Origin of the sequence: Actinomadura violacea (assembly GCF_017573465.1) — a bacterium.
Lineage (GTDB): Bacteria > Actinomycetota > Actinomycetes > Streptosporangiales > Streptosporangiaceae > Spirillospora > Spirillospora violacea.
Window position 1 is genome coordinate 56635 of the sequence record NZ_JAGEPF010000011.1, and the last position, 56295, is coordinate 112929.

General features: G+C 73.8%; 54 protein-coding genes, 2 tRNA genes and 1 pseudogene (2 of these 57 cut by a window edge). 27 read left to right on the forward strand and 30 right to left on the reverse strand.

The genetic code is table 11. From position 1 onward, the window contains the following. From J4709_RS18445 to J4709_RS18470, 6 genes and pseudogenes are all read right to left on the reverse strand, one after another. Window positions 1-1049, reverse strand: the 5' portion of a protein-coding gene (locus J4709_RS18445) for a bifunctional copper resistance protein CopD/cytochrome c oxidase assembly protein (protein ID WP_208242350.1). It extends 1018 nt beyond the left edge of the window; only the first 1049 of its 2067 coding nucleotides appear in the window; the start codon lies at window positions 1047-1049; its stop codon lies off the left edge, out of view. A gap of 96 nt (window positions 1050-1145) precedes the next feature. Next, window positions 1146-1793, reverse strand: coding sequence for a copper resistance CopC family protein (locus tag J4709_RS18450; RefSeq protein ID WP_208242352.1), 648 nt, complete (start codon window positions 1791-1793; stop codon window positions 1146-1148). A gap of 88 nt (window positions 1794-1881) precedes the next feature. Continuing rightward, window positions 1882-3558: an AMP-binding protein gene (locus tag J4709_RS18455; RefSeq protein ID WP_208242354.1), complete on the reverse strand. Its 1677-nt coding sequence runs from the start codon at window positions 3556-3558 to the stop codon at window positions 1882-1884. Between the two features lie 47 nt (window positions 3559-3605). Continuing rightward, entirely contained in the window at window positions 3606-4871 is a 1266-nt protein-coding gene (locus tag J4709_RS18460) for a DUF5685 family protein (protein ID WP_208242356.1), read from the reverse strand. A 91-nt stretch (window positions 4872-4962) separates the two neighbouring features. Beyond that, window positions 4963-6258 (reverse strand): helix-turn-helix domain-containing protein, encoded by a 1296-nt coding sequence (locus tag J4709_RS18465; protein ID WP_208242358.1) that lies wholly within the window; start codon window positions 6256-6258, stop codon window positions 4963-4965. A 24-nt stretch (window positions 6259-6282) separates the two neighbouring features. Further along, window positions 6283-6600: pseudogene (locus J4709_RS18470) on the reverse strand (PucR family transcriptional regulator); the annotation flags it as partial. A gap of 254 nt (window positions 6601-6854) precedes the next feature. Here J4709_RS18470 and J4709_RS18475 point away from each other — a divergent pair. The 6 genes from J4709_RS18475 (at window position 6855) to J4709_RS18500 (ending at window position 12794) form a co-directional block, all read left to right on the forward strand. After that, entirely contained in the window at window positions 6855-8297 is a 1443-nt protein-coding gene (locus J4709_RS18475) for an NCS2 family permease (RefSeq protein ID WP_208242362.1), read from the forward strand. Between the two features lie 134 nt (window positions 8298-8431). Then, the gene (locus J4709_RS18480; protein WP_307801347.1) at window positions 8432-9598 is read left to right on the forward strand and encodes a glycerate kinase; all 1167 of its coding nucleotides are present in this window, start codon (window positions 8432-8434) and stop codon (window positions 9596-9598) included. Between the two features lie 102 nt (window positions 9599-9700). After that, window positions 9701-10513: an SAM-dependent methyltransferase gene (locus J4709_RS18485; RefSeq protein WP_208242363.1), complete on the forward strand. Its 813-nt coding sequence runs from the start codon at window positions 9701-9703 to the stop codon at window positions 10511-10513. Between the two features lie 156 nt (window positions 10514-10669). Further along, a complete protein-coding gene (gene ald / locus J4709_RS18490; protein ID WP_208242364.1) occupies window positions 10670-11785 on the forward strand; it encodes an alanine dehydrogenase in 1116 nt (371 codons plus the stop codon). A 34-nt stretch (window positions 11786-11819) separates the two neighbouring features. After that, complete coding sequence (locus tag J4709_RS18495) at window positions 11820-12419, forward strand: histidine phosphatase family protein (protein ID WP_208242365.1); 600 nt, start codon at window positions 11820-11822, stop codon at window positions 12417-12419. Window positions 12420-12494: 75 nt separating this feature from the next. Next, a complete protein-coding gene (locus tag J4709_RS18500; RefSeq protein WP_151546637.1) occupies window positions 12495-12794 on the forward strand; it encodes a metal-sensitive transcriptional regulator in 300 nt (99 codons plus the stop codon). On the opposite strand, the gene J4709_RS18505 is transcribed toward J4709_RS18500, so the two are convergent. Continuing rightward, complete coding sequence (locus tag J4709_RS18505) at window positions 12778-13335, reverse strand: MarR family winged helix-turn-helix transcriptional regulator (protein WP_232383705.1); 558 nt, start codon at window positions 13333-13335, stop codon at window positions 12778-12780. The genes J4709_RS18500 and J4709_RS18505 overlap by 17 nt on opposite strands. Window positions 13336-13450: 115 nt before the next feature. Here J4709_RS18505 and J4709_RS18510 point away from each other — a divergent pair, with 115 nt between their 5' ends. Continuing rightward, on the forward strand, window positions 13451-15016 hold the full coding sequence (locus tag J4709_RS18510; RefSeq protein WP_208242366.1) for a DHA2 family efflux MFS transporter permease subunit: 1566 nt from the start codon (window positions 13451-13453) through the stop codon (window positions 15014-15016). A 21-nt stretch (window positions 15017-15037) separates the two neighbouring features. On the opposite strand, the gene J4709_RS18515 is transcribed toward J4709_RS18510, so the two are convergent. The 3 genes from J4709_RS18515 to ggt all read right to left on the reverse strand — a co-directional run bounded on the left by J4709_RS18515 (window position 15038) and on the right by ggt (window position 18309). Next, a complete protein-coding gene (locus J4709_RS18515; RefSeq protein WP_307801349.1) occupies window positions 15038-15907 on the reverse strand; it encodes an oxygenase MpaB family protein in 870 nt (289 codons plus the stop codon). Window positions 15908-16032: 125 nt separating this feature from the next. Further along, entirely contained in the window at window positions 16033-16392 is a 360-nt protein-coding gene (cutA, locus tag J4709_RS18520; RefSeq protein ID WP_173099817.1) for a divalent-cation tolerance protein CutA, read from the reverse strand. Between the two features lie 36 nt (window positions 16393-16428). Then, window positions 16429-18309: a gamma-glutamyltransferase gene (ggt, locus tag J4709_RS18525; RefSeq protein WP_208242367.1), complete on the reverse strand. Its 1881-nt coding sequence runs from the start codon at window positions 18307-18309 to the stop codon at window positions 16429-16431. Window positions 18310-18661: 352 nt separating this feature from the next. On the opposite strand from ggt, the gene J4709_RS18530 reads away from it, so the two are divergent. The 7 genes from J4709_RS18530 (at window position 18662) to J4709_RS18560 (ending at window position 27691) form a co-directional block, all read left to right on the forward strand. Continuing rightward, complete coding sequence (locus J4709_RS18530) at window positions 18662-20566, forward strand: amino acid permease (protein ID WP_232383706.1); 1905 nt, start codon at window positions 18662-18664, stop codon at window positions 20564-20566. A 161-nt stretch (window positions 20567-20727) separates the two neighbouring features. Then, window positions 20728-21552, forward strand: a complete 825-nt coding sequence (locus J4709_RS18535; protein ID WP_208242368.1) for an NUDIX hydrolase — start codon at window positions 20728-20730, stop codon at window positions 21550-21552. Between the two features lie 8 nt (window positions 21553-21560). Beyond that, complete coding sequence (locus J4709_RS18540) at window positions 21561-22607, forward strand: serine/threonine-protein kinase (protein ID WP_208242370.1); 1047 nt, start codon at window positions 21561-21563, stop codon at window positions 22605-22607. Between the two features lie 12 nt (window positions 22608-22619). Continuing rightward, the gene (locus J4709_RS18545) at window positions 22620-23591 is read left to right on the forward strand and encodes a hypothetical protein (RefSeq protein WP_208242372.1); all 972 of its coding nucleotides are present in this window, start codon (window positions 22620-22622) and stop codon (window positions 23589-23591) included. 14 nt (window positions 23592-23605) lie between these two features. Beyond that, window positions 23606-24904 carry an adenylosuccinate synthetase gene (locus tag J4709_RS18550; protein ID WP_208242374.1) on the forward strand — a complete coding sequence of 433 codons (1299 nt, stop codon included), beginning with the start codon at window positions 23606-23608 and terminating at the stop codon, window positions 24902-24904. A 91-nt stretch (window positions 24905-24995) separates the two neighbouring features. Next, on the forward strand, window positions 24996-26969 hold the full coding sequence (locus J4709_RS18555) for a hypothetical protein (RefSeq protein WP_232383707.1): 1974 nt from the start codon (window positions 24996-24998) through the stop codon (window positions 26967-26969). A 20-nt stretch (window positions 26970-26989) separates the two neighbouring features. After that, a complete protein-coding gene (locus J4709_RS18560; protein WP_208242383.1) occupies window positions 26990-27691 on the forward strand; it encodes a 3-keto-5-aminohexanoate cleavage protein in 702 nt (233 codons plus the stop codon). A 10-nt stretch (window positions 27692-27701) separates the two neighbouring features. Here the strand turns inward: J4709_RS18560 and J4709_RS18565 are convergent, their stop codons facing one another. After that, window positions 27702-27998: an MTH1187 family thiamine-binding protein gene (locus J4709_RS18565; protein ID WP_208242385.1), complete on the reverse strand. Its 297-nt coding sequence runs from the start codon at window positions 27996-27998 to the stop codon at window positions 27702-27704. A 14-nt stretch (window positions 27999-28012) separates the two neighbouring features. Further along, a complete protein-coding gene (locus J4709_RS18570) occupies window positions 28013-28399 on the reverse strand; it encodes a DUF7715 family protein (protein ID WP_208242387.1) in 387 nt (128 codons plus the stop codon). Between the two features lie 68 nt (window positions 28400-28467). On the opposite strand from J4709_RS18570, the gene J4709_RS18575 reads away from it, so the two are divergent. The 6 genes from J4709_RS18575 to J4709_RS18600 all read left to right on the forward strand — a co-directional run bounded on the left by J4709_RS18575 (window position 28468) and on the right by J4709_RS18600 (window position 34166). After that, the gene (locus tag J4709_RS18575; protein WP_208242389.1) at window positions 28468-29241 is read left to right on the forward strand and encodes an enoyl-CoA hydratase-related protein; all 774 of its coding nucleotides are present in this window, start codon (window positions 28468-28470) and stop codon (window positions 29239-29241) included. A 100-nt stretch (window positions 29242-29341) separates the two neighbouring features. After that, window positions 29342-29415: transfer RNA gene (locus J4709_RS18580), tRNA-Ile, on the forward strand. A 160-nt stretch (window positions 29416-29575) separates the two neighbouring features. Then, complete coding sequence (locus J4709_RS18585; RefSeq protein WP_208242398.1) at window positions 29576-30262, forward strand: LppX_LprAFG lipoprotein; 687 nt, start codon at window positions 29576-29578, stop codon at window positions 30260-30262. After that, complete coding sequence (locus tag J4709_RS18590; RefSeq protein ID WP_208242400.1) at window positions 30259-31779, forward strand: MFS transporter; 1521 nt, start codon at window positions 30259-30261, stop codon at window positions 31777-31779. Before J4709_RS18585 ends, J4709_RS18590 begins: the two co-directional genes overlap by 4 nt. A gap of 213 nt (window positions 31780-31992) precedes the next feature. Further along, the gene (locus J4709_RS18595; RefSeq protein ID WP_208242402.1) at window positions 31993-33393 is read left to right on the forward strand and encodes a WS/DGAT/MGAT family O-acyltransferase; all 1401 of its coding nucleotides are present in this window, start codon (window positions 31993-31995) and stop codon (window positions 33391-33393) included. A 170-nt stretch (window positions 33394-33563) separates the two neighbouring features. Then, window positions 33564-34166, forward strand: coding sequence for an Rv1733c family protein (locus tag J4709_RS18600; RefSeq protein ID WP_208242404.1), 603 nt, complete (start codon window positions 33564-33566; stop codon window positions 34164-34166). Between the two features lie 19 nt (window positions 34167-34185). On the opposite strand, the gene J4709_RS18605 is transcribed toward J4709_RS18600, so the two are convergent. The 5 genes from J4709_RS18605 to J4709_RS18625 form a co-directional block, all read right to left on the reverse strand. Beyond that, on the reverse strand, window positions 34186-34665 hold the full coding sequence (locus J4709_RS18605) for a MarR family winged helix-turn-helix transcriptional regulator (protein WP_208242415.1): 480 nt from the start codon (window positions 34663-34665) through the stop codon (window positions 34186-34188). Next, window positions 34662-36149, reverse strand: a complete 1488-nt coding sequence (locus J4709_RS18610) for an MFS transporter (RefSeq protein WP_208242417.1) — start codon at window positions 36147-36149, stop codon at window positions 34662-34664. Before J4709_RS18610 ends, J4709_RS18605 begins: the two co-directional genes overlap by 4 nt. A gap of 155 nt (window positions 36150-36304) precedes the next feature. Then, window positions 36305-37117 carry an ABC transporter ATP-binding protein gene (locus J4709_RS18615; RefSeq protein WP_208242419.1) on the reverse strand — a complete coding sequence of 271 codons (813 nt, stop codon included), beginning with the start codon at window positions 37115-37117 and terminating at the stop codon, window positions 36305-36307. Next, the gene (locus tag J4709_RS18620; protein WP_208242421.1) at window positions 37117-38187 is read right to left on the reverse strand and encodes a FecCD family ABC transporter permease; all 1071 of its coding nucleotides are present in this window, start codon (window positions 38185-38187) and stop codon (window positions 37117-37119) included. The genes J4709_RS18615 and J4709_RS18620 overlap by 1 nt, the downstream gene beginning before the upstream one ends. After that, a complete protein-coding gene (locus J4709_RS18625) occupies window positions 38184-39140 on the reverse strand; it encodes a FecCD family ABC transporter permease (RefSeq protein ID WP_307801352.1) in 957 nt (318 codons plus the stop codon). The genes J4709_RS18620 and J4709_RS18625 overlap by 4 nt, the downstream gene beginning before the upstream one ends. Before the next feature lie 246 nt (window positions 39141-39386). Here J4709_RS18625 and J4709_RS18630 point away from each other — a divergent pair, with 246 nt between their 5' ends. Next, window positions 39387-40415: an ABC transporter substrate-binding protein gene (locus J4709_RS18630; protein ID WP_208242423.1), complete on the forward strand. Its 1029-nt coding sequence runs from the start codon at window positions 39387-39389 to the stop codon at window positions 40413-40415. A gap of 46 nt (window positions 40416-40461) precedes the next feature. Beyond that, a complete protein-coding gene (locus tag J4709_RS18635) occupies window positions 40462-41304 on the forward strand; it encodes a siderophore-interacting protein (RefSeq protein WP_208242425.1) in 843 nt (280 codons plus the stop codon). Between the two features lie 9 nt (window positions 41305-41313). Here the strand turns inward: J4709_RS18635 and J4709_RS18640 are convergent, their stop codons facing one another. After that, window positions 41314-41934, reverse strand: coding sequence for a response regulator (locus J4709_RS18640; protein ID WP_208242427.1), 621 nt, complete (start codon window positions 41932-41934; stop codon window positions 41314-41316). Further along, window positions 41922-43088, reverse strand: coding sequence for a sensor histidine kinase (locus J4709_RS18645; protein WP_208242429.1), 1167 nt, complete (start codon window positions 43086-43088; stop codon window positions 41922-41924). The genes J4709_RS18640 and J4709_RS18645 overlap by 13 nt, the downstream gene beginning before the upstream one ends. Before the next feature lie 90 nt (window positions 43089-43178). Between J4709_RS18645 and J4709_RS18650 the strand changes: the two genes are divergently transcribed. Then, a complete protein-coding gene (locus J4709_RS18650) occupies window positions 43179-43355 on the forward strand; it encodes a hypothetical protein (protein ID WP_208242432.1) in 177 nt (58 codons plus the stop codon). Window positions 43356-43409: 54 nt separating this feature from the next. On the opposite strand, the gene J4709_RS18655 is transcribed toward J4709_RS18650, so the two are convergent. Both J4709_RS18655 and J4709_RS18660 read right to left on the reverse strand, forming a co-directional pair. After that, complete coding sequence (locus J4709_RS18655; protein ID WP_307801354.1) at window positions 43410-43907, reverse strand: DUF6939 family protein; 498 nt, start codon at window positions 43905-43907, stop codon at window positions 43410-43412. Then, window positions 43868-44710, reverse strand: a complete 843-nt coding sequence (locus tag J4709_RS18660) for a zinc-binding dehydrogenase (protein ID WP_208242436.1) — start codon at window positions 44708-44710, stop codon at window positions 43868-43870. The genes J4709_RS18655 and J4709_RS18660 overlap by 40 nt, the downstream gene beginning before the upstream one ends. Window positions 44711-44756: 46 nt before the next feature. On the opposite strand from J4709_RS18660, the gene J4709_RS18665 reads away from it, so the two are divergent. Continuing rightward, window positions 44757-45152, forward strand: a complete 396-nt coding sequence (locus tag J4709_RS18665) for a MarR family winged helix-turn-helix transcriptional regulator (RefSeq protein ID WP_208242438.1) — start codon at window positions 44757-44759, stop codon at window positions 45150-45152. 7 nt (window positions 45153-45159) lie between these two features. Here J4709_RS18665 and J4709_RS18670 read toward each other — a convergent pair whose 3' ends face one another. Then, window positions 45160-45546 (reverse strand): VOC family protein, encoded by a 387-nt coding sequence (locus J4709_RS18670; RefSeq protein WP_208242439.1) that lies wholly within the window; start codon window positions 45544-45546, stop codon window positions 45160-45162. A gap of 65 nt (window positions 45547-45611) precedes the next feature. Here J4709_RS18670 and J4709_RS18675 point away from each other — a divergent pair, with 65 nt between their 5' ends. Both J4709_RS18675 and J4709_RS18680 read left to right on the forward strand, forming a co-directional pair. Beyond that, on the forward strand, window positions 45612-47597 hold the full coding sequence (locus tag J4709_RS18675; protein WP_208242440.1) for a hypothetical protein: 1986 nt from the start codon (window positions 45612-45614) through the stop codon (window positions 47595-47597). 88 nt (window positions 47598-47685) lie between these two features. After that, window positions 47686-48813: a serine hydrolase domain-containing protein gene (locus J4709_RS18680; RefSeq protein ID WP_208242441.1), complete on the forward strand. Its 1128-nt coding sequence runs from the start codon at window positions 47686-47688 to the stop codon at window positions 48811-48813. A gap of 88 nt (window positions 48814-48901) precedes the next feature. Here the strand turns inward: J4709_RS18680 and J4709_RS18685 are convergent. Beyond that, window positions 48902-48974: transfer RNA gene (locus J4709_RS18685), tRNA-Asn, on the reverse strand. A 142-nt stretch (window positions 48975-49116) separates the two neighbouring features. On the opposite strand from J4709_RS18685, the gene J4709_RS18690 reads away from it, so the two are divergent. Continuing rightward, window positions 49117-49404, forward strand: coding sequence for a YtxH domain-containing protein (locus J4709_RS18690; protein ID WP_208242442.1), 288 nt, complete (start codon window positions 49117-49119; stop codon window positions 49402-49404). On the opposite strand, the gene J4709_RS18695 is transcribed toward J4709_RS18690, so the two are convergent. From J4709_RS18695 to J4709_RS18725, 7 genes are all read right to left on the reverse strand, one after another. Continuing rightward, complete coding sequence (locus J4709_RS18695; protein WP_208242443.1) at window positions 49401-49895, reverse strand: hypothetical protein; 495 nt, start codon at window positions 49893-49895, stop codon at window positions 49401-49403. The genes J4709_RS18690 and J4709_RS18695 overlap by 4 nt on opposite strands. Window positions 49896-49912: 17 nt before the next feature. Beyond that, window positions 49913-51232 carry an MGH1-like glycoside hydrolase domain-containing protein gene (locus tag J4709_RS18700; RefSeq protein WP_208242444.1) on the reverse strand — a complete coding sequence of 440 codons (1320 nt, stop codon included), beginning with the start codon at window positions 51230-51232 and terminating at the stop codon, window positions 49913-49915. Window positions 51233-51344: 112 nt separating this feature from the next. Beyond that, window positions 51345-52154, reverse strand: coding sequence for an HAD family hydrolase (locus J4709_RS18705; RefSeq protein WP_208242445.1), 810 nt, complete (start codon window positions 52152-52154; stop codon window positions 51345-51347). Next, window positions 52151-53263: a cysteine protease StiP family protein gene (locus J4709_RS55630; protein ID WP_208242446.1), complete on the reverse strand. Its 1113-nt coding sequence runs from the start codon at window positions 53261-53263 to the stop codon at window positions 52151-52153. Before J4709_RS55630 ends, J4709_RS18705 begins: the two co-directional genes overlap by 4 nt. After that, window positions 53260-54627 (reverse strand): phosphoribosyltransferase family protein, encoded by a 1368-nt coding sequence (locus J4709_RS18715; RefSeq protein ID WP_208242448.1) that lies wholly within the window; start codon window positions 54625-54627, stop codon window positions 53260-53262. Before J4709_RS18715 ends, J4709_RS55630 begins: the two co-directional genes overlap by 4 nt. Further along, window positions 54624-55820, reverse strand: coding sequence for an HpcH/HpaI aldolase/citrate lyase family protein (locus J4709_RS18720; RefSeq protein ID WP_208242449.1), 1197 nt, complete (start codon window positions 55818-55820; stop codon window positions 54624-54626). Before J4709_RS18720 ends, J4709_RS18715 begins: the two co-directional genes overlap by 4 nt. 80 nt (window positions 55821-55900) lie before the next feature. Next, window positions 55901-56295 carry the 3' portion of a TerD family protein gene (locus tag J4709_RS18725; RefSeq protein ID WP_208242450.1) on the reverse strand. Its footprint extends 184 nt past the window's final position, so 395 of the gene's 579 nt are visible here — the last part of the coding sequence; its start codon lies beyond the right edge, outside the window — the gene reads right to left on this strand; its stop codon occupies window positions 55901-55903.

Consider the following 56295-nt stretch of genomic DNA (forward strand, 5'->3'; position numbering starts at 1 on the left):
AGCTGGGTCTTGATCGCCGACTCGGTGCCGGTCTCCGGCGGCGGCGCGGTGCGCGCCAGCGCGACGGCGAGGCCCATGGTGCCGGCCATGACGGCGGCCTCGACGGCGGCGAAGCGGGCGAACGCGCGGGGCTTGCGGTCGTGCAGCGCCGGGATCGTCCGCTCGCGGTGCCGCCAGCCGAACCAGCCGAGCACCGCCCAGGCGATGATCTTGCCGAGGGCGAGCCGCCCGTAGTCGGTGGTGAACAGCTCCGCCGGGCTCGGGAGCCGGGAGACCACGTTGACCATGCCGCTGGCGCCGACGGTGATGTAGCACCACAGCGCCAGCCGGCTGAACCGCTCGGCCATGATCGGCAGCTTGTCGCGGCGGAGCAGCGCGTGCGCGCCGACGACCGCGAGGCCGCCGACCCACGGCGCGATCGCGGCGACGTGCAGCGCGACGCCGGTGACGGCGACCTCGTGGTTGGCCGCCGAGGCGGAGTGGCCGGTGAGCGGCGGCGGCAGCAGCGCGATCCCGGCCAGCGCGAGCAGCCCGAACGCGGCGGCCGGGGTGGTCGTGGTGCGGGCCAGCAGCGCCACCACGACGGCGAGCAGCACCACGATCATCAGCGCGGTGCCCTGCTCCAGCGAGCCGACGTAGCTGCTCAGCTCGTTGCCGCCGAGCACCTCGGTGACGGGCTGGCCGAGCACGTCGGCGACGGTGAACACCAGCGTGGCCGCCGCGGCGGCGGCCCAGCCGGCCGCCAGCCACGACGCCGCGCGCAGGTAGCCGACCGAGTCCTTCGCCAGTCTCGGCGCCTCGCGGCCGCCCTCGATCGGCAGCAGCGCGGCGCCCGCCAGCAGCGCGCCGACGGTCAGCGCGGACAGCAGGTCCATCGCCGTCCGCGACACCGGCAGCCCCCACCGGGTGGCGGCGCCGGCGTCCCCGATACCGGGGATGACCTGCTCGGTCACCGCCCCGCCGAGGACGAGCGCCGCCACCAGGACGGCGGCCGCGGCCGCGACCGCGACGGCGGCGGCGCGCAGGACCCGCAGGCCGCCCTCACTCACCGCCGTACCTCACTGACCGGCGTTCCTCGCTGCTCACTGGCGTTCCTCACTCACTGCCGGCCGCCGCTCACCGGCGGCCGTGCTCGCTGGCGGACCTCACTCGGTCGCGGCGGCCGCCTTGTGCTTGCGCTTGGCCCGGTAGACGATGGCCACGCCGATGCCGACGCCGAGCAGCACGCCGACGCCGACGATCCCCCACGTCACCATCCCGGACCCGGAGTCGGACTCCTCGGCCTGCTTCTGGTCGATCTTGAGCGGCTGCTCGTTGGTGGTCGCCGCCTCGCCGGTCTGGTCGACGGCGCCGACGCCGCCCTTGGTCGGCGCGGCCTGCGGCTGCTCGCCGGTGCCTCCGTCCCCGCCCGCGGCGGTCGCGGTGAAGGGGAGGCCGTCGGCCTGGACGGGGTGCCCGTCCGCGCCGACCACCCGGTAGCCGACCGTGTAGGACCCGGCGGGCAGCGGGCCGGTCAGCTTCTGCGTGACCGTGGTGCCCGCGTGCTCGGCGGCGCCGGACTGGAAGGCCTTGCCGTGCGCGTCCTTGACGATCACCTTCGCATTGCTGATCTTGTCGCTGAAGACCAGCTTCACCTCGGTGACGGATGCGGCGGACTGGCCCTTGCCGGGAGTGCTGCTCACCAGCTGCGTGTGGGCCAGCGCCGGGGTCGCGGTCAGCGCGCCGACAGCGGCGGCGACGAAGGCGACCATGCCGAGGCGGCGCAGGGGCCTGCGGGACGTGAGGGTTCTCATGGGGTGGCCGGGTTCTCTATGTGGGAATCAGGGCCCTTCTAGCGTACTGACGCCCCGCCGATGGCACGCCCGGGGTCGGCGAAGCCCCTCAGAGCGTGCCCAAAGCGTGATCACGGCCGTGCGCGGCGAACTCGGCGCGCAGCGCTGCGGCGTGCGCCCCGGTCATCGGCTCGTAGGCGAGGGCGCGGCCCGGCCGGACCCACACCCGGTGCCCGTCCGCCGGCTCCCAGTGCAGGCGGCGCAGCGGCCGCTTGTGCACCTTGCCGGTCGCGGTCAGCGGCATCGGCCGGACGATCCGGACGAACCGCGGCGCCCACTTCGTCCCGAGGTCGGGCTGCGCGGCGAGGAAGTCGGCGAACCGGCCGGGGTCGAACGCGGTGCCGTCGTGCAGTTCGAGCGCCGCCATCACCTGGTCGCCGGTGCGCGGGTCGGGGACGGGGTAGACGGCGCACATGACCACGGCGGGCCAGCGCGACAGGATCCGCTCGACCGGCGCGGCGGCGAAGTTCTCGCTGTCGACGCGGAGCCGGTCGGCGCCGCGTCCGGCGAAGTAGAAGTAGCCGGCCTCGTCGCGGTAGCCGAGGTCGCCGCTCCAGTACGTGCCGCCGCGGACCCGTTCGGCGTCGGCCTCCGGGTCCTTGTAGTAGCCCTCGAAGGTGCCGGCGGCGTTCAGGCCGGCGAGCTCGCCGATGGCCTCGCCGGGGTTGAGCAGGCCGCCGGCGGCGTCGAAGCGGGCGCGGGGGCACTCGGCGCCGGTGCCGGGGTCGAGGACGGCGACCTCGACGTCGGGCGGCGCGACGCCGAGCGCGTCGGGCGGCGAGTCCGGCGTCTTGCGCAGCGAGATGGCGCCCTCGCTGGACCCGTAGCCCTCGATGATCCGGCATCCGAACCGGCGCGCGAACCCGGCCATGTCCTGTGCGGACGCCTCGGTGCCGAACGCGCACTCCAGCGTGTTGCCGTGGTCGTCGGGCCGCTCGGGCGTGGCGAGGATGTAGGCGAGGGCGCGGCCGACGTAGTTGAAGTAGGTCACCCCGAACCGGCGCACGTCGGGCAGGAAGCCGGACGCGGAGAAGCGGCGGCGCAGCGCGACGGTGGCGCCCGCGTGCACGGCCATCGCGAGGTTCGCCATGACGGCGTTGCCGTGGAACAGCGGCATCGCCACGTAGGTGACGGAGTCGCGGCCGATGCCCATCATCGCGGACCGCTCCGCGATGACGGCGAGCCGTCCCTGACCGCAGGCGACCGCCTTCGGCGCCCCGGTGGAGCCGGAGGTGAACAGGAGCAGCAGCCGGTCGTCCGGCCGCGCGCCCGGGTCCCCGCCGGTCGCCTTCGGCGCGGCCTCGCGCAGCGCCGCCTCGTATCCGGGGGTGTCGACGACGAGGATCCGCTCATCCGGGATCGCTCCGCCGAGCGCGTCCAGCAGCGGCAGGTGCGCGGTGTCGGTGACGATCAGGTCGCAGTCGGTGTGCCGGACGTCGGCGGCCAGCTCGGCGCCGCGCCGGGTCGGGTTGACGCCGACGACGGTGGCCCGGGCGAACGCCGCTGCGAAGATCCAGAAGACGTACTCGGGGACGTTCTCCAGCAGCACGCCGACGTGCCGGGGGCGGCCGGGCGGCGCGGGGCAGGCGTCCGGCAGCAGCGCGGCGCGGGTCCGGGCGGCCGCGACGGCCTGCGCCCAGGTGTAGGTCTCGTCCTCGAACCGGATCCCGGGATGCCCGTCACCGGCCCGGGCCAGCAGAAGGTCCGCGAATGTCGGGCTCGCCACCTTCGTGACCCTGCCACCCAAGCTTTTGCTTGGTCAAGGGGCGGCGATCAACCGCATCCGCAATCGCAGTCGCAGCAGTCACAACCGTCACAGCAGTCGCAGTCGCAGCAGTCGCAGTCGCAGCCGCTGCAGCAGTCACAGCCGTCGCAGCAGTCGTCGCAGTGCCGGGTGCACCAGCACCGGTCCCCGCAGTCCTTGCCGTGGTGGTCGCTCCAGTCGGGCTGGAACACCCCGCAGGTGACGCACACCGCCGTCCCGGTGAAGCACGGGACCGGCCAGCCCGGACGCCGCCCCGGCGGCCGGTGCCCGAAGTTCGCGCCGCCCCCTCCCCCGCCGCCGTTCGGCGGGATCCAGCCCCCGCCGTCGCCGCCGCCGTGGCCGCCCCACTGCTGCGGCGGCTGCCCCTGCGGCGGGTACTGGCCGGGACGGTACGGCGGCTGCTGCCCCGGCCCTGGCGGCGGGTAGGCGGCGAAGACGCGGTCGACCGACCGGCGCACCTCCCGGTCCAGCAGGGCGCGGACGAGCCGCGGCCTGTCCAGCTCCAGGTCGGCCAGGGCGAGGCGCAGCCCGTGCAGGGCGTCGTCGGCGTGCCGGCGGGCCTCGGCGGGCGTCGTGCCGGTGGCCAGGAGCGGGTTGAACGCGCCCGCCGCCATGTCGTCGGCGACGTCCTCGACGGCGTCGAGCAGGTGCGCGAGGCGGCCGAAGTAGCGTCCCGCCTCCGCGAGCGTCTCCCTGTTCTTCTCCTTGCCCGCCAGGACGGCGGTGTGCGCGAACACGGCCGCGACGGCGGTCTCGGTCGGCTCGGTGAGGTCGAGCAGCCCGAGGCCCGGCTCGGCCTCCAGGACGGACTGCCGCGCGACGGCGTCGCGCAGCACCGACGGGTCGAACCCGACGGCGGCGCCCGTCCGCGCGCCCGCCGCGTCCCAGCGGGAGGCGGCCCGGCCCGCGGCGGCGGCGACCAGCCGGCGCGCGTACGCGCCGTCGCCGTCGGCGACGTGGTCGCGGGTCTTGCCGGCGGCGAGCAGCAGCGACGCGGCGGCCGCGAGCCGCGCGCCGTCCGCCTTCGCGGTCACGACCTCGGCGGTCTTCATCCCGCGCAGCGCGCACGGCCCGGCCTTGCGGCGCGGCGACAGCTCCGGAGCCTGCGCCTCGACGAGCACCGAGACGAGCAGCCCGTCGTAGTTGGTGACGAGCCGCGCCGCCTGGCCGTGCTCGGCGCGCAGCGTCAGGCACAGCCCGCACAGGTGCGCCATCCAGTCCTTGAACAGCGACCCGCACAGCACATGCTTGCAGGGACGGACCACCCCGAACACCGGCAGCTCCCAACTCAGGCGACTCGCAGCATCATTCACCGACGCAGCGGGACCCGGGACGGTTCACCCCGGAAGATCCGAAATCGTCGCGTCAGACTCCGACGCAAGTGAGGGCGCGCCGGTAGGCGGCCATGCGCGGCTCCTGCGTCCCGGTCTCGGCGAGCACCTCGGCGAGGTCGAACCACGCCTGCGCGGCCTCCCGCGAGGACTCCATGTCCTCCAGGCAGGTCGCGGCGCGGGTGAGCACCTCCACCGCGCGGTCGCGGCGGCCGAGCCGCACGCACGCCTCGCCGAGCACGGTCAGCGCGCCCGCCCTGACCCGGCGCGGCGCCTCCCCGAGCAGGTCCAGCGCCTCCTCGGCCAGCCGCACCGCCTCCGCCGGGCGGCCGAGCGCGGTCTCGGCGCGGGCCAGCTCGGTCAGGCAGCGGGCGACGTCGATCTCCCCGGCGGAGCCGGCGTTGATCTCCCCGCGCACCCGGTCGAGCAGCTCGCGGGCCTGCATCGCCTGGTCGGGCCGGGCGCGCAGCAGCAGCCCCGCGTAGACGACGCGGAGCCGGTCGAGGTCGCGCGGGTCCTCGCCGTCGCCGGCGAGCAGCAGGGCCCGCTCGGCGAGCGCGACGCCCTCCTCGTACTCGCCGCGGATCTGCGCGACGTTCGCGGCCTCCCAATAGGCGACGGTGCGGGCGCGGGCGCTGCCGATCCGCTCGGCCCGCTCGACGAGCTGGACCGCCAGCTGCCGGGCGCGGACGAGGTCGCCGCGCTCGATGAACGCGGCCAGCAGCGCCGCGCCGAGGTGCACGGCGGCGTCGGTGGAGTCGGCGCCGGTCGCGATGAGGTGCCGCAGCGCCTCCTCGGCCGCCTGCACGCCCGCGCTGATGTCGCCGCGCTCGCGCAGGCAGCGGCTCAGCGCGACGTGCACCCGGGCCCAGTGGTCGAGGTCGGCCTCGGCGGAGGCCTCCTCGGTGAGCGCGCGCAGCCCGGCGATCGCCTCCTCCAGCTCGCCCGCCGCCTCCAGCGCGAGGGCGTGCCCCCAGCGGGCCTGGTGCAGCATCTCCGGCAGCGCGACGGCGTCGGCGTTGGCGAGCACCTCGGCGAACCGGGCGCGGGCCTCGGCGGCGGCGCCATTGCGCAGCGCGATCTCGGCGTAGTCCAGGGTGACGCGCAGCTCGTCGACGACGTCCTCGCTGACGCCGCTGACGAGGTAGGTCGCCGAGCAGTTCAGCTTCACCGCGAGCAGGTCCACCACGCTCGGCGCGGGCACCCGCTTGTCGCTCTCGATCAGCGAGATGTAGCTGTCGGACAGCTCGGGGAAGGCCAGCTGCGCCTGGCTCACGCCCTGCCGGATCCGCAGGGCGCGAATGCGCTGCCCCAGTGTCTCCCGATCCATGTGACCCGCTCTTTCTCGTGGCGCCTACAGGGTTCTCGCCGGGCGCGTCGCGCGCAGGGCGAGGAAGAAGTCGACTCGGTCCTCAAGTGTGCCGAGATCCCGGCCGGTCAGGTCCTCGATTCGGCGGATTCGGTACCGAAGCGTGTTCACATGGACGTGCAGCCGGGTCGCGCTCCGGCTCCACGACCCCGAGCAGGACAGGAACACCTCGAGGGTGTGCAGGAGCTCGGCCTGCCTGCTGCTGTCGTACTCCTCGAGCGGGCCGAGCATCCGCTCCCGGAACGACCAGCGCGTCCGCTCCGGTACGGCGGCCAGCAGCAGCGCGTAGGAGTCCGCATAGGCGTCCTCGTAGGCGTCCCCGGACGTTCCGGGGGCCGGCGCGTCCACCGAGTCTCGCATTCGCACCATGGCAGGCTATAGCGGACCGTTCCCGTCACGCAGCGCTGGCCCTGGATCACTTCCCGGCACCGGCCGCGCGCGCTCGCGCGGGACCAACGCGCGCGGGGGCCCGCCGGTGGACGACGCCGGACCGCCGTACGGCTAACCTGTGCACGCCCTTTTTCGACATCAGAGCTGGTGAAGGCGGAGCACGCGCGATGTCCGAGATCAAGACGCCGGAGACCGGCCCACCCCCTCCGGCCGCCCGCGGCCCGCTGGACCGGCTCTTCGAGCTGACCGCGCGGCGCACCACGGTGGCCCGGGAGCTGCGCGGCGGGGTCACCACGTTCTTCGCGATGGCCTACATCATCCTGCTGAACCCGATCATTCTCGGCGGGGCGAAGGACGTCAATCAGGCGACGCTGTCGATCCCGCAGCTGACCACGATGACCGCGCTGTCCGCCGCGATCACCACGGTGATCATGGGGCTGGTCGGGAACGCGCCGCTGGCCCTGGCCGCCGGCCTCGGCATCAACGCGGTGGTGGCCTTCCAGGCGGCGCCGGTGATGACCTGGCCGCAGGCGATGGGCCTGGTGGTGATCGAGGGCGTGATCATCGTGCTGCTGGCGCTCACCGGCGTCCGCGAGCGGATCATGAACTCGATCCCGCTGGCGCTCAAGCACGCGATCGCGGTCGGCATCGGCGCGTTCATCGCGCTGGTCGGCCTGTACGACTCGGGCTTCGTCACCTCCAGCAAGACCAGCCCGCCGCTGTCGCTCGGCACCGGCGGCCGGCTGGAGACCTGGCCGACGCTGGTGTTCGGGCTCACCCTGCTGCTGATGATCGTGCTGTACGTGCGCAAGGTGCCCGGCGCGATCCTGATCAGCATCGTCGCCGGCACCGTCCTCGCGGTGGTCATCCAGTCCTACGCGTCGGTCCCGGACGGCGGCTGGGGCGTCGTCACCCCGGACCTGCCGAACAAGGTGTTCGCGGCGCCGGACTTCGGGCTGCTCGGCAAGGTGGACCTGTTCGGCGGGTTCGGCCGGGCGGGCGTGATCACCGCGCTGGTGGTGCTGTTCACCCTGGTGCTGTCGGGGTTCTTCGACGCGATGGGCACCATCCTCGGCATCAGCGACGAGGCCGGGCTGACCAACGAGCGCGGCGAGGTGCCGAAGCTCGGCCGCATCCTGTCGGTGGACGGCATGTCCGCCGCGCTCGGCGGCGTCACCAGCTCGTCCGCCAACACGGTGTTCGTGGAGTCGGCGGCGGGCGTCGGCGAGGGCGCCCGGACCGGCCTGGCGAACATGGCGACCGGCGCGCTGTTCGCGCTCACGCTGTTCCTCACCCCGCTCGCCGCGACGGTGCCGGCGCAGGCCGCGGCGCCCGCCCTCGTGGTGGTCGGCGCGCTGATGATGACGCAGGTCGCGAAGGTCACCTGGGACGACCTGGAGATCGCGATCCCGGCGTTCCTGACGATCGTGCTGATGCCGTTCACCTACTCGATCACGATCGGCATCGGCGGCGGCATGGTCAGCTACGCGATCATCAAGCTGGCGCGCGGGAAGCTGCGCGAGGTGTCGGTGTGGCTGTGGCCCGTGGTGATCCTGTTCCTGCTGTTCTTCGCGATCCACCCGATCGAGACGTGGCTCGGGGTGAAGTAGCGGCGGGGCCCGCGAGATTCTCACGCGAATGTCGGCCCATTTGAAAGTCTCGGACGCGGTTCCGGGTGTCAAATAGTGCCGTCATGGCGTAAGCAGAAGGTAGGGCCTTACCCCCCGGCGTGAAAGGCGTGGCTGTGGTGTCCGCGGACCGTCCCCCCGCCCCTCCCGCGCACGGGCACGTCCTGCTGGCGCCCGGCCGGTTCCCCGGCACGCTGACCGCGGCGCAGGTGGCCCGCCACCTCGCCGCCGGGCTGCGCCGCGCCCGGCCGGACGTCCCGCTGGTCGAGCTGCCCGTCGCCGACGGCGGGGACGGCACCGTCGAGGCCGCCGTCGCGGCGGGCTGGCGGCGGGTCGAGGTCGAGGTCTGCGGGCCGACCGGGCGGCCGGTGACGGCGCGGCTGGCGGTCCGCGGCCGCACCGCGGTGGTGGAGCTGGCCGAGGCGTCCGGGCTGCGCCGGCTGCCGGGCGGCAAGCCGCGCCCCCTCACCGCGTCCAGCGTCGGCACCGGGCAGCTGGTGGCGCACGCGCTGCGGCTCGGCGCGCGGCGGATCGTCCTCGGGCTCGGCGGCGGCGCCTGCACCGACGGCGGCGCGGGGCTCGTGCAGGGGCTCGGCGGGCGGCTGCTGGACGCGCTCGGCAAGGACCTGCCGCCCGGCGGGGCGGCGCTGCGCTCGCTGCACGCGCTGGACCTGCGCGCCCTGCCGGACCTGGCGGGCGTCGAGGTGGTCGTCGCGGGCGACGCCGCGGGCCCGCTGCTCGGCCGCGGCGGCGCCGCCGCGGTGGACGGCCCGCCGCGCGGCGCGAGCCGCGACGAGGTCCGGGTGCTGGACGCGGGGCTGCGCCGCTGGGCCGACCTGGCCGAGGCGGCGTCCCGGCGGGCCGCCCGCGACCTGCCGGGCGCGGGCGCGGCGGGCGGCGTCGGGTTCGCGGCGCTGGCCTTCCTCGGCGCGACCATCGAGCCGGGCGCCGCGCTGATGCTGGACCTGCTCGACTTCACCGGCCGGGCGCGCGGCGCGCACCTGGTCGTCACCGGCGAGGGCACCCTGGACACCCGGTCGCTGCGCGGCACCGCGCCGATCGGCGTCGCGCGCGCCGCGGCCCGCGCGGGGGCGCCGGTGATCGCGGTGGCGGGGCGCCGCGGGCTGACCGGCGAGCGGCTGCGCAAGGCGCGGATCCAGGCGGTGTACGCGCTCGACGACATCGAGCCGGACGCCGAGCGCCGCGTCCGCCGGGCCGGTCCGCTGCTGGAGCAGCTGACGGTCGCGATCGCCGACGAGTGGCTGCCCGTCCCGCGCCGCTGACCCCCTGGATGTTCCACAGTTTCGGGACGGGAGGCCGAACCCGCGTCTAAGATCGCCAGGGCGGGATCCGGAGAACTCCATAGCGGCACGAGGCGGGCGCACATGGCGGACGAGCGGCAGTACGACTGGGCATCACTCGGCATCGACGTGACCAAGCCGAGCATCGCGCGCACCTACGACGTCGTCCTGCGCGGCAAGGACAACTTCGAGGTCGACCGCGCGTTCGTGGACGAGATCGCCAAGATCGTCCCCGAGATCTACGACGTCGCCGCCTACAACCGGCAGGTCCTCGGCCGCGGCGTGCGGTACCTCGCCGGCGAGGCGGGCCTGCGGCAGTTCCTCGACCTCGGCTCCGGGCTGCCGACCGTGCAGAACACCCACCAGGTCGCCCAGTCGATCGCGCCGGAGAGCAGCGTCGTCTACGTCGACAACGACCCGATCGTGCTGGCGCACGGGCGGGCGCTGCTGGCCGAGAACGAGCACACCACCGTCGTCACCGCGGACGTCCGCGAACCCGAGGAGATCCTCGCCCACGACGAGGTGCGGCGGCTCATCGACTTCGGCCGCCCCGTCGCGGTGATGCTCGTCGGCATCCTGCACCACCTGCACGACGACGAGAAGCCGCAGCGGGTCGTCGACACGCTGATGGACGCGGTGCCGTCCGGCAGCCACCTGTTCATCACCAGCTTCTGCGCGTCCAGCCAGGAGGCGGTCGACGCGGAGGTGCAGTACCAGGGGCTGCTCGGCACCGGCCGGTTCCGCACGCCCGCGGAGATCGAGCGCTTGTTCGCCGGCCTGGACCTGCTCGAGCCGGGCGTCGTCCCGCTGCCACTGTGGCGGCCCGACGGGCCCGTCCCGAACGAGCTGACCGTCGGCCACCGGCTCATGTACGGCGGGATCGCGCGCAAGCCCTGAACCGGCTCCCGCGCCCACCTGGGACGCTTTACACACTGTCATCGAAAAGGGCGATGACTTTGCAACCTGCACATGGCACGGAGGGGTCCGCGCGCCGCACGCTGGAGGCGTGCGCACCAGCGTACGTCCTGGTCAGCGTTGACGGAGGAATCCCCCGTGAAGATCGGCGTCCCACAAGAGATCAAGAACCACGAGTACCGCGTGGCCATCACCCCGGCGGGCGTGCACGAGCTCACCCGGCACGGCCACGAGGTGTTCGTCGAGCGCGGCGCCGGTCTCGGCTCGGCCATCCCCGACGACGACTACACCGCCGCGGGCGCCAAGATCCTCGACGGCCCGGACGAGGTGTGGGCCGAGGGCGACCTGATCCTGAAGGTCAAGGAGCCCATCGCGGCCGAGTACCACCGGATGCGCGCCGGGCAGACCCTGTTCACCTACCTGCACCTCGCCGCGTCCCGCGAGTGCACCGACGCGCTGCTGGCCGCCGGCGTGACCGCGATCGCCTACGAGACCGTCCAGCTCCCGGACCGGTCGCTGCCGCTGCTGGCCCCGATGTCGGAGGTCGCCGGGCGGCTCGCCCCGCAGGTCGGCGCGTACAACCTGATGGCCTCCAACGGCGGCCGCGGCGTGCTGCCGGGCGGCGTGCCGGGCGTCGCCCCCGCGAAGGTCGTGGTGATCGGCGGCGGCGTGTCCGGGCTGAACGCCGCGCAGATCGCCGTCGGAATGGGCGCGGACGTCACCGTCCTGGACCTCGACGTCGACCGGCTCCGCCACATCGACGCGATCTACCAGGGCCGGATGCGGACGCTGGTGTCCAACGCCTACCTCGTCGAGCAGGAGGCGCGCGCCGCCGACCTGGTGATCGGCGCGGTGCTGATCCCCGGCGCCAAGGCGCCCAAGCTGATCTCCAACGACCTCGTCGCGGGCATGAAGTCCGGCTCGGTGCTGGTCGACATCGCCATCGACCAGGGCGGCTGCTTCGAGGACTCCCGCCCCACCACGCACGACGCCCCCACCTACACGGTGCACGGCTCGACGTTCTACTGCGTCGCCAACATGCCCGGCTCGGTGCCGAACACCTCGACCTACGCGCTCACCGGCGTCACGCTCCCCTACGCGCTGCAGCTCGCCGACAAGGGCTGGCACCGCGCCCTGCACGAGAACGCCGCCCTCGCCAAGGGCCTCAACACCCACGCCGGCGAACTCGTCTACGACCACGTCGCCGAAGCCCACAACCTCCCCTACACCCCTCTGGCGTCAATTCTCGACTAGCGGGGGCCGCGCCCAGTGCCAGTAGGGTGGGCGCATGGGGGAGCTGATCTTGCTGAGGCACGGTGAGACCGAGTGGAGCCGGGACCGGCGGCACACCGGGCGCACCGACCTGCCGCTGACGGCGCGCGGCGAGGAGCAGGCGCGGGCGCTTCCCCCGCTGCTGGCCCCGCGGCACATCGCCCGCGTCGTGGCCAGCCCGGCGGAGCGGGCGCGGCGCACCGCCGGGCTCGCGGGCCTCACGGTGGACGAGACCGACCCCGACCTGTGGGAATGGGACTACGGCGGCTACGAGGGGATCACCACGGCCGACATCCGCAAGGAGCGGCCCGGGTGGTACCTGTGGGACGACGGCGTGGTCCCGGGCGACGCGGAGCACCCCGGTGAGAGCGTCGAGCAGGTCGGCAAGCGCACGGACGCGGTGCTCGCGCGGGTGCGGCCGCTGCTGGCGGAGGGCGACGTGGCGCTGGTGGCGCACGGGCACGTGCTGCGGGTGCTGACGGCCCGCTGGCTGGGGCTGGAGCCGGTGCTCGGGCGGGCGTTCGCGCTCGCCACCGGGACGCTGTCGCTGCTCGGCACCGAGCACGGCCACCCGGTGATCACCTCGTGGAACGTCCCGGCCGATCCGACCGCATAAAATACCCCTCGGGGGATCTCCCCCGGCGGGGCGACCGAGGGCCCGCGCGGCCCCGGAGTGATTGCGAGGACGGAGATGGCGACCAGCGAGACCCCCACCCGCGGGTACACCGCCACCAAGGACCAGCTGCAGACCCGGCTCGCCCGGATCGAGGGGCAGGTCCGCGGCATCGACCGGATGGTGGCCGACGACCGCTACTGCATCGACATCCTCACCCAGATCAGCGCCGTCCAGGCGGCGCTGGACAAGGTCGCGCTGGGGCTGCTGGACGGGCACGTCCGGCACTGCGTGGCGGAGGGGACGCAGGAGGGCAAGGGCGAGGAGATGTCCACCGAGCTGATGGCGGCGGTCGGGCGGCTCATGCGCCGCGGCTGACGCCGCCGCAGAGCGGGTCGTCGCCGCCGGCCCGCTCCATCATCTCCACCAGCGTCCGCCAGCCGTGCAGGAAGTGCTCGCGCTCGGCCGGGCCGAGCGCCTCGAGGGTCATCCGCAGCGGCCGCAGGCGCCGCCAGGCGAACCGCTCGACGAGCTCGCGGCGTTCCGCGGACAGGCTGACGATCATGCGGCGGCGGTCCCGCTCGTCCGGGCGCCGGTCGACGAAGCCGCCGCGCTGCAGCTCGCCGACGAGCTGGCTGACGGTGGCGGGGCTGAGCGCCATGTGCCGGGCGAGGACGCCGACGGGAACGGGGCCGTTCAGCACCAGGCCGATCAGCACGGGGACGTGCCGGGGGCCGAGGCCGGCCGCCTTGACCAGGCCGATCAGCTCCTCGGCCTCCTCGTGGGCGGTGGAGCCCTTCATGCCGCGGAACATCCGGCCCATGATCTGGACCATGGTCTCCAGGTCGGCGTCGACGCCGGTGCCCGTACGGGCGTCCGCGCCGCCGGACGCGGCGGCTGCGCCTGACTTCCCGGACATACCTTGAATCTCAACACATTCCGTGTTGCAGTGTAAATACGTTGAACTTCAAGGCGTTTCAAGCTTTCCACAACGGGGACACGGGGCAACCGGAGCACACACGAGGGGGCCGTCCATGGCCGAGAGCCCGCCCACCGATCTCGCGCCGCCGGGCGCGTCCGCCGCGACCGAGCGCCTGGATCCGCAGGTCATCCTGCTCGGGCTGGTCATCGTGTCCGGGACCGTCATGGCGATCCTGGACACCACCATCGTCAACGTCGCGCTGCAGACGCTCGGCAAGGACTTCCACGCGAGCCTGTCGACGATCCAGTGGACGATCACCGGGTACACGCTGGCGCTCGGCACGGTGATCCCGATCACCGGCTGGGCGGTCGACCGGTTCGGCGGCCGCCGGGTGTGGATGCTGTCGATCGTGCTGTTCGTCGCCGGGTCGGTGCTGTCCGGCTCGTCCTGGAACATCCAGTCGCTCATCATCTTCCGCGTCGTGCAGGGGCTCGGCGGCGGCATGCTGATGCCGACCGGCATGGCCATCCTCACCATGGCCGCCGGGCCTCGGCGGATGGGGCGCATCATGAGCATCGTGGGCGTGCCGATGCTGCTCGGCCCCGTGCTCGGCCCGGTGATCGGCGGCTGGCTGGTCGAGGACGTCGACTGGCGCTGGATCTTCTTCGTGAACCTGCCGGTCGGCGCGCTCGCCTTCGCCCTGGCCTGGTGGAAGGTGCCGCACGAGCAGGAGGGGCAGGGCGGGGGCGGCTCCTCGGCGCTGGACCTGCGCGGGCTGTTCCTGCTGCCGCCGGGGTTCGCGCTGCTGATCTACGGGCTGTCCACCGCCAACAGCAACGGCGGCTTCGGAAGCACCTCGACGATCGCGTGGCTGCTGGCCGGCGCCGTCCTCGTGGTGCTGTTCGTCCTGCACAGCCTGCAGCGGCGGGAGCGCTCGCTGATCGACGTCCGGCTGTTCACCGACCGGACGTTCGCGACCGCGTCCGTCGCGGTGTTCCTCGTCGGCATCGCGCTGATGGGCTCGATGCTGCTGATCCCGCTGTACTACCAGACCGCCCGCGGCGAGGGCGCGCTCGCGGCCGGGCTGCTGCTGGCCCCGCAGGGCCTCGGCGCCGCCACCGCGATGCCGTTCTCCGGCATCATCACCGACAAGCTCGGCGCGGGCCGCATCGTCCCGTTCGGCATCGTGCTGCTGGTGGTCGGGACGATCCCGTTCGCGCTGGTCGGCGCGGACACCTCGTACTGGTTCCTCGGCGCCGCCCTGTACGTGCGGGGCCTCGGACTCGGCTGCACGATGATGCCGACGATGTCGGCGGCGCTGACCACGCTGGCCCGCTCGGCGGCGTCGCGGGCGAGCAGCACGCTCAACATCCTCGTCCAGCTCGGCGGCTCGGTCGGGGTGGCGCTGCTCGCCGTCATCCTGTCCCGGCAGATCAGCTCGCGGCTCCCGCAGATGGGCGGGAAGGGCGGCGGCGCGGGGGTCGGCCAGATCCCCGACCGGATCCGCGAGCAGGTCGCGCCGAAGCTCGCGGACGCGTTCGGCACGACGTTCTGGGTCGCGATGGTCCTCACCGCGGTGCTGATCGTCCCGGCGCTGCTGCTGCCGAGGCACGGCACGCACACCGCCGAGGGGCCGGACGCGGCGGCGCGGGACGACGCTCCCCCGCCGATGGCCTGACCCGATCCCCCTCGGAGCCCGTCAGGACGCGATGGACCAGGTGGCCAGGTCCGCCTCGTGCGCGCGCGTGAGGCGCCTGGCCCGCTGGGCGTCCGGCGAGTACCGGTACCGCTCCGGGACGACGTGGGTCGTCCGGTACAGGCCCTTGAGCGCCAGCGTCGCGGCGAGGTCGGACGTCGGCAGGCCCGGCAGCCCGTACATGCGGCGGGCCCAGCGCGGCAGCGTCGACACCACCAGCATCGCGACGCCCGGCGCGGCGAGCTTCAGCGGCATCAGGTGCTGCGGGACGGCCGGGCTGAACATCCGCTTCAGCCCCTCGCGGGCCTCCCGGCACGCGAAGATCTGCCGCCGCATGTCCGCGTAGTAGTCCTTCATCTCGGCGACCGACCCCGGCACGTCCGCCGGGTCGAGGCCGACGACGGCGGCGGCGCGGCGCTGCTCGTCCACGAACGCGTCCGCGTCGGCGGCGGTCAGCGGCACCCCGGCGCGGCGCGCCACGTCGAGGTAGGAGTCGACCTCACCCATGTGCACCCAGAGCAGGTTCTCGGGGTCGTCCACCGGGAACGTCTCGCCGGTGCGCATGTCGAGGCCGGTCAGCTTGGAGTGCAGCTTGCGGACGCGGCGCCCGACCCGCTCGACCTCCGCGTGCGTCCCGTAGGTGCGCACCCGGACGAACTCGACGGTCCGGCCGAGCCGCGCCCAGGCCGCGTCGGGGTTCATCAGCTCGGAGTTCTGCGCGGTGCCCCACATCGTCCGGGGATGCAGCGCCTGCAGCAGCAGCGCCCGGATCCCGCCGGCGATCAGCACCGGCTCGCCCATCACCTGCCAGGTCACCGAGCCGGGCCCGAACAGGCCGTGGTCCTCGGGCCCGCCCGTCGCTTCGTCGCGCACGTCGACCGCCTTCCTCTCCGCGGCCGAGGAAACCACGCCGGCCCCGGTAAATGAAGACTTACCCGGCTATGGCGTGCGTCACACGCGCCCGGCGGCGGCCTGCGGGGCGGCGGCCGCGGCGGCGCTCAGTCCTCCGGCTCGTCCACCGCCTCGTCGCGCTCGCCCGGCTCGGTCTGCTCGGCGACCCAGGCGAGGTAGTCCAGGCTGCCCGCCACCACCGGCGTCGCGATGATCTCCGGGGTGTCGTAGGAGTGCAGGTCGGTGATCAGGGTGGCGAGCTCGTCGAAGCGGTCGGCGGTGGTCTTGAACACCACCATCCACTCCTCGGCGGTCTCGATCTCGCCCTCCCACCAGTAGGTGCTCGCGACCGGGCCGACGAGCTGGGCGCACGCGGCGAGCCGTTCGGCGACCGCGGACCGGGCCAGCCCGGCGGCCTCGGCCCGGGCGTCGGTGGTGGTCGTCACCTGCACGTAAGACTGCGCCATGCCACCTTTGATTCCCGCTCGCCCGGCCCGCACTCGTCACCGGGCGGCCGGGTGGACGACCAGCGCGCTGCCGCCGCCGCGCCGGACCGGCTCGGCGACCGCCTGGACGAGCCCGGGCCGCAGGAACTCCAGCCCGGTCGCCGCGCCGATCACGCCCGCCGGCGGGCCCGGGAAGACCTCCAGCCGGTGCCCGCGGGCCGCGAGCGCCTTGCCGTACCTGTCGATGAACGCCTGCTCGGCGAAGACCTGCGGGGTGTTGCGCTGGGTGGCGCGCGGCGCGTCCAGCGCGGCTGGCAGGTCCATGCCGAGGTCGATCCGGTTCACCAGGATCTGCAGCACGGTCGTGATGATCGTCGAGCCGCCGGGCGTGCCGAGCGCCAGCTTCGGCCGGCCGTCCTTGAGCACGATCGTCGGCGCGATGCTGCTGCGCGGCCGCTTGTGCGGGCCGGGCAGGTTCGGGTCGGGCAGGCCGCCGGGCGCGGACGGCGTGAACGAGAAGTCCGTCATCTCGTTGTTCAGCAGGAACCCGCGCCCTGGGACGGTGAGGGCGCTGCCGCCGAACTGCTCGATCGTGACGGTGTAGGAGGCGACGTTCCCCCACTTGTCGGCGACGACCAGGTGCGTCGTCTGCGGTCCCTCGGCGGCCAGCACGCGGGTCTGGGTGCCGGGCGGGACGCACGGCTCGTACGTCCCGTCCGGGCTGCCGGGCGGGACGGGCGCCGCGGCGGCCTGGTCCGGCTTGATCAGGCAGGCGCGCTCGCGGGCGAACCCCTGGGACAGCAGCTCGTCCAGCGGCACCTTCACCTTGGCGGGGTCGCCGACGTAGGCGCCGCGGTCGGCGTAGGCGAGCTTCGACGCCTCCAGGTAGTAGTGCAACGCGGTGACCGGGTCGCGCGGGTCGAGCCGGAAGTTGCTCAGGATGTTGAGCGCTTCGCCGACCGTGGACCCGCCGGACGACGACGGCGGTTCGCCGTACACGTCGTAGCCGCGGTAGGAGACGTGCGTGGGCTGCTTGGACAGCGCCGTGTAGGCGGCGAGGTCACTGGCCTTCATGACGCCGGGGCGGACCACACGGGCCGCCTTCGGGTCGACCGGCGGCTTGGTCACGGTCTGGACGACCTCTTTGCCCAGTTCACCGTGGTAGAGCCAGCCGGTGCCGTGCTTGGCGAGCTGCTTGTAGGTGTTCGCGAGGTCGGGGTTCTTGAACACCGACCCGACCGCGGGCGGCTTGCCGCCGGGCAGGAACAGCTCGCGGGTCGGGACGATGTCGCGGAAGCGCGCCTCGTTCGTCGCCGTCTGGTCGTAGAACTCCTGGTCGACCACGAACCCGTGCTCGGCGACCTTGATCGCGGGCTGCAGCAGCGCGCCCAGCTTCCGGGTGCCGAACCGGTGCAGCGCCAGGTCCCACTGGGCGAGCGTGCCGGGGACGCCGACGCTGAGGCCGCTGGTGACGGCGTCGTCGAAGGAGAGCGGTTTGCCGGTCTTCGGGTCGATGAAGTAGTCCGGCTTCATCGACGCCGGGCCGAACTCGCGGCCGTCCAGCGCGTACACCTTGCGGTTCTTGGCGTTGTAGTACGTCATGTAACCGCCGCCGCCGATGGCCGACACGTACGGCTCGGTGACGCCGAGGGTGGCGCCGGCGGCGACGGCGGCGTCCATCGCGTTGCCGCCCCGCTTGAGGACGTCGAGGGCGGCGCGGCTCGCGTCCGGGTCGACGGTGGAGACGGCGCCGCCGTAGCCGGTCGCGACGGGCTGCTTGGCCTGCGGGCGGTGCCCGCCGGGCGGCGCGGCCGGCGCGGGCGTGCCCGCGGCGGCGGCCGCGGGCACGGCCAGCGCGGCGGTGACGGCGAGGGCGGCGGCGAACGCGGTGCGGCGGAGGGCGCCGGAGGGCGAGGGGCGCTGTGCTTGGCGGGACACCGAACCTCCTGTGGGACGCGGCGCCCCTACGGTGTCACCGATCTTCACCGATTGCCACCGTCCGCACCGGCCGACCCCGGCCGCCCGCGGGCGGCGCACCGAAAGCGCTTTCCTTCGGAAATGGCGGATTGGTGGGAACGGTCCACCGGAAACAGGCCCGGTATCCGCCTCTCACCTGCCGTTCCTTCCGCCATACTGGCGGACCGTGGTTTGGCAGCATCCGACAACAGATACTCGACAGCGATCCGCTGGAAAACGTTGCGATTATGGTCATACCTGGTGAATTGTTAGGGACTTCGACCAACCGTCTCTCGCGAACAGCGGCGCGGGTTCGGGCCTGGGGGGAACACCTATGACCTGGGACGTCCGCATGCGCAACAACATGTTCCGCCGGCTGCCCGTGGAGCAGGCGACCGGCCGGCTGTACGGCGGCCGGCACCGGCTCCGGGTGGTGTACCGGACCCGGGACCTGATCGTCCTCGGGCTCGGCGTGATGATCGGCTCCGGCATTTTCAAGATCTCCGGAGAGCAGGCCGCCGCCACCGCCGGCCCTTCGGTGATCATTTCCTTCCTCATCGCCGGAGGCGTCTGCTTCCTCGCCGCGCTGTCCTATGCGGAGCTGTCGTCGATCGTGCCGGTGGCGGGCAGCGCCTACTCCTTCAGCTACGTCGCCTTCGGCGAGATCTGGGCCTGGGTCGTCGGCTGGGCGCTGGTGCTGGAGCTGCTGCTCGCCGCGTCGGTCGTCGCGCGCGCCTGGTCGCTGTACGCCACCCAGGCCCTCGCCGACTTCGCCGTGCCGGTGCCGTCCTGGCTCGCCGGGATCATCGGGCAGGAGAAGGGCTTCGACCTGTTCGCGTTCGGCATCCTGGTGCTGCTGATCACCATGCTGGCGACCGGCAGCCGGATGAGCCTGCGCAGCCTGTGGTTCATGGTGATGGCCAAGCTGATCGTGATCGGGCTGGTCGTCGCGACCGGGCTGAAGTTCTTCCACGCCGGCAACCTCACCCCGTTCGTGCCGCCCGAGCGGCCCGCGCCCGCCGGCGCCACGACCGTGCTGGACGCGGTGCTCGGCGCGGTCACCGGCAGCAAGCCGGGGGTGTTCGGGGTCTGGGGGATCTTCGCCGCCGCCCCCGCGATCGCGTTCGCCTACATCGGCTTCGACCTGATCGCGACCGCGTCCGAGGAGACCGACGACGCGCCCCGCAAGGTGCCGCGCGGCATGCTGACCAGCCTGGCGATCGCCGTCGTGCTGTACGTCGCGGTCGCCGTCGCGATGGTCGGCATGGTCTCCACCGACCGGCTCGACCCGGCCAAGCCGCTGCTCGCGACCGCGTTCGGGCTCGTCGGCGCCGACTCCATGGGCAAGATCATCGACGTCGGCGCGGTGCTCGCGCTGACCACCGTGATCCTGGTGGTGCTGATCAGCCTGACCCGGGTGGTGTTCTCCATGTCCCGGGACGGGCTGCTGCCCCGCCCGATCGCCGGGATGAGCCGGTTCCGGGTGCCGTCGCGGGCCACGCTGGTCGCGGGCGGCGCGGCGGTCGTGATGTCGCAGACCATCAACGTGCTCACGCTGGAGCAGATGGTCGTGATCGGGACGCTGTTCGCGTTCCTGTTCGTCTCGGCGGGCGTGCTCGCGCTGCGCCGCGACCGCCCCGACCTGCACCGGCCCTTCCGCGTCCCGGCCGCGCCCGTCACCGCCGTCGCGACGATCCTCGCGACCGGCTGGCTGATGCTGAACCTCAAGGTGCAGACGTGGGGGTACTTCACCGTCTGGATGGTCGCGGGCGTCCTGATCTACCTGGTGTACGGGCGCCGCAAGAGCCAGATGAAGCTGCTGCTGGACGCGCCGCCGCCCGAGCGCCCGGTCGCGGCGCGGATGGAGGCGCCGCCGCCCGGCCCGTACGTGCCGGGGGCGCGGCCGAGCACGCCCGCGCCGGAGAGCCCCTACCCGACCGGCCGCTACTCGGCGGGACGCAGGCCGGGCGGCGCGGACCCCGCCCAGGACGCGGCGGAGCCGCCGGCAGCCGATCCGTACGCGCTCGATCCCGGGGTGCCGAACCCGTTCGCGTCCGGCCCGCACCCGGCCGGGCGGCACGGCGCCGACCGGTTCGCCCCGAGCCCGTACGAGGGCGGACGGTACGGGACCGGCCCCTACACACGGGACCCGTACGTCCAGGACCCGTACGTCCAGGAGCCCTACGAGGACGGCGAGCGCGAGGAGCCGCCGTCGCCGGGCGGCCGCCACCGCCGCTGACGATCGCCCGCGGAGCGCCGTTTCCCCAGGTGGGAGACGGCGCTCTACGCATGCGCGGAGAAACCGGGTGGACAGGCCGCCACGTCCGGGGTTATGTTCTTCTCATATCGAGATGAACTCAACCTGAGATTTACTCAATCCGAGACCATGGAGAGGCCCGGATGTCCCCGGAACCGATGCGCGACGAGAGCGCGTTCCTCGCGAGCTACGACCCGCGCGCCTACGACCCCGTCGCCGTGACCGTGGACGTCGTCGCCCTCACCATCCGGGACGACGCGCTGCACGTCCTGCTGGTCCGCCGCGGCGGCGCGCCGTTCGAGGGGATGTGGGCGCTGCCCGGCGGGTTCGTCCACGCGGGCGGCCGGCGCGAGGCCGAGGACCTGCCCGACGCCGCCGTCCGCGAGCTGGCCGAGGAGACCGGGCTCAGCGCGAAGGGCGGCCTGCTCGGACGCGTCCACCTGGAGCAGCTAGGCACCTACGGGACCCCCGGCCGCGACCCGCGCATGCGCATCATCTCCGTCGCCTACCTGGCGTTCGCGCCCGAGCTGCCCGACCCCGAGGCGGGCGGCGACGCCGCCGACGCGGCGTGGGTCCCGGTCGGCGCGCTCGGCCTGACCGAGTCCGGCGACCAGCGTCCCGGCACCACCCGGCGGCTCGCGTTCGACCACGCGCGGATCCTCACCGACGGCCTGGAGCGGGCCCGCGACAAGCTCGAGTACACCCCGCTCGCCACGGCGTTCTGCGGCGGCGAGTTCACCATCCCGGAGCTGCGCGCCGTCTACGAGGCGGTGTGGGGCGAGGAGCTGCACGCCGGCAACTTCCACCGGAAGGTGCTGTCGGTCCCGGGATTCGTGGAGAGCACCGGCGCCACGTCCGACAAGGGCGGCCGGCGCGGCGGTCCCCGGCCCCGCCTCTACCGCGCGGGCGACGCCCGCCTCCTGCACCCCGCACTGCTGCGACCCAGCCGCGAGGAAGAGATCAGGTGATGTCCCCCATGACCAGGCACAGCGGGAGCACCCGCGACCTCGACGACGCGCTGGCCCGGCTCGACCGGGTCCGCGTCCCCGCCGACCTGTTCGGCGACGACGCCGCCGAGGCGGCGCGGCGCTACCGGCGGTTCGTCCGGCTCGTCCACCCGGACGCGACCGGCGGCCGCACGCGCGACGCGTTCGTCCGGCTGAACGCGCTGTGGCGGACCTACAACCGGTCCGACGCGAGCGTCGTCACGACCCGCCGGCACTCCTACCGCATCGCGGGCGACCCGGTGTCCGGCGACCTCGCGCAGCTGTACCGGGCCGAGACCGACACCCGGCCGGGCGGGGTGCTGCTGAAGATGCCGCGCGACCCCCGCGACGGCGACCTGCTGGAACGCGAGGCCGTCGCGCTGCGCCAGCTCCCCGAGGACGGCGACGGGCGCTTCCTGTCCTACGTGCCCTACCTGGTGGAGTCGTTCCGCCACAAGGACGCCGCGACGGGGACGCAGCGGCAGGCCAACGCGATCGCCGCGCTCGACGGCTTCCGGACCCTGGCCGAGGTCAAGGCGGCCTTCCCCGGCGGCGTCGACCCGCGCGACGCCGCGTGGATGTGGCGGCGGCTGCTGGTCGGGCTGGGGTTCGCGCACCGCGCGGGCGTCCTGCACGGCGCGGTGCTGCCCGACCACGTCATGATCCACCCGGAGGAGCACGGGCTCGTGCTGGTCGACTGGTGCTACTCGGTGCCCGGCTGCTACTCCTACGCCGACGCGTCCGGGCGCGTCCCGGCCCTGGTGGAGCGGTACCGCGACCGGTACCCGCCGGAGGTCCCGGCGCGGCGGCCCGCCGACGAGGCCACCGACATCTTCATGGCCACCCGGTGCATGACCGACCTGATGGGCGACCAGGCACCGAAGGCGCTGCGCAGGTTCGCGCGCGGCTGCCTGCTGTCCGCGCAGAACCGCCGCCCCCACGACGCCTGGCGCCTGCTGGGCGAACTGGACGAGCTGCTCGATCGGCTCTATGGCCCGCGCCGGTTCCGCCCCTTCCACCTGCCCGTCACCCACTGAAGGAGAAGTCCCATGGGAAGCGGAAACTGGTCCACCGACGTCTACTCGGCGCGCGCTAGCTACCGCGCGTCCACCGGCGCCAGCGCGTTCGCCTACAGCGACGGCGGCGCGACCACCGTCCACGCCGACCTCGATCCGAAGGGCGTCACGGCCCGCGAGAGCCGTGACTCCGACGACCACCCCGAGTCGCTGGCGATCGGCGTGCTGTTCGACGTGACGGGCTCGATGGGCGGCGTGCCGCGCACGCTGCAGACCAAGCTGCCCGACCTGCTCGGCCTGCTGCTGCGCAAGGGCTACGTCGAGCACCCGCACATCCTGTTCGGCGCGGTCGGCGACGCGACCTGCGACCGGGCGCCGCTGCAGGTCGGCCAGTTCGAGGCCGACAACCGGATGGACGACGACCTCGGCAAGATCCTGCTGGAGGGCGGGGGCGGCGGCCAGATGCGCGAGTCGTACGAGCTGGCCATGTACTTCATGGCGCGGCACACCTCGATCGACTGCTTCGAGAAGCGCGGCAAGCGCGGCTACCTGTTCATGATCGGCGACGAGCTGGCCTACCCGAAGGCCAAGCGGCGCGAGGTCGCCAAGGTGGTCGGCGACGACCTGGAGCGCGACCTGCCGATCGAGGACCTGCTGCGCGAGCTGCAGCGGATGTACGAGGTGTACTTCATCATCCCCGAGGGCGCCTACCACTCCGGCAGCCGCGAGCTGAAGGACTTCTGGCAGGGGCTGCTCGGCCAGCACGTCCTCTACCTCGACGACCTCGACGCGGTGTGCGAGACGATCGCGCTGACCGTCGGGCTCGCCGAGGACGCCATCGACCTGGACGAGGGTCTGGACCACCTGGCGGAGGCCGGCTCGGACGCGGGCGCGTCGGTGTCGCGGGCGCTGGCCCGGCTGGACGCGTCGCGCGCGCCGGTCGCGGTGTCGGCGACGCCGCCCGGGCTGGACGCGTCGGGTCCGTCCGGCACGACCCGGCTCTGACGGCGGGCACCGCGATGGGGCACGCCATCGTCGTCGACCTCGGGTTCGGGGACGCGGGCAAGGGCACGGTCGTCGACCACCTCTGCCGCACGTCGCCGGTGACGGCGGTCGTCCGGTTCAACGGGGGCGCGCAGGCGGCGCACAACGTCGTGACCGACGACGGACGCCACCACACGTTCGCCCAGTTCGGCTCGGGGACGTTCAGGCCGGGCGTCCGGACGCACCTGTCGCGGTTCATGCTGGTCGACCCGCTGGCCCTCGCCGCCGAGGCCGACCACCTGCGGCGGCTCGGCGTCGGCGACGCGCTGGACCGGCTCACCGTCGACCGGGACGCGCTGCTCACCACGCCGTACCACCGGGCCGCCAACCGCGCGCGCGAGCGGGCGCGGGGCGCGGCCCGGCACGGGTCGTGCGGGATGGGCATCGGCGAGACCGCGTCCTACGCCCTCGGGCAGGACGACGCGCCGCGCGCGGGCGACTGCCTGTCGCCCGCGCGGCTGCACCGCCGGCTCACCGCCCTGCACGACTGGTACCGGACGATGTTCCCGGACGGCGAGGACGTCCCGGACGTGACCGCCTGCGCGGACGCGTTCACCGCGTTCGCGGGGCGCGTCCGGATCGTCGGCGGCGGCCATTTGCACGGCCTGCTCCGGTCCGGGGACGTGGTCTTCGAGGGCGCACAGGGGGTGCTGCTCGACGAGTGGCACGGCTTCCACCCGTACACGACCTGGTCGACCACGACGTTCGCGAACGCGGAGACGCTGCTGGACGAGGCGGGCGCTGCGGCGGCTCGGCTCGGCGTCCTGCGGACGTACGCGACGCGCCACGGCCCGGGACCGTTCGTCACCGAGGACGCGGCGCTGACCGCCGCGCTCCCCGAACCGCACAACGGCACCGGCCCGTGGCAGGGCGCGTTCCGCGCCGGCCACCTCGACGCCGTCGCGCTCCGCTACGCGCTGGAGGTCACCGGCGGCGTGGACGGCCTGGCGGTCACGCACCTGGACGTCGCGGGGGCGCGTCCCGACCTGCGCGTCTGCCACGCCTACGAGACGTCGGACGGCCGGCTGGACCGGCTGCCGCCGGGTGGCGGCGACCTCGCCCGGCAGGCCGCCCTCACCCGGCGGCTGGCGTCGGCGCGGCCCGTCTACGCGCCGCTCGGGCCGCGTCCGGCCGAGACGATCGAGGGCGCGCTCGGCACCCCGGTCGTGCTGACCTCGCACGGCCCGGCGGCGTCCGCCAAGCGCACCGCCGCGCCGCTGCGCCCGCGGACGTCCCGGCCGCTCGCGGGATGGCCGACATCGGACGCCCATTGACCCGGGGCCGCGGCGAGACCAAGATCTCCCCGAACGCCGCGGATCTCCCCGGAGGTGGACGATGCGTGCCCTGCCCTTGCGTGCTCGGTCCTTGCGTGCTCGGTCCCTGCGCGCCCTCTCGGCGGGCGCCGCCCTGGTCCTGTCCGCGGCCCTGCTCGCCGTGACGCCGGCGTCCGCCGCGCCCGCGCCCGCGGGCGGCGGCGACGGCTGCGACCCGATCGACCCGGCGTCGTGCCTGCTGCCGTTCCCGAGCAACTGGTACACCAAGGCCGACCCGCACACCGCCACCGGCCTGCGGATCGACATGCGCACGACCCTGAAGAACTCGCTCGGCCTGCCCATCGCGCCGGACGAGTGGAACCGCGCCGACGGCTTCTCCCCCGGCTCCGACCTGCTCAGCCGCGTCCCCGGCGTCGACCTGGCGCGCAGCGGCGCCGCCCCCGTCACCGACATCGGCGCGTCGCTGAAACCGGACGCGCCGATCGTCATCGTCGACACCGCGACCGGGCGGCGCTGGCCGTACTGGGCGGAACTCGACGCGAACGCGCCCGACGACCGCAAGGCGCTGATCGTCCGTCCGGCGAAGAACTTCGTCGAGGGCCACCGCTACGCGGTCGCGCTGCGGAACCTGCGCGACGCGTCCGGGAACCTCATCCCGCCGAACGCGGCCTTCGCCAAGATCCTCGGCCCGGCACTGCCGTCGAAGGACCCGCTCTACGCGCGGCAGAAGGCCGAGAAGAAGGTGCTCGCGGACCTCGCCAAGCGCGGCGTGAAGCGCGACGGCCTGTACCTCGCCTGGGACTTCACCGTCGCCAGCGCGCGGAGCATCGCCGGCCCGATGCTGCACATCCGCGACGACGCGCTCCGCAAGCTCGGGAACAGGTCGCCGTCGTTCCTGGTCACGCAGGTGACGAACAACGTCGACGACAAGATCGCACGCGAGGTGAAGGGCGTCGTGTGGGCGCCGAGCTACCTCGACCAGTACGGCGGGCTCCCCGGCTCGGCGTTCCACTACGGCAAGGACGGCCTCCCGTCCCAGTTGCCGGGCAACAACCAGGCCGTCCCGTTCCAGTGCGAGATCCCGAAGGCCGCGTTCGGCAAGCCGGCGAACCCCGCGCTCTACGGGCACGGCCTGCTCGGCAGCGAGGGCGAGGTCGCGGCCGGGAACGTCAAGTCGATGGCGGACGAGCACGACTTCGCGTTCTGCGCGGCGAAGTGGATCGGCATGTCGTCGGAGGACGTCCCGAACGTCATCTCCGCGCTCGCCGACATCTCCCGGTTCCGCACGGTCGCGGACCGCCTCCAGCAGAGCATGCTGAACTTCGTCTTCCTCGGCCGCGCGATGACCCGCGGGTTCGCCGGAGACAAGGCGTTCCAGGACGACTCCGGCAAACCTCTGATCGCGCCCGGCGCGCCGCTCACCTACGACGGCAACAGCCAGGGCGGGATCATGGGCGGCGCGCTCACCGCGGTCTCCCCCGACCTGCACCGCTCCGTCCTCGGCGTCCCGGCGATGAACTACAGCACGCTGCTCAACCGCAGCGCCGACTTCCCGCAGTACGCCAAGGTCCTCGACCTGTTCTACCCCGACAAGCTCGACCAGCAGATCGGCCTCGCGCTGATCCAGATGCTCTGGGACCGCGGCGAGGCCGACGGGTACGCCTGGCACATGACCGGCCACCCGTACCCGGGGACGCCGAAGCACCAGGTGCTGATGCACGTCGCGTTCGGCGACCACCAGGTCGCGACCGTCGCCGCCGAGGTCGAGGCCCGCACGATCGGCGCCCGGATCCACGCCCCGACCGTCCGCGCCGGACGCAGCCTCGACACGGTCCCGTACTGGAACATCCCGACGTTCGGCGCGTCCACCGGCGGGTCCGGGATGGTCGTGTGGGACAGCGGCTCGCCCGCGCCGCCGACCACGAACACGCCGCCCACCGAGGGCCGCGACCCGCACTCCGACCCGCGCAGCGACGCCGACGCGCGCAGGCAGAAGGCGATCTTCCTGACCACCGGGCAGATCGTCGACGTCTGCGGCGGCGGCCCCTGCGTGATCAATCCCTGACCCGTTGAGAGAATCGGAGCATGCTCCAGGTCTGCCCTAACGGGGCCCGGGCGTCCGGCGTCCCCGTCACCCCGGACGAACTCGCGACGGCCGTCCGCGCGGCGGTCGACGTCGGCGCGCAGGACGTCCACCTGCATCCGCGCGACGAGACCGGCGCCGACACCCTTGACCCCCGCCACGTCGCCGCCGCGGTGTCGGCCGTCCGCGCCGCCGCGCCCGGCGTGCCCGTCGGCGTCACCACCGGCGCCTGGACCGCCGCCGACCCCGCCGAACGCGCCGCGCTGATCCGGTCCTGGAAAGTCCTGCCCGACCACGCGTCGGTCAACTTCCACGAGGACGGCGCCGAGCACGTCGCCGCGACCCTCCTCGACCGCGGAGTCGCCGTCGAGGCCGGGATCTTCTCCGGCACCGGAGCCGCCGCCCGCTACCTGCGCTGGCCCCGCGCAAATGAGGTACTGCGCGTCCTCGCCGAGGTCACCGACACCGGCCCGGAGACCGCGACCGCCACCGCCAAGGACCTCCTGCACGAGATCGGCACCGGCCACGGCCGGCCCGTCCTGCTGCACGGCGAGGACGGCGGCGCCTGGCCCGTCCTGCGGCTCGCCGTCCGGTTCAACCTCGTCGTCCGCGTCGGCCTGGAGGACGTCCTCACCCTCCCGGACGGCACCGCGGCCGACAACACCGCCCTCGTCCAGACCGCCGGGATGCTGCTCCAGGCCTGACCGCCGGACGTCACCCGCCGGACAGGTGCCGCTCGACGGACTCGACCTTCGCGTCCATCGCGCCCGTCACCCCCGGCCGCAGGTCCGCCTTCACCACCAGGCTCACCCGCGGCGCCCGCGCCGCCACCGCGTCCGTCGCGGCCTTCACCACCGCCATCACCTCGTCCCACTCCCCCTCCACCGTCGTGAACATCGCGTCGGTGCGGTTCGGCAGGCCGCTCGCCCGCACCACCCGCACCGCCTCCGCGACGAGTTCACCGACGTCCTCCCCCGTCCCGAGCGGGGTCACCGAGAACGCAACGAGCACAACGCACCTCCTGGTCAGGGCTGCACGACCTGCCTGACCACGATCTCATCCAGCCGCCGCTCCACGATCACCCCCACCGGCCAGTCGCGCACCAGGCAGCGCAGCAGCGCCGCGTCGTGCTCGGCGAACGACGGATCGCACCCCTGCTGCTCCAGGCTGGAGCGGATCGCCTCCACATAGTCCTCGTCGGTGAACCCCGGAACGTCCCGCACCATCGCCGTCGTCGTCGCACGGTGCGAGTTCAGCCCCGCGAACGAGCGGCCGCACCCGCAGCCGCCGTCCGGGTCGTCCCGGTCCCGGGCGCACACCACGCCGATGTGCACCAGTTCCCCCTCGACGCACCAGTCGAAGTCGTTGTCGCGCAAACCCTGGCTGGAGTTGGTGGCAGTGAGCAGCTTCAAGGCCAGACCCCCTCGGCGTCCGTGGACGAGCCCACCGTACGACGAGGGTCTGACGTAACGTCGGAAGCATGAGCGAAACCACCGATGTCCTCATCGAACGCGACGGCCCGTACACCACCGTGACCATGAACCGCCCGCGCCGCCGCAACGCTCTGTCCCGCACGTTCCTGCTGCAGCTCACCGATGCGTTCACCGAGATCGCCGGCACCGACGCCCGCGGCGTGATCCTCGCCGCCGACGGCCCCGTCTTCTCCGCCGGGCACGACTTCGCCGACATGGCGGGCGCCTCCCACGCCGACGTCCGCGACCTGCTGCGCGTCTGCACCACGCTCATGCAGACGATCCAGTCCGTCCCCCAGGTCGTGATCGCCCGCGTGCACGGCCTCGCCACCGCCGCCGGCTGCCAGCTCGTCGCGTCCTGCGACCTCGCCGTCGCCGCCGAGAGCGCCGCGTTCGCCGCCCCCGGCGGCAAGGGCGGCTGGTTCTGCCACACCCCGCTCGTCGCGATCTCCCGCAACGTCGGCCGCAAGCGCGCCGCCGAGATGGCCCTCACCGGCGACACGATCGACGCCGCCACCGCCGCCGACTGGGGCCTGATCAACTACGCCGTCCCCGACGACGACCTCGGCAAGGCCACCCTCGCCCTCCTCCAGCGCGCCACCCAGGGCAGCCCCCGCAGCAAGGCGCTCGGCAAGCAGGCCATGTACGCCCAGCTCGACCGGCCCGAATCCGACGCCTACGCCTACTCCGTCGAGGTCATGGCGGCCTCCAGCCAGACCCCCGAAGCCCAGGAGGGCATGCGCGCGTTCCTGGACAAGCGCCGCCCCGAATGGCCCGCCTGACCCCGCCCGCCCGGTTCTCGCTGGCCCCCGCCGACGCCCCGCCGCTAAGATGACACCCGGCACGCCCCGACCGCAGCGTCACCGTCGGGGCGCCGCCTGCGGGGTGGTAGCTCAGCTGGTCAGAGCAGGAGACTCATAATCTCCCGGTCGCGGGTTCGAGTCCCGCCCGCCCTACACTCGGGCCGTTCGAGCGGCCTGCGGCCGCCAGCTCCCCGATGCGGGGGCTCCTCCCCCACCCGGGTACCGCCTCGCGTTCGGGTCACTCTCGAGGACGAGGGGAAGTCAGACCTGGTACGGAGTGACCCGCGGGGTGACCGGTCGGTAGGGTCCGCGTATGTCCAGACGATTCCTCGGTCTTGTCCCGCTGTCGCTCGTGCTGCTGGCCGGTGCGTGCGACGGCGGCGGCGAATCCGGCAAGCCCGCGCCGAAGGCGAACTTCGACGGGGCGCAGACGCTGCAGCGGGCGGCCACCGCCATGGCCGGGCTGAAGAGCGTCGCGTTCACGGTGAAGTCCGAGGACAAGACGCCGATCATGGTCAAGGGCGGCGACATGAGGCTGCTCCGCGACGGCGACGCGCAGGGGACGCTGACGCTGGAGCAGTCCGGCCAGAACGTCGAGGCGAAGGTCGTCGCGAAGGGCGACACGTTCTACCTGGACGCGGGGACGGGCGGCTGGCGGAAGCTGCCGAAGTCCATGGCGTCGGCGGTGTACGACCCGTCGGCGGTCCTCGACCCGAACCGGGGGATCTCTAAGCTGCTGACGTCGATGCAGGCGCCGAAGGCCGAGGCCGTCGAGAAGGTGGACGGCAAGGAGGCCTACCGGGTCGCGGCGACGCTGCCGCAGGACCAGGTCGGCGGGCTGATCCCGGGGATCAACGACGACCTCGCCGGGCAGGTGTGGGTGAGCAAGGCCGACGGGCGGCTGCTGAAGGTGCGGGGCTCGTTCCCGAAGGGGCAGGGCGCCGTGGTGATCACGTTCACCGCCTTCAACGCCCCCTACAAGATCAGCGCGCCGAAGTGACCGGCCGGCGCGGGATCGCGATCGGGGCCGGCGGCGCGGTGGTGCTGCTGGCCGCGCTGGACGCCTATGTCGTGACGACGATCCTGATGCCGGTGGTGAAGGACCTGCACGTCCCGGTGAACCGGCTGGAGCGGATCACGCCGGTGCTGACCGGGTTCCTGCTCGGGTACGTGGCGGCGATGCCGCTGCTCGGGCAGCTGTCGGACCGGTTCGGGCGGCGTCCGCTGCTGCAGGCGTGCCTGGTGTTCTTCGCGGCCGGGTCGGTGGTGACGGCGCTGGCGCAGGACGTGCCGGTGCTGACCGCGGGGCGGGTCGTGCAGGGGATCGCGGGCGGCGCGCTGCTGCCGGTGACGATGGCGCTGGCCGGGGACCTGTGGGACGAGCGGCGCCGTCCGGTGGTGCTGGGCGCGGTGGGCGCGGCGCAGGAGCTCGGGAGCGTGCTCGGGCCGCTGTACGGGGCGGGGATCGCGGCGGCGCTGGACTGGCGCGCGATCTTCTGGATCAACGTGCCGCTGGCGCTGCTCGCGGCCGTGGCGGTGCAGTTCACGGTGCCGGGCGGGCGGCCGGACGGGCCGCGCCCGGGCGTGGACGTGGTGGGCGGCCTGCTGCTGGCGCTCGGGCTGGCGCTGCTGGTCGTCGGGGTCTACAACCCGGATCCGGAGAAGTCGGCGCTGTCGTCGTGGGGGCTTCCGGTGATGGTCGCGGGCGCGGTGGTGCTCGTGGTGTTCGTGCTGTGGGAGATCAAGGCCCGGACGCGGCTGCTGGATCTCGGCGGGGTGCGGCGGGGGCCGCTGCTGGCGACGCTGGGCGTGAGCTTCCTGTCGGGGGCGGCGCTGATGGTGACGCTGGTGGACGTGGTGCTGGTCGCGCAGACGGTGCTGAACAAGGACGAGACCGAGGGCGCACTGCTGCTGACGCGGTTCCTGGTGGCGCTGCCGGTGGCGGCGGTGGCGGGCGGGGTCGTCGCGCGGCGGGTCGGCGAGCGGTGGCCGATGGCGGCGGGGATGCTCGTTTCGGCGGTCGGCTACGTGCTGATCGCGGGCTGGCCGGCCGATCTGGCGCACGCGTCGTACGGGCCGCTGCCGCGGATGGACGTGGACCTGGTCGTGACGGGCCTCGGGCTGGGCCTGGTGATCGCGCCGGTGTCGTCGGCGGTGCTGGCGTTCGTGCCGCCGGCGCGGCACGGGGTGGCGTCGGCGGCCGTGGTCGTCGCCCGGATGATGGGGATGCTGATCGGGATCTCGGCGCTGTCGGCGTGGGGTTTCCACCGGTTCCACGTGCTGACGGCGCACCTGCAGCCGCCGCTGCCGTTCCTGATGTCGAAGGCGGAGTTCGCGAAGGAGATGACCGTGTACAAGGCCGCGGTGCAGGACGCGCTGCGGGCGGAGTACCGGGAGATCTTCTGGATCACGGCGGGGATGTGCGTGCTGGGCGCGGTGCTGGCGCTGGCGGCCGGTGCGCGGCGGGAAGGGGCGGAGCCCGCGGCGGAGCCGGCGGAGCGTGTGGTCGCCCGCTGACCTCGGGGTCCGCGGGGGAACGCAAGAGCGGGAAAACATTTGGCCGGATGCGGCCATGCTCGGATGCCACCTCGCTCACATCGGGCGCGTTCGTCCCGTTGTTCGCGCGGTGCCTGGTTACCGTGACTTGCTCCGCCGCCCGCGCCACCCCCCGGGCCGGCGGCGCGCATTCCCCCCGACCCCCCGCAGAAAGACGGTGAGCCCGTGCATCGGATGAGCGGACTGGACGCCAGCTTCTACCTCCTGGAGGACGAGAACACGCCCCTGCACGTCGCCATGGTGGTGGTCTTCGAGGGACCGGCGCCGTCCTACGGCGACGTGGTCCGGACGATCGCCGCGAAGCTGCCGCTCGTCCCGAGATACCGGCAGCGCGTGCGGGGCGTCCCGCTGCACCTCGGGCGGCCGGTCTGGGTGGACGATCCGCACTTCAACATCCTCTACCACGTGCGGCATACCGCCCTGCCGGCGCCGGGCACCGACGAGCAGCTGCGCAACCTGTCCGGGCGGGTGCTCGCGCAGCGCCTCGACCCGGCCAAGCCGCTCTGGGAGATCTGGCTGGTGGAGGGACTGACCGAGGGCCGCTGGGCGATGATCGCCAAGGTGCACCACTGCATGGTGGACGGCATCGCCGGGATGGACCTGGCGACCGTGCTGTTCGACCTGTCCCCCGAGTTCGAGCAGCCCGGCGAGGGCGAGCCGTGGGCGCCGGAGTCCGAGCCGTCCGACCTGGCGCTGCTGGCGGACGCCGCGCGCCGCACCGTCACGCGGCCGCTGCGCCAGCTCACCGACGTGGCGCGCAGCGCGGGCGCGGTGCGCGAGGCGCACCGGCTGCGCGAGTTCGCCTCCGGCCTGACCCGCGCCACCGCCCGGTTCGCGAGCCCGTCGGCGGGCTGCCTGAACGGCCCGATCGGGCCGCACCGGCGCTGGTGCTGGCAGCGGGTGCCGCTGGACGAGGTGAAGGCGGTCCGCAAGGCGCTCGGCGGGACGGTCAACGACGTCGTGCTGGCGGCGGTGTCCGCCGGGTACCGCGACCTGCTGAACGCGCGGGGGCGGCTGGAGGACGACACCGTCGTGCGGACGGCGGTGCCGGTGTCGCACCGCGGCGCCGACGAGCGGGGCGAGCTGAACAACCGGGTCGCGGCGGTGTTCGTGAACCTGCCGGTCGGGGTGGACGATCCGCTCGAGCGGCTGCGCCGGGTCCGGGAGCAGACCGACGACGTCAAGCGCAGCAACCAGGCGGCCGGGACGCAGGCGCTCACCCGGCTCACCGACACGGCCGTCGCGCCGGCGCTGCTGTCACTGGCCGCGCGGATCCCGGTGCGGCTGCGGCAGGACATCGTCCAGACCGTCACGACGAACGTGCCGGGCCCGGACTTCCCGCTGTACGTGATGGGGCGCCGCGTCGTGGAGATGCACCCGTACGTGCCGCTGACCGGCGGCATCCGGGTGGCGACGGCGATCGTGTCGTACTGCGGGACGCTCCACTTCGGGATCACGGGCGACTTCGACGCGATGCCGGATCTGGACGTCCTGTCGAAGGGCGTGCAGGGCGGCCTGGACGAGCTGGTGCGGGCCGCGGACGGCGCCCGCCCCCTGGCGCCGCGCGGGCGCTGAGGACGTGCCGATGCGGTGGCCGGATCCGGCCACCGCATCGACATACCGGCCCCTGCCTGGGAAAGGATTCGGTCACCGGTCATGTGCCGATCTTCGAACACGGGAATATCCTGGGGGACGAGGGTCCAGGACCCCCTGCCGGGTGGGCACGCCCCGGGGAGGTGACGCAGATGCGCGGGTCCGGTGACGGACGTGCCGGCGGGTCGCTCGCCAGGCTGCGCCGCAGGCTCGGCCTGGAGCACAGCGAGCTGCGCCGGCCCATCGACCGCGTCCAGCGGCTGGTCGGCGTGGCGCTGATCCTGCTGCTGCTCGCGGTGGGGCCGCCGCTCGCGTTCTGGGCGGGCACGTGGTCCTACCACGCGGGCAGCCAGGCCGAACGCGCTGAACGCACCCAGCGGCACCAGGTCGTCGCGACCGTCACCTCGACGGGCGGGATCGGGTCGTCCGGCGACCGCTACGTCCACGAGACCGTGCAGGCGACCTGGCCCGGCGCCGGCGGCGCGCCCCGCACCGGCACGCTGCCGAGCTGGAAGAACGCGAAGGCCGGCGCGCACCGGACGATCTGGATCAACGCCAAGGGCGACCCGACGGTGCGTCCGCGCCCGCACAGCCGCACGGTGACCGACGCGGCCTACGCCGCCACGGCCGCCGTCCTCGGCGTGGGGACGCCGGTCCTGCTCGCCTACCTCCTGGTCCGCCGCCGCTGCGACCGCCGCCGCGACGAGATGTGGGAGGCGGACTGGGCGCGGATGGACTCGGCCGGGCAGCGCTGAGCGCGCCCCGCCGGTCCTCCTACTGGTCCTCGACGAGGCGGGCGGCCACCCGGTCGAGGACGGCGAGGTCCTCGGGCGGGAGCTCGTAGAGCACGGCGGGCGGCGTGCCGAGGATCCGCTCGGCCTCGGCGGCGGCCTCGCGGCCGGCGCCGGTGACCGTCACGAGCTTGGAGCGCCGGTCGGCGGGGTTCGGGGTGCGCTCCACGAACCCGCGCTCGACCAGGTCGTCCACGACGAGGGTGACGTAGGGGCGGTCGGTGCCGAGCAGGTCGGCGAGGCCGCGCAGGGTGAACGGCTCCGGCGCGGCGGCCAGCCGGCGCAGCACCTTGGTGCGGAAGAAGCTCATTCCGAGCGCCTCGGCGACCTCGGCGCGCCGGTCGCCCCGCTCCTGCATCAGCGTCCACAGGTTGCGCCAGACGCGGCGGGCCGCGTCCGGCCCGGTGCCGGACGCCGGTCCTGTCGCCGGTCCGGGCGCGGCGGCGGGGCGGGGCTGGTTCATCGGGTGCTCGCTCCCGTCACGTGGCGTCCGCCGCCGGCCGGCCCGGCGGTCTCGAACTGCGCGGCGTCCTCGAACTGCGCGGCCGTCCGCGCGGCGCTGCGGGCGGCGCGGCGGCCGGTGGTGAGCACGCCGAGCGCCAGCACGACGGCGGCGCAGCCGGCCAGCACCCAGTATGCCGGGCGGGCGGCGGCGACGAAGTCCGCGCCGCCGGACCGGGCGCCGGAGGTGCCGGCGGCCAGCACCGCGCCGATCACCGCTACGCCGAGGGCCTGGCCGACCTGCCGGCTGGTGGAGGCGACGGCGGCGGCGACGCCGGCCTGCGCGCGCGGCATCCCGGACACCGCGGTGTTGGTGATCGGCGAGTTGACCATGCCGAACCCGATGCCGAACAGCACGTAGGCGATGAACAGCGTGGCGTCGTGGGTCTCGGCGTCGAACGCCGCCATGAGCACCGCGCTGGCGAGGGTGGCGGCGCCCGCGACGACGAGCGACGGGCGCGGGCCGCGGGTGCCGACGAGGCGCCCGGACAGCGGCGCGAACACGGCGCTCATCGCCGCCATCGGCAGCAGGTAGAGGCCGGCGTGCAGGGCCGACAGCCCCCGCACGTCCTGCAGGTAGAGGGCGTTCAGGAACATGAACCCGCCGAGCGCCGCGAATTCCGACACCGCGATCACGGTGGCGCCGGTGAACGGGACGCTGCGGAAGAAGCGCAGGTCGATCAGGGGTTCGGGGGTGCGCAACGCGTGCCGGACGAACCCGGCGAGGCTGAGCACGGCGACGGCCGCGGCGCCGAGGACGGCGGGGTCGCCCCAGCCGCGCCCGGGGCCCTCGATGATCGCGTAGGCCACGGTGCCGAGCAGCAGGATCATGAAGACCTGCCCGGCGGGGTCGGCGCGGCGCGGCCGCTCGGCGCGCGACTCGGGCACGAACAGCGCGGTCAGCACCAGCGCGGCGAGCCCGATCGGCACGTTCAGCCAGAAGATCGACCGCCAGCCGACCGAGTCGACCAGGACGCCGCCGACCAGCGGCCCCATCGCCATGCTGAGCCCGACGACGGCGCCCCACACGCCGATGGCGCGGGCGCGCTCGCGGGGCTCGGTGAACACGTTGGTGATGATCGACATGGCGACCGGGTTGAGCATCGAGCCGCCGACGGCCTGCACGACGCGGGCGGCGACGAGCCAGCCGAGGGACGGGGCGAGGCTGCACAGCACCGAGCCGAGCACGAACAGCGCGAGCCCGGTCTGGAAGACGCGGCGGCGGCCGATCCGGTCGGCGGTGGAGCCGGCCAGGATGAGCAGCGAGGCCAGGACGATGAGGTAGGCGTCGATGGTCCATTGCAGGCCGGACACCGAACTGTGGAACTCGCGCCGCAGGGTGGGCAGCGCGACGTTCAGGATGGTGTTGTCCAGGCTGACGATGAGCAGGCTCATGCAGCAGATGGCCAGCACCAGCATCCGGCGGCGGGGGGTGAGGTCGGTCAAGCCGGGGTCCAATCGTTGTACACCTATAACCGTTATAAGAGTACAACTACTTTTCGGTGATGCCCGGCATGACCGCCGTGTCCCTCGTCACGTCGCCCCGGTCACGCCGCCCAGGTCATGTCGCCCAGGTCATGTCGCCCCGGTCACGCCTCGCGTCAGGTCCCGGCGGCGACGCGGGCGGCGCGCGCGGCGGGCACCACCAGCGGCGTCCCGGTCTCCGGGCACTCGATCACCCGGCACGGCAGCCGGAACACCTCCTCGACCAGCTCCGCCGTCACCACCGTGTCCGGCCCGCCCTCCGCCACGATCGCCCCGTCCCGCATCGCGATCATGTGGGTGGCGTACCGCGCGGCGTGGTTCAGGTCGTGCAGGACGGCGACGACGGTGCGGCCCTCCTCGTGCAGTCGCGCGCACAGGTCCAGCACCTCGATCTGGTGGGCGATGTCCAGGTAGGTGGTGGGCTCGTCCAGCAGCAGCAGCGGCGTCTGCTGCGCGAGCGCCATCGCGATCCACACCCGCTGCCGCTGCCCGCCCGACAGCTCGTCCACCGGACGGTCCGCGAGCGCGGCGACGCCGGTGGCCTCCATCGACTCGGTGACGACCCGCTCGTCCTCGCGGGACCACTGCCGCAGCAGCCCCTGGTGCGGGTACCGGCCGCGCGACACCAGGTCGGCGACCGTGATCCCCTCCGGCGCGATCGACGACTGCGGCAGCAGCCCGAGGGTGCGGGCGAGCTTCTTGGCGGGCCAGCCCGCGATCGGCTCGCCGTCCAGCACGACGGTGCCGGACGCGGGCTTGAGGATGCGCGCGAGCGCCCGCAGCAGGGTCGACTTGCCGCACGCGTTCGGCCCGACGATGACGGTGAACGAGCCGTCCGGCACCGCGACGTCGAGGTCCTCGGCGATGGTGCGCTTGTCGTAGGCGAGGGTGAGGCCGGTGCCGCTGAGCCGCGCGTTCGCGTCCTTCATCAAATCCGTCCCGTCTTGCGTTGGGTCACGAGGAGCCAGACCAGGTATCCGCCGCCGAGCAGCCCGGTCACCACGCCGACCGGGAGCTGGTGGCCGGTGAACGCGCGCTGCGCGGCCCAGTCGGCCGCCACCAGCAGCGCCGCGCCCATGCACATGGACGGCAGCAGGTTGGGGCCGGGCGCGCGGGTCAGCCGGCGGGCGAGCTGCGGCGCGGTCAGCGCCACGAAGGACACCGGCCCGGCCGCCGCCGCGGCGAACGAGGTGAGCAGCACGGCCGCGGCCAGCATGATCAGCCGGGCCCGCTCGATGGGGACGCCGAGGCCGTGCGCCGCGTCGTCGCCCATCTCCAGCATCCGCAGCGCGCGCCCGCAGCCGACCACCACCAGCGGGCCGAGGACGGCGAGCGCGGCGAGGACGGGCGCGGCGTCGGCCCAGTCCCGGCCGTTCAGGCTGCCGGTCAGCCACAGCACGGCGCGCGCCGCGTCGGTGATCTTCGCCTGGGTGAGCAGGTAGCCGTTCACGCCGGTGAGGATCGCGGCGACGCCGATGCCGACGAGGATCAGCCGCTGCCCGTGCGCGCCGTGCCGGCCGGCGACGGCGTACACGACGGCGCCGGTGAGCAGCCCGCCGGCGGCGGCGCCCGCGGCGACCGCCGCGCTGCCGCCGCCGGTCAGCACGATGACGCCGAGCACGCCGGTCGCCGCGCCCTGGCTGAAGCCGAGCACGTCGGGGCTGCCGAGCGGGTTGCGGGTCAGCGACTGGAAGATCGCGCCGGCCAGCCCGAGCGCGGCGCCGACCGCGAGCCCGGCGGCCGCGCGGGGCAGCCGGATCTCGTTCACGATCAGCGAGTCGGCGGGCGTGCCGTTGCCGAGCAGCGTCCGGACGACGTCGGCGGGGCCCATCGGGAAGTCGCCGCTGCCGATCAGCAGCACGCCGACACCGAGCGCGACGGCCAGGCAGAGGACGGCGACGGCGACGGCGCGCGGGCTGAACCGCAGCGACATCCCGTTCGGCGTCCTGATGACGGCGCCCTTCACTCCCGCTGCGCCCTTCGCTCCTGCGGGCTTCATGACGCGACCGCCTTGCTGCGCGGCCGCCGGACGAAGTAGAGGAACACCGGCCCGCCCGCGACCACCATGACGATCCCGACTTGGAGCTCGGACGGCCGCACGACGACGCGTCCGAGCACGTCCGCGGCCAGCATCAGCGCGGGCGCGAGGACCGCGCAGTAGGGCAGCAGCCAGCGCAGGTCGGGCCCGGTCAGCGCGCGAACGAGGTGCGGCACCATCAGCCCGACGAAGATGATCGGCCCGCAGGCCGCCGTCGCGGCGCCGCACAGCAGCGTGATCGCTGCGATCGAGACGATCTTGACGCGGCCGGGGTCGGTGCCGAGCGCGCGCGCCGCGTCCTCGCCCATCGCCATGGCGTTCAGCGGGCGGGCCAGCAGCAGCGCGAGCACGAGTCCGGCGGCGACGAACGGCGCGACCTTCTCGACCGTGGACGTCTGCGCGGCGGCGAGCGACCCGACCGTCCAGAACCGCATCCGGTCGAGGGACGCGGTGTCGAGCAGCTGGACCGCGTTGACGTAGGAGTACAGCGCCGCGTTGAGCGCGGACCCGGCGAGGGCGAGCCGCGCGGGCGTCGCGCCGCGCCCGCCGCCGACCGCGTAGAGCAGCACGGCCACCGCGCCGGCGCCCGCGAACGCGAACCACACGAACCCGGCGAACGACACGATGCCGAGGAAGGAGATCGCGGACACGACGGCGGCGGACGCGCCCGCGCTGATGCCGAGGAGGCCCGGGTCGGCGAGCGGGTTGCGGGTGACCGCCTGCATCACCGCGCCGGCCAGCCCGAGCGCGACGCCGGCGAGCAGCCCGAGCAGGGTGCGCGGCAGGCGCATCTGGTGGACGACGGTGTAGGAGTCCGAGCCGCGGTGCAGCAGCCCGTCCCACGCCTGCCCGGCCGAGAGCGGTTTCGCGCCGACGGCGAGGCTCAGGACGAGGACGGCCAGGAGCAGCAACACCGCCGCGACCAGCCCTAACGCGCGGACGGAGTGGCGGCGCGACGAAGGCGGCGCGGGCGTGGCGGGTGCGCGCGCCGGGGCCGTCGGTGGCGCGGTTCTGGTCAACGGCACTGGCTGGCTCCGGGGGGACGGACGGGGGCGGCGGCCCGCCCCCTGCCACTGGACAACAACTTAGGTTAGGTTAACCTAAGCGCCCATCGGGCCGGAATCCGGCCATCACGTTCGATCAGAGATGAGCAGCCGAAAATGTGGACATCCCCCTCGCCCTCCCTCACCCGCCGCGGCCTTCTCGGCGCCGGCGGCGCCGTCGCCCTCGGCGCCCTGATCAGCGCGTGCGGCGGGGGCGGCGACGGGAAGAGCGGGGCGTCCCCGTCCGGCGGCGCCTGGACGTTCACCGACGACCGCGGCACCGCGGTGAAGCTCAAGTCGCGCCCGCGGCGCGTCGTCGGCTACGTCGGGGCCCTCGCCGCCCTCTACGACTTCGGCGTCGACCAGCAGATCGTCGGCGTGTACGGGCCGACGAAGCTCAAGGACGGCAAGCCCGACCCGCAGGCCGGGAACCTGCCCGTCGACCGGCTCACGATCATCGGCAACGCCTACGGCGAGTTCAACATCGAGAAGTACGCCTCGCTCCGCCCCGACCTGCTCGTGGACAACATGTTCGTCAAGGACGAACTCTTCTACGTCCCGGCCGAGAGCAAGGACAAGATCTACGCGCTCGCGCCGCAGGCCGCGATCTCCGCCGGCGACGTCGCGCTGCCGAAGCCGATCGAGCGGACCGCCGCGCTCGCCGCCGCGCTCGGCGCCGACCTGAAGTCCGCCAAGGTCACCGCCGCCAGGGCCCGCTTCGACAAGGCCGTCGAGTCGCTGCGCGCCGCCGCGAAGGCCAACGCCGGGCTGAAGGTGCTCGCCGCGTCCGCCAGCCCCGACCTGTTCTACGCCTCCAGCCCGAACAAGAACACCGACCTCATCTACTTCAAGGAACTCGGCCTCGACCTCATCGTGCCGGACAAGCTCGGCCAGGACGGCTATTTCGAGGACCTGAGCTGGGAGAACGCCGACAAGTACAAGGCCGACGTCATCATGCTCGACAGCCGCACGCAGGCGCTCCAGCCGAAGGACCTCGGGTCCAAGCCGTCCTGGAAGGACCTGCCCGCCGTGAAGGCCGGCCAGGTCGTCGGCTGGCAGCCCGAGCCCCGCTTCTCCTACGAGGGCTGCGCGCCGATCATCGAGGCCCTCGCCCAGACCATCCGCACCGCGAAGAAGACCGGCTGACCCGGCGGCCCGGGCCGCCGGGCCGCGTTCACCGAAAGGCACAGCGATGAGGACCCCCAGCCACCCGTACGCCTTCTTCGACCTGCACGTCCTGCGCGCCGCGCGGCTCGGCCCGTCCATGGTCCGCGTCACCTTCGGCGGGACGTGCCTGGACGGCGGGCCCGGCGGCTTCGCCACCGGCGGCCGCGACCAGCGATTCAAGATCTTCCTGCCGCACCCGCACCAGGACGCGCCCGTCATGCCGGACGACTGGTCGCCCGACACCTGGTTCGCCGACTGGCGCGCCCTCGACCCCGCCGAACGCGGCATCATGCGCTCCTACACCGTGCGGGCGCAGCGGCCCGGCGAGCTCGACGTCGACTTCGCGCTGCACCCCGGCGGGACGTCCGGCCCCGCGTCCCGCTGGGCGTCCGCCGCCGCCCCCGGCGACCGCGTCGTCGTGCTCGGCCCGACCGGGCCCGACAACGGCGGCTGCGACTTCCGCCCGCCGCCCGGACGGCCCGTCGTCATCGCCGGCGACCTCACCGCGCTCCCGGCCATCGCCGGGAACCTCGCCTGGCTGCCCGCCGGGACGCCCGCTCAGGTGCTCGTCGAGACCCCGCACCCCGGCGACCGGCAGGAGCTGCCGACCGACGCCGACGCGGAGATCGGCTGGGTCGACGCGGGCGGCCTGCTCGACGCGGTGCGCGGCGCGTCCGTCCCGGACGGCGCGTACGCCTGGATCGCGGGCGAGTCCGCCACCGTGAAGGCGATGCGCCGGCACCTGGTCGGCGAGCGCGGCCTGCACCGCCGCGACGTCACCTTCACCGGCTACTGGCGGCGCGGCGCCACCGAGGAGGACCTGCTCGCCGAGGTCGTCGCCGGCGGCAGCCCCGCCACGGAGGAGTGACGGGCGGGCTCAGGGCGGCGGCAGGACGCCCTGCTCGATCGCGGCCATCACCGCCGCCGTCCGGTCCGACACCCCGAGCTTGCCGAACACCCGCAGCAGGTGCGTCTTCACCGTCGCCTGCCCGATGAACAGCCGCGCACCGATCTCGGCGTTCGTCATCCCGCGGGCGACCAGCGCGAGCACCTCCGCCTCCCGCGCCGACAGCACCGCCGGCGCGGGCGCCGCCCGCGCCGCGCTCAGCTTCGCCGACACCGACGGCGACAGCACCGTCCGGCCCGCCGCGACCTCCCGGATCGCGGCGGCCAGGTCGGTCCGGGACGCGTCCTTCAGCAGGTAGCCCGCGGCGCCCGCCCGGACGGCCCGGACGATGTCCGCGTCGTCCTCGAACGTCGTCAGCACCAGCACCCGGTGCCCCGCCGGGCCGAGCCGCTCGATCGCGCTCACCCCGTCCCCGCCGGGCATCCGCAGATCCATCAGGACCACGTCCGGCCGCACCCGCGGCACCAGCGCGACGGCCTCGTCGCCGCTCCCCGCCTCCCCCGCCACCTCCATGCCGGGCTCGGCCGCGAGCATCCCGCGCAGCCCCTCCCGGACGATCGGATGGTCGTCCACGATCATCACGCGGAGCACGGCAGCACCACCTCGACCACGGCGCCCTCACCCTCGCCGCTGCGCACGGCGAGGTCGCCGCCCGCCTGCTCGACGCGCCCCCGCATGCCGCGCAGCCCGAACCCCGACGCGACCGCCGCCGGATCGAACCCGCGGCCGTCGTCGGCGACCGTCAGCCGCGCCGCGTCCCGCCCGAACTCCAGCGACATCCACACCGACGTCGCGGCCGCGTGCTTGCGGACGTTCGCCAGCGCCTCCTGCGCCACCCGCAGCAGCACCACCTCCGCCGCCGGGCCGAGCGGCCGCTGCTCCCCCTCCACGTCCATGTCGACGGGCAGCGCGAAGTCGGCGGCCAGCCGCCGCAGCGCCTCCGCCAGCGACCCCTCCGCCAGCGCGGGCGGCGCCAGCGCCGCGACCAGCCCCCGCGTCTCGGCGAGGTTCTCCCGCGCCGTCCGCGCCACCAGGTCCAGATGCCGGTTCGGCCCGACCTCCGCCTCGGCCGCCTGCGCCAGCATCACGATGCTGGTGAACCCCTGCGCGATCGTGTCGTGGATGTCGCGGGCGAGCCGCTCCCGCTCCGCGAGCACACCCGCCTCGCGGCTCAGCTCGGCCAGCTCGCCGCGGGTGCGGTCCAGTTCCTCGATCAGCCGCGCCCGCTCCCGGTTCTGCGCGCTCAGCCGGCCGATGAACGTGGCGAGCAGCCCGCTGCACACGATGCCGACCAGCATCATCATCAGGGTCAGCGTCACGCCCGCGCCGGACGCGACCATCGCCGACCCGATCGCCCCGGAGAACAGCACCATCATCAGCACGAACCCGCGGGCCGCGCCGTACACCATGTAGACCTGCGGCGCGAGCGCCGCCAGCCCCATCGACGTCACCGGCGCCAGCACCGTCGCCGGCACGAACATCAGCACCAGCGCCGCCGCGTACACCTTGCACCCCGGGCGCCGCTCCTCGCGGGACCGCAGCGCCTTCCGGCCCACCCGCACGTACGCCAGGCTCAGCAGCACCAGCAGCATGATCGCCGCCGACTGCCGGCCGGGCGGCAGCCCGTCCGCCGCCGTCGCCGCGATCGTGCCGACCAGCACCAGCGCGAAGTAGGCGTCCCAGAAGGGGTACGACCGGTACCAGACGTCCTCGGCCCGCGCCATCGCCGGGTCCACACCGTTCATGAAAAGTCCGCTCCCCCGGCGTGCCGCGGCGGGCTCTGTCCACCGACCGGTGGATAGTAACGCCGGGCCGCCGCCGGAACCATGACGGGTATGAACAACAACCCGATCCGGGCCGCCCTCTTCGCCCTCACGATCCTCTACGGGCTGGTCATCGGCCTCCTCGCCATGCTCGACACCCCCGCCCTCGGCCTCGTCGCCGCGATCGGCGGCGTGCTGCTCGGCCTCGGCTGGGCGTTCGCCGGCCGCTTCAGCCGCGGGCGCGCCTGACCCCGCGGACCGGCCGCCCCGCGCGGACGCCTCGCGGGGCGGCGTCCGCGCCGGTCAGGGCCACCGGCCCTCGGCGAACGCCCCGACCAGCGCCGCGTGCGACAGGGGCTTGGACAGGTCGTCCACGTCCCCGTTCACGGTGTAGTCGAGCAGCACCACCTCTCCCAGGCCCCTCAGCTCCTCGACCAGGTCCGCCACCTTGTTCTCCAGCACCCATCTGTACGCCGGCAGGTAGACCTCCCGCCGCGCCCGCCCGTACGGCAGCAGCTCCGCCCCGTCGAGCCCCGCCCGGTGCCCCCGCACCGGCCCGTACTTGCGGACCGTCCGCTTGATCCCCTTCATCGACGTGATCGCCAGCCTGGACGGGTCCACGCCGGCGCCCTCGAACACCTTCAGCGCCTGCCAGATCCCCTCCACGCTCTCGCCCGTCGCCCCGTCTGAGAACGGCACCGGCACACCGCCGTGCGGGTAGAACGGGCTGAACCGCACCCACGGCAACGGCCCCCGCGACGTCACGTCCAGCACCACCGCGCCGGGCCACTCCGCCTCCACCGACGCCCGCGCCCGCCTCCGACTCGCCACATGAATCGCCACACCCGGCACCCTCCCACCCCCCACCGACATTCCCCCGCCGCCTGCGCCCTCGACCGCAGAGACGATGTGCCGATTGCCTTCATTCGACGAGCCGAATCAGGGGACGAAGACGATGCGGCGGCCGTTCTCGGGACGGGTCCAGGCATCCTCGACGTCGGCGAGCCGCCCGCACCGCTGCCGGCCACCTCGACCGGTGCGGCGCGCAGGGCCATGGCGGGGATCTCCGCCGTCTCGCCCGCCGACATGCCGACGAGGATGTACCGGACGCGCCGATCGCCGCCCCGCGACAGCGCCGCGAACGCGGCCTCCGCCGGAGCGCCCCACAGGTAGTCGACGACCAGGTCGTACGGTCCGTGGGCGACGATGGCCTCGACCACCTCGTCCTTCGGCCGGTCGAGCCGGACCACGGCGTCGGCGCCGCGCTCGGCCAGCGCGCCGAGGGCCGTCCGATCGCGTCCGGCCGCGACCACCCGTGCCCCTTCCCGCTTCGCCACCTGCACCGCGATCCGCCCGGATGCTCCGGTGGCGCCGAGCACCAGCACCGTCTTCCCGGGGCCCGCGCCGCCCTCCCACACGACCGTCTTCCACGCCGCGCCGCCGGGGTTCAGCAGTGCGGCCGCCGTCACGTCGTCCACACCGTCCCGGCCCGGGAACCACATGCCCCGCCGCACCAGCGCCCGTTCCGCCATCCCGCCGTACGGCGCGATCGGCCCGAAGAACGCGACGCGCGTGCCGTCTTCCAGCCGCCCCACTCCGTCCACACCCACCACCTGCGGAAACCCGGCCGGGCTCGCGGGGTGCAGCCCCTTGGCCCACCACCGGTCGAACGGCGTCACCCTCGACCCGGACCTGTGCCGCTACCTCGTCCACCTGGACCTGCGCGGCCCGACCGGCGTCCTCGACCTCGCAGAGCTCGTCGACCACAACCACCCGAAGGTCAGCCGCTCCCTCGCCCGCCTCGAGGAGATCGGCCTGGTCGCCCGCGCCGATGCGCCCCACGACCGCCGCGTCAAGACGGCCGAACTCACGCCGGAGGGCCGCCGCGTGGTCGCGTCGATCAACGAGGGCCGCAGACGGCTGCTGGACAAGGCGTTCGCCGGCTGGACGGACCGCGACCGCGCCGACCTGGCCCGGCTCACCCGCCGCTTCTCCGACGGCGTCCAAGCCCTCATCGACGCCCGCGACACACCGCCGGACGCCTAGCGGCGGCTCACTGCGAGCCGGAGGGGGCGCGGCTCAGGTCGACGATGCAGAAGAGGTTGCCGTCGGGGTCGGCTAGGACGACGAAGTCGGGGTCCGGCGGGTAGAGGTCCCAGTCGACGCGGCTCGCGCCGAGCCCGATCAGCCGCTCGACCTCGGCGTCCTGCTCCGCGGTGCCGTCCACGAACAGGTCGAGGTGCAGGCGCGGACGCGGCTCCGCCGGCGACTCGCTGCGCATCAGCCCGAGCGCCCGCCCCGACCCGTCCGCGTGGTTCAGCGTCCGCCAGCCGGGACTCTCGAATTCGGGCGTGGACACCAGGTCCAGCGCCGACGTCCAGAACTCCACGGCGCGCGGGATGTCGGTGACGCCGATCACCGGGAAACCGAGTCTGAGCATGATCCCGAGTCTACGAACGCGTGCTGTGGCGCCGCCCGCCGCGGCCGTGTATGCATGAGGACCAAATGGATATCGAGGATCTGTCGGACGCGGAACGAGCGCTCTGGGACGCGTTCCCGAACGCGGGCGAGGTCGATCTGACGGGCACCGGGGAGGCGGTGCGCGGCGAGCTCGTCTCGGCGCTCCTGCTGGGCGCCCGGCCGGCCGACGCGGGGCAGGTCCCGGCGATACGGCTCACGGGCGCGCGGATCACCGGCGTGCTCGACCTGTCCTACGCCGAGGTCCGGTACGCGGTGCTGATGCGCGACTGCGTGTTCGACGAACCGCCCGCCCTCTACTCGACCCGCATCCGGCAGTTCAGCCTGACCGGCTCGCGGCTGCCCGCCCTCAACGTCTCGGACTCCCAGGTCGACGGCCTGCTGTGGCTGCGCAACTGCCGGCTGGACGGCCCGCTGCAGCTCGTCGGCACCCGGATCGACGGCACGCTGTCGCTGCGCGCGGCCCGGCTCGCGGACGTCGAGGCCTACGCCCTGACCGTCGCCCGCAACATCGACGCCGCCGAAGCGGAGATCACCGGCGAGGTCATGCTGCAGGGCGCGCACGCCGGCGGGACCTGCGTCTTCGACGGCGCGAAACTGTCCAATCCCGGCGCGGTCGCACTCGACGCGGAGGGGATCGAGCTGCCGGCCGGGCTGCACGCGCGGGGCCTCACCGCCGACGGCGAGGTGCGCCTGCCGGACGCGCGGATCGGGCGGCGGCTCCTGCTGTCCGGGGCGCGGCTGTCCAACCCGTCCGGGACGGCCCTCGACGCCGACCGCGCCCGCATCGACGGCGCCGCCGTCCTCGACGCGGGGTTCCGCGCCGAAGGCAAGGTCAGCCTGCGCTCCGCGGCGATCGGCGGCACCCTGCTGCTCACCGGCGCCGAGCTCGCCGCCCCCGGCGGCACGGCGCTGAACGCGCGGCTGATCACGATCGGCAGCACGCTGCGCGCGGCGTCCGGCTTCCGCGCCCAGGGACGGATCTGCCTCGACGGCGCGACCGTCCAGGGCACGGTCGACGTCGCCGGGGCAAGCCTCTCCGATCCCGGCGGCCAGGCGCTCAGCTTGTGCCGCGCCCAGGTCACCGGAGGTCTGGCCGGCCAGGGCCTGCGCGCCGAAGGCGAGATCCGCCTGATCGACTCCGTCATCGAGGCCAGCGTCGAACTCGACGGCGCGCACCTGTCCAACCCCGGCCGCCAGTCGCTCATCGGCTACGGCCTGACCGTCAGCGGCGTCATGACCTGCAATGACGGCTTCACCGCCGACGGCCGTCTGGCCCTCGCCGGCGCCCGGATCGGAAGCGAGCTGAGCTTCCACAAATCAACGGTCACCGGCTCCCGCAACATCACCCTCGGGCTCCGTCGCGTCCGGGCCGAGATGCTGTGGCTGACCCGCTGCACGCTGACCGAGGGCACCGTGGACCTGCGGCACGCGCGCATCGAGGTGCTCCGCGACGACCCGACGCGCTGGCCCGCGGACTCCATGCTCGACGGGTTCGGCTACCAGACCCTCGACTCCCCCGGCACCGTCGACGACCGCCTCGCCTGGCTGGACACCGACGGCTACCACCCGCAGCCCTACGAGCAGCTCGCCACCGTCTTCCAGAGCATGGGCCGCGACACCGAGGCCCGCACCGTCCGCCTGGCGAAACAGCGCCGCCGCCGCCGAACCGTGCCGCGCCCAGCGCAGCTATGGGGCTTCGCGCAAGACTGGACGGTCGGCTACGGCTACCGTCCGCTCCGCGCCGGCATCCTCCTGGCGACCCTGCTCCTCATCGGCACCCTGGTCTTCGCCGCACACCATCCGATGCCCCTCAAGAGGGACGAGGCGCCGGCGTTCAACCCGTTCCTCTACTCCCTCGACCTCCTCCTGCCGATCATCAGCTTCGGCCAGGAGGGCGCTTTCAACCCGCGCGGCGCCTACCAGTGGCTCGCGGCCGCCCTGATCGCGTCCGGCTGGATCCTCGCCACCACGATCGCCGCCGGCGTGACCCGGGTCCTCTCCCGCCAGTGACCCGGCGCCCTCGCCAAACAGACATAAATGTTCTTTAATGGCGATGCGCGACCCAGCGCCCCTGCGTCGATCGCTTGTGAGGAGCGAGATGGCATCTGTGCGTGCGACCGCATTAGGCATCGCCTGCGGGCTGGCCGTCCTGGCCGGCGCCGTCCCGGCCAACGCCGACGGCCTGACGGCGGTCCAGGCCCTGCAGGCCGGCGTCACCCAGGGACTGGCCGACGGCTACCCCGCCGTCATCGGCCTGGTCCGCCAGGGCGACACCGTGCAGACGGTGAGCGGCGGCGTCAACGACCGGGCCACCGGCGCCGCCGCCGACCCGTCCGCGCGGTTCCGGATCGGCAGCGTCACCAAGACCTTCATCGCCGCCACCCTCCTGAAACTGGAGGCCCAGGGCAAGCTGTCCCTGGACGACACCGTCGCCCGATGGCTGCCCGGTGTCGTCGACGCCAACGGCAACGACGGCACGAAGATCACGATCCGCGAGCTGCTGAACATGACGTCCGGGCTGCCCGAGGTCTTCAACAAGCTCCCCAGGTCCGCCTTCACCTCCACCACCCGGTACACGCCGCGGCAACTGCTCGACCTGGCCCTGCGGTCCAAGCCCACCGCCGCCCCCGGCACCACCGTCGGCTACACCAACACCGCCTACATCGCCGCCGGGATGATCATCCAGGCGGTGACCGGCACGGACCCGGCGACCGCGGTGAAGGACCTCGTCATCGACCCGCTCGGGCTGACCGAGACCACCTTCCCGACCACCGACGACATGCCGGGCAACTACATCCACGGCTATGCGGTGCCCCTCATCTGGATCGGCACGAACGTCCCCTACACCGACGTGAGCACCAGCAACGTCACGATCACCGGCGCGGCCGGCGCCATGATCTCGACGAGCAGGGACCTGGCCGCGTTCTTCCGCGCCCTGATGGACGGGACGCTGCTGCCTCCCGCGCAGCGCCAGGAGCTGACCACCGGCGTCCAGGAGGGCACCACCGACAACTACTTCGACCTCGGCATCGAGACGCTCGCCACCGCGTGCGGGCCGATGTACGTCAAGAACGGCCTGGTCCCCGGCTACGTCACGTACGCCGCCGCCAACGCCGACGGCACCAAGGAGGTCGTCCTCGAAGGCACCGAGGACAACCTGTCCGAGGGCACCAACGGCCAGGTCCACCTGTACAACGCGCTGAAGAACGCCTACTGCGCATCCTGAGCCGCCCGCTCCCCGTCCCGCCGCGCACACGGGCGTGACGGGGAGCCCCGAAACGACGAAACCCCCTCCGAAGAGGGGGCCACCAAAGCTCCCGCGATTGGACTCGAACCAATAACCTGCCGGTTAACAGCCGGCTGCTCTGCCGATTGAGCTACGCGGGATCGTACGTCCGGCGGGGCCTCGGGCCCCTGCCAGCGCGTCTAGGTTAGCGCATGTGCGGGGCTGTTCGCGCACGCGTTTGCGGGTGGCGGCGGCGTTCACGGGTATGGAGTGTGGACGATCGGCCCGCACAGGGAGTTGAACATGAAGTCGCGCATGATGTTCATGGCAGGCGCCGCGATCGGCTACGTCCTCGGGACGAAGGCCGGGCGGGAGCGCTACGAGCAGATCAAGCGGCTGTCGCGGCAGGTGTCGGAGAACCCGAACGTGCAGGAGGCCGCGGGCGCGCTGCGCGCGAAGGGCGGCGAGTTCGCCGGGGCCGCGCGCGGGAAGGCCGGCGAGATGGCCTCGTCCGCGAAGGAGAAGGTGCCGCAGCAGAAGATGTCCGGAAGGCACGAGGCCGACGAGCAGCCGAAGGTCTACCCGGGTTAGAGGCCCGTCTGTCGGCGCAGGTCCTCGAGGACCTGTTCGGCCTGGGCGCGCAGGCCCGGGTCGGCGGGGTCGAGGCCTGCGTCGAAGACGAAAGTCCAGCGCACGTCGCCGCCGGCGGCGGGGCGCCGGCCCGCTATGCGCACCTTGCCGCCGCCGGGCAGCTTCGCCTGGTGGGTGACGGCGATGGTGGCGGTGACGCGTTCCCGGACGGTCTCGGGGACGGAGCCGGGCTCGGTGAGGCGGACGTGGTGCTCGCCGCCGCCGGAGGTCTCCTCGACGTGCAGCCAGCCGTCCTTCCAGGTGGCCTGGTCGACGCGCTCCCATGGGACGCGCAGGAAGCCGCCGGCGGGCGTCGGGACGTGCAGGGCGGTGGTGGTGGCGACCACGTGGGAGCCGCCGCGGGTGGGGGCGGACGCGAGGACGCGTTCGCCGCGTTCGGTGGTGAGCGCGTCGCGGACCGCGGAGGGCAGGTGGCCCCGGAGAAGGCGCATGCCCCAACGGTAGGCGATCAGGCGGCCTGCGGGGCGCGGCGGGCGCCGAGCAGGTCCAGGACGAGGGCGGCGGACCAGGAGTAGTCGTGGCTGCCGCGTCCGGTGCCGTCGAAGGGGTCGAAGAACTCGCGGAACCCGGACTGGCGGACGAGCCGGATCGTGGAGCCGTACAGCAGGTCGGCGACGACGGGGAGGCCGTGCGCGAGGGCGCCGTACCAGATCAGCCAGTTGGTGCTGACCCAGGTGGGGCCGCGCCAGTAGCCGCCGCGGTCGAAGGCGGGCGCCTGGATGTCGCAGGTGGGGACGGGGTAGCCGGCGGCGCCGGCGAACCGGGCGGACAGCAGCAGGTCGACGAGGTTGCGGACGTGCGCGGCGGGCAGCTCGGGGTCCAGGAGGGGGCCGAAGGAGCCGGCGGTGATGACGGGCAGGAGCCGGTCGTCGCGCAGGTCGCGGGCGCGGAAGCAGCCGGTGTCGGGGTCCCAGAGGCGGTCGAGGAGGGCGGTGTGGAGGCGCTGCGCGGCCTCCCGGTGCGGGACGGGGTCGGCGCCGACGATGCGGGCGATCTCGGCGAGGGCGTGCGCGGACGCGAGGTAGGTGGCGTTGAACAGCGGGTCCTCGACCGCGAACGGGTGGGATTCGCGCAGGTACTCGGGGCGGTAGCCGGCGTCGCGCATGAGGGCGACGAGCCGGACGTAGCGGTCGTAGTCCTCGCCGGTGGGCAGGGTGCGGGAGCGGTGCGCGGGCGCGTAGGCGGTGGGCGGGAGCTGGAGGGCGGCGAGGGGGCGGTCCCAGGCGGGGCTGTTGTCGAGGCCGGACTCCCACGGGTGGCAGATCGCGGCGAGGCCGCCGGCGCCGAGGTCGCGGGCGGTGGCGAGGTGGCGGTGCTGGGCGGCGAGCAGCGGGTAGAGGCGGGCGAGGAAGCCGCGGCTGCTCTCCCCGTCGCGGGCGCATTCGTGCAGGCGGAGGGCGACGAGGGCGTGGACGGGCGGCTGGGTGAGGCCGGAGGTCTGCACGGTGCGGGGCGCGGCGGCCTGCCCGGTGCTGCGCCACAGGTCGGGGCCGGGGAAGAAGGCGTGCCGCGCGAGCGTGGTGTTGAACACGATGTGCGGGAGCATGCCGTCGGCCCATTGGCCGCGGAACAGCGACAGCAGTTCGGTCTCGGCGCGGTCGGGGCGGTGCCGGGCCAGGCCGAGGCTGATGAAGGCCGAGTCCCAGCTCCACTGGTGGGGGTAGAGGCCGGGGGACGCGGCGGTCGCGGTCCCGGTCCAGTTCGCGTCCAGCACGCGGGCCGCGGCCTTCCACAGGGCGGTCTCGTCGCCGGTGAGACGGGAGCTCATGCGCGCAGGGGTACCTCCTCGCGGCCGGAGCGGGGTCCTAGGGTGATTGTGACCCGTGATCGCGGCCCCGGCGAGCCCCCGGGCGGCGTCGGTTGTCGACGGGCGGGGCGGGTCAGCGGTGATTTTCCACCCGGTGCAGGAGCCAGTTCGTGATCTCCTGGCCGGCGGCGATGCCGCGAGACGCGGTGACGGCGGCGGACGGGGACGTCCAGCCGGCGTCGTGGAGTTCGCCGTGCGCGGGACGGACGGCCAGGTCGGCGGCTTCGAGCAGTTCCGCGTCGAGGAGGGAGTCGCCGGCGGCGAGCGTCGCGGACGCGCCGGTGCGGCGGGCGACCTCGGCAGCCGCGGCGGCCTTGGTGAGGCCGGCGGGCAGGCAGTAGACCTTGCGGCCCTGCAGGGACGTCCGCCAGCCGCGTTCGGCGCACCAGCCGGCGAGGTCGTCGACCCAGCCGGGCGGGAGGGCGGCGCGGTCGACGATGGTGTAGGCGAACAGGTCGGACGCGGTGCGCCGTTTCAGGACGAACTCGCCTCCCGTCCGGGCGAGGCGGTCGCGGACCTCGGCGAGGGGTGCGCATCCGTCCGCGATGCGGGCGCGCACGGACGCCGACCAGGACGGGTCGTCCTCGCCGTCCACGAGGAGGTGGCCGCCGTTCGCGCAGATCGCGTAGGCGGGCGGCTTCTCCAGCAGGTGGACGCGGCGGTACTGCTCGGGTGTCCGCGTCGTCGTGGGGACGAACACTGCGGACGCGGCGAGGGTCTCCAGTGTGCGCGCGGCGGTCTCCGTCATATAGGAGAGTGGGGCGCCCTGGTAGAACTCGACGCAGACGAGGCGCGGCATGGCCTCGTCGGGGCCGTCCAAGGAGAAGGCCGCCTGCGAGTAGATGAGCGTACGGTCCAGGTCCGAGCACACCAGCACGGTCACTGGACGGCCCCCTTGCCGAAGCGCGGGTGGATGAGCCCCATGCACGCGTAGGGGAACCGGTCCGGCTCGACGTCCACGACGGGCACGCCGCGTTCGCTGGCGAGGTGCTTGATGTGCGTCAGTTCGGGACCCGCGTCCGCGCGCGCGAGGACCTTCCACGGGACGCGGCGCAGCAGTACGCGCGTCGTCTCGCCGATGCCGGGCTTCACCAGGTTGAGGTCGTCGATGCCGTGCTCGTCCGCGACGCTCCGGACCGCCTCCCAGCCCGACCAGTCGGGCGTGCGGTCGGACGCCCGCAGGTCCGGCACGTCCTTGGCAACGCGTTCCGCGACGTCCGCGAAGCGCGCGCAGACGGTGTCGAGGAACAGCTCGGACACGTCGTCGTCTGCCAGTTCGGCGTAGAACTTCGCACCGTGGAAGTCGCCGGGGCCGATCAGGTCGGCGTTCAGGACGGTCCGGCTGACCAGCCCGGACACCGTCGAGTTCAGGCACGCGGACGGGATCAGGAAGTCGTCGCGGGTGCCGTGCAACGGCGTGCAGCGGCCGGGATCGGCGAGAACGGCCAGGTCGGCGGGGAACCCGGTCCCGGCGAGCGCGGCGGTCAGCTCCCGGGTGATGGCGCCCTTGCCCGTCCAGCCGTCCACGAACATCACCGCGGACGGGTCGTGCCGGGCGGCGAGGTACTCCAGCGCGACCGTGTCGATGCCCCGGTCCCGGACGATGCTGATCGCGTAGTGCGGCAGGTCCAGGCCGTGCGCGAACCGGGCCCAGCGCCGGATCAGGATCCCGACGGGCGTGCCCGCGCGCGCGAGCGAGACCACGACGGCGCCGGGGCCTCGCTCGGCGAGGATCTGCTCGGTGACGAGCCCGGTCGCGTAGGCGAGCCGTTCCGCGGACGCCTCCAGCGCGTCCTGGAACAGCCGCCGGTACTCCGGGCCCGGCTGGTACTCGATCGGCAGCGATTCGGCGTAGTGCGCGCGGCCCGTCTGGACGGCCGCCTCCCGCTCCTCCGCCGGCGCCTCCAGCCGCACGTTCGACAGGTCCTTGAGCAGCCACGTGACGTCCTCCGCCCGGTAGCTGCCGAAATCCGGCCCGTGAAGCGGCCTCACTGATCTCCCCCATAGGACGGGACGGTCGCGACCACCACGGGCGTGAGGCGCCGCAGGCGCGCGAGCAGCCCGCCGGCGAGCCCCTGCGTGTCGCCCACGTCGTCCACCACGAACACGATGCGGTCGAACGGCGGTCGGCCGGCGGCGGGTGCGACGTTGTAGGCGTACCGCTCCCCCGGGCCGTCCGCCGGGTCGTCGTGCGCCGGGAACGCGAGCCGGGTGCGGATCGCGTAGCCCGGGTCGTCGACGGCCAGGACGGGCGAGCGGGTGGTCGTCGAGTAGCGGACGTCCACGCCGGGCGACGCGTCGGCGAGCGCCTCCGCCAGCCGCAGCGGCGCGTACATCAGCTCCTCGAACCCGAGCACCAGCACTCGGGACGCGCCGCCGAGCTCCGGAGCGACGGCGTCGGCCATGCGCGGCAGGTCCTTCTCCAGGGCGGCGCGGTGAGCGGGCAGGAATCCGTGGCGCCCGCCATCGGGCACGCCGCCCGGCCAGCCGAGCGAGACCCGCGCGACGGCGAATGCTTCGCCTCCCGAGTCCGGCGCAGCCGACGCGGCGGCGGACAGCTCGGAGACGATCCGCGTGCCCGTCTCCAGGACGCCCTCCGGCAGCTCCACCCGGCCTCCGGCCAGGGAGACGGCGTCGATGCGCGTGCCCAGCCGCGCGGCGAGCTCGTCCACGCGGGCGCGGTCGGCGTCGTCTCGCAGATCGACCAGCGCGGCCAGGACGTAGTGCCGCCGCGGACGCAACGCGTGCAGCGCGGAGATCGTGTTCAGGACCGTCTGCCCTGTGGACAGCTCGTCGTCCACGAGCACGACCGGGACGTCCCGGTCGAGCGCCGCCGGGTCGGACGGCAGCAGCAGATGGCTCGTCGCGTGGCTGTGCTCCTCCTCGAACCCGCCGTACGCGGCATAGCCCCGCACCGGGCGGCGCGTGGAGTGCAGGTAGTAGGCGCCGCCCAGGGCGTCCGCCACGGAATGCCCTAGAGCGGTCGCGGTCTCCGCATAGCCGAGGACTATGGCGTCCACGGGCGGACGCGGTTCCCGCAACACGTCGCGCAACGCCGCGGCGGCGCCGGGCACCCCCGCCAAGGCGTCCCCAAGCAGAGGAACCGACACCGCCTCATCGCGCAGGCGCGCGCGCACGAGCTCGCCCAGCAGCAACCCCGATCCGTACACCAGCCGCGGATCGGTCGGGACGTGCTTGCCGAGCACGGCCGAGACCAGCAGATGAGCGCGCCGCGGGTTGCGCCGCACGGCGAGCCCCACCATCGCCGCCAGCCCCGCCCCCGCCGGGCGGGCACCGTCGACCAGGCGCACACCGAGCCGCGACGTCACCCACTCGCCCGGCCACACCTCCGTCATCGGCTGCCCGCCGCTTCCAGAAGCTCGACGAACGTCACGTCACGCGCCGCGACCCCGAACACGCGCGCGCGCAGCATCAGCCGCTCCGCCCAGGCGCGGTGCGGTTTCGCCTCGTTCATCTTGTTCGCGTACGAGCTGGCCATCGCGCCGCCGCCCGCGTACCCGAGGATGTCGGCGGCATCGCAGTACTCCTCGTGCGTGACGACGGACAGCGCGTGGACGGCCGCCACATGCGTCGGATGGATGACGGTCTTGCCGGTGAGGCCGTTGGCCTTGTCCAGGTGCACCTCGCGGATCAGCCCGTCCAGGTCGGAGGTGATGAGCCGCTGCCGCAGCGGCGCGGCCCGCTGCGCCTCGAACGGCGACTGCCGCAGCTGCGGCTTGAACATCCGCTCGCCCGCCGAGAAGTACTCCCACACCGGCCCGGTCACCACGAAGCCGCTGCCGTCCGCGCGGCCGAGCACGTTGACGATGTCGGTGATCGCGGCGGCGACCGGACGGATGTCGTAGATCGTCAGGTCGGGCGGGCGGCGCAGCCCGTACGCCGCCGACATGTCGGTCGCGCCGATCCGCACCGCGAGGACCCGCTCGCGGTGCTTGGCCAGCAGCCGCGCCACCTCGTGCAGCATCTCGGTGCGGCTCTCGCTGTACACCGCGTCCGGGCTCTCGATCACCGGCATCGCCAGCAGCGGCAGCCCGGTGCGGGCCGCCGCGTCCTCCAGCGCGTCGAGGAACGCTCCACCGGCCGCCGCGGTGAACTTCGGCAGCACGAACCCGCTGACCAGCCCGGCCGCGGGCCCGAGCCGGACGGCGATGTCGCCGATCTGCCGCGGCTCGCGGACCCGGACGAACAGCAGCGGCACGCCCCCGATCGAACGCCCGCCGCCCGCCTCCCCGGGGACGTCCGCGCCGCGGGCGTGCAGGTCGCGCAGCTGCGCGACCAGGTTCGCCTCCGCCTCGGGCACCTCGTCGTCGCCGATCGCGTCCTCCAGGCACACGACCATGCTCATGACGCCGCGCCGCGCCGCCTTCTCGATGTCGGCCGCGAGCGCGGGACGGGTGGCGGGGCAGTACAGCGTCGCGCCGAGCGCCACCGCCAGCACCGCCGGATCGTCGTGCCGGCCGAACGGCCGGGGATGACGGTAGAACAGGTGCTTGCGGTAGGCGGTGTCAATATGGTCGAAGTGCCGCATACGCGCCCCACGTCACCGTGGGCGCCGCGCCAGCGCGGCGCCCATGGTCGTCCATGCTCCCTTTCACCGGTGCACGTCGGTCACAGATGAGCGGACACGGCGGGCAGCAGGTGCTGGAACGTCCGGCCCGTCGCCGTCGCGCCGATCGCGGTCATCGACCAGCCCTGGCCGTCCCGCGACACCTTCGCCATGATCTGCGCGTTGTGCTGCCCCGCGCCGCTCAGGTCGTACCGCGCGATCTCCTGCCCGGTCGCCTCGTCCACCAGCCGGCAGAACGCGTTCTCGATCTGCGAGAAGTCCTGCCCGGTGAAGGAGTTCACCGTGAACACCAGCTGGACGACGTTGGCCGGCACGCCCTGCAGGTCGACGTTGATGACCTCGTCGTCGCCCTCGCCCGCGCCGGTCAGGTTGTCGCCGGTGTGCTGGACGGACCCGTCCTTGCTGCGCAGCTGCCGGAACCACACCGAGTCGGCGA

What these genes read in the sequence shown, in the direction of transcription:
- J4709_RS18450 (WP_208242352.1), bottom strand. Translation starts at nt 1,793, where the DNA reads ATGAGAACCCTCACGTCCCGCAGGCCCCTGCGCCGCCTCGGCATGGTC.
- J4709_RS18465 (WP_208242358.1), bottom strand. Translation starts at nt 6,258, where the DNA reads ATGGATCGGGAGACACTGGGGCAGCGCATTCGCGCCCTGCGGATCCGG.
- J4709_RS18475 (WP_208242362.1), top strand. Translation starts at nt 6,855, where the DNA reads ATGTCCGAGATCAAGACGCCGGAGACCGGCCCACCCCCTCCGGCCGCC.
- J4709_RS18485 (WP_208242363.1), top strand. Translation starts at nt 9,701, where the DNA reads ATGGCGGACGAGCGGCAGTACGACTGGGCATCACTCGGCATCGACGTG.
- J4709_RS18495 (WP_208242365.1), top strand. Translation starts at nt 11,820, where the DNA reads ATGGGGGAGCTGATCTTGCTGAGGCACGGTGAGACCGAGTGGAGCCGG.
- J4709_RS18500 (WP_151546637.1), top strand. Translation starts at nt 12,495, where the DNA reads ATGGCGACCAGCGAGACCCCCACCCGCGGGTACACCGCCACCAAGGAC.
- J4709_RS18505 (WP_232383705.1), bottom strand. Translation starts at nt 13,335, where the DNA reads ATGTCCGGGAAGTCAGGCGCAGCCGCCGCGTCCGGCGGCGCGGACGCC.
- J4709_RS18510 (WP_208242366.1), top strand. Translation starts at nt 13,451, where the DNA reads ATGGCCGAGAGCCCGCCCACCGATCTCGCGCCGCCGGGCGCGTCCGCC.
- cutA (WP_173099817.1), bottom strand. Translation starts at nt 16,392, where the DNA reads ATGGCGCAGTCTTACGTGCAGGTGACGACCACCACCGACGCCCGGGCC.
- J4709_RS18530 (WP_232383706.1), top strand. Translation starts at nt 18,662, where the DNA reads ATGACCTGGGACGTCCGCATGCGCAACAACATGTTCCGCCGGCTGCCC.
- J4709_RS18535 (WP_208242368.1), top strand. Translation starts at nt 20,728, where the DNA reads ATGTCCCCGGAACCGATGCGCGACGAGAGCGCGTTCCTCGCGAGCTAC.
- J4709_RS18540 (WP_208242370.1), top strand. Translation starts at nt 21,561, where the DNA reads ATGACCAGGCACAGCGGGAGCACCCGCGACCTCGACGACGCGCTGGCC.
- J4709_RS18545 (WP_208242372.1), top strand. Translation starts at nt 22,620, where the DNA reads ATGGGAAGCGGAAACTGGTCCACCGACGTCTACTCGGCGCGCGCTAGC.
- J4709_RS18550 (WP_208242374.1), top strand. Translation starts at nt 23,606, where the DNA reads ATGGGGCACGCCATCGTCGTCGACCTCGGGTTCGGGGACGCGGGCAAG.
- J4709_RS18560 (WP_208242383.1), top strand. Translation starts at nt 26,990, where the DNA reads ATGCTCCAGGTCTGCCCTAACGGGGCCCGGGCGTCCGGCGTCCCCGTC.
- J4709_RS18575 (WP_208242389.1), top strand. Translation starts at nt 28,468, where the DNA reads ATGAGCGAAACCACCGATGTCCTCATCGAACGCGACGGCCCGTACACC.
- J4709_RS18585 (WP_208242398.1), top strand. Translation starts at nt 29,576, where the DNA reads ATGTCCAGACGATTCCTCGGTCTTGTCCCGCTGTCGCTCGTGCTGCTG.
- J4709_RS18595 (WP_208242402.1), top strand. Translation starts at nt 31,993, where the DNA reads ATGAGCGGACTGGACGCCAGCTTCTACCTCCTGGAGGACGAGAACACG.
- J4709_RS18600 (WP_208242404.1), top strand. Translation starts at nt 33,564, where the DNA reads ATGCGCGGGTCCGGTGACGGACGTGCCGGCGGGTCGCTCGCCAGGCTG.
- J4709_RS18605 (WP_208242415.1), bottom strand. Translation starts at nt 34,665, where the DNA reads ATGAACCAGCCCCGCCCCGCCGCCGCGCCCGGACCGGCGACAGGACCG.
- J4709_RS18615 (WP_208242419.1), bottom strand. Translation starts at nt 37,117, where the DNA reads ATGAAGGACGCGAACGCGCGGCTCAGCGGCACCGGCCTCACCCTCGCC.
- J4709_RS18620 (WP_208242421.1), bottom strand. Translation starts at nt 38,187, where the DNA reads ATGAAGCCCGCAGGAGCGAAGGGCGCAGCGGGAGTGAAGGGCGCCGTC.
- J4709_RS18630 (WP_208242423.1), top strand. Translation starts at nt 39,387, where the DNA reads ATGTGGACATCCCCCTCGCCCTCCCTCACCCGCCGCGGCCTTCTCGGC.
- J4709_RS18635 (WP_208242425.1), top strand. Translation starts at nt 40,462, where the DNA reads ATGAGGACCCCCAGCCACCCGTACGCCTTCTTCGACCTGCACGTCCTG.
- J4709_RS18645 (WP_208242429.1), bottom strand. Translation starts at nt 43,088, where the DNA reads ATGAACGGTGTGGACCCGGCGATGGCGCGGGCCGAGGACGTCTGGTAC.
- J4709_RS18650 (WP_208242432.1), top strand. Translation starts at nt 43,179, where the DNA reads ATGAACAACAACCCGATCCGGGCCGCCCTCTTCGCCCTCACGATCCTC.
- J4709_RS18670 (WP_208242439.1), bottom strand. Translation starts at nt 45,546, where the DNA reads ATGCTCAGACTCGGTTTCCCGGTGATCGGCGTCACCGACATCCCGCGC.
- J4709_RS18675 (WP_208242440.1), top strand. Translation starts at nt 45,612, where the DNA reads ATGGATATCGAGGATCTGTCGGACGCGGAACGAGCGCTCTGGGACGCG.
- J4709_RS18680 (WP_208242441.1), top strand. Translation starts at nt 47,686, where the DNA reads ATGGCATCTGTGCGTGCGACCGCATTAGGCATCGCCTGCGGGCTGGCC.
- J4709_RS18690 (WP_208242442.1), top strand. Translation starts at nt 49,117, where the DNA reads ATGAAGTCGCGCATGATGTTCATGGCAGGCGCCGCGATCGGCTACGTC.
- J4709_RS18695 (WP_208242443.1), bottom strand. Translation starts at nt 49,895, where the DNA reads ATGCGCCTTCTCCGGGGCCACCTGCCCTCCGCGGTCCGCGACGCGCTC.
- J4709_RS18700 (WP_208242444.1), bottom strand. Translation starts at nt 51,232, where the DNA reads ATGAGCTCCCGTCTCACCGGCGACGAGACCGCCCTGTGGAAGGCCGCG.
- J4709_RS18715 (WP_208242448.1), bottom strand. Translation starts at nt 54,627, where the DNA reads ATGACGGAGGTGTGGCCGGGCGAGTGGGTGACGTCGCGGCTCGGTGTG.
- J4709_RS18720 (WP_208242449.1), bottom strand. Translation starts at nt 55,820, where the DNA reads ATGCGGCACTTCGACCATATTGACACCGCCTACCGCAAGCACCTGTTC.